At 65.5% G+C, this 57413-nt stretch carries 51 protein-coding genes and 2 pseudogenes (1 of these 53 running past the window's edge); 38 read left to right on the top strand and 15 right to left on the bottom strand.

Features of this window, described 5'->3' with window-relative positions; genetic code table 11:
• Positions 1-883, bottom strand: partial view of an AraC-like ligand-binding domain-containing protein gene (locus tag Q9G87_RS52805; protein ID WP_305924272.1) — the 5' portion only. Its footprint begins 50 nt before the window's first position; the window shows 883 of its 933 coding nt (coding positions 1-883); the start codon lies at positions 881-883; the stop codon falls past the left edge of the window.
• Between the two features lie 306 nt (positions 884-1189).
• Here Q9G87_RS52805 and Q9G87_RS52800 point away from each other — a divergent pair, with 306 nt between their 5' ends.
• Positions 1190-1630, top strand: a complete 441-nt coding sequence (locus tag Q9G87_RS52800) for a hypothetical protein (protein WP_305924271.1) — start codon at positions 1190-1192, stop codon at positions 1628-1630.
• A 115-nt stretch (positions 1631-1745) separates the two neighbouring features.
• Here the strand turns inward: Q9G87_RS52800 and Q9G87_RS52795 are convergent, their stop codons facing one another.
• Positions 1746-4547 (bottom strand): ATP-binding protein, encoded by a 2802-nt coding sequence (locus Q9G87_RS52795; RefSeq protein ID WP_305924270.1) that lies wholly within the window; start codon positions 4545-4547, stop codon positions 1746-1748.
• A gap of 178 nt (positions 4548-4725) precedes the next feature.
• Between Q9G87_RS52795 and Q9G87_RS52790 the strand changes: the two genes are divergently transcribed.
• The 4 genes from Q9G87_RS52790 to Q9G87_RS52775 all read left to right on the top strand — a co-directional run bounded on the left by Q9G87_RS52790 (position 4726) and on the right by Q9G87_RS52775 (position 7535).
• A complete protein-coding gene (locus tag Q9G87_RS52790) occupies positions 4726-5082 on the top strand; it encodes a VOC family protein (protein WP_305924269.1) in 357 nt (118 codons plus the stop codon).
• An 80-nt stretch (positions 5083-5162) separates the two neighbouring features.
• Positions 5163-5774 (top strand): VOC family protein, encoded by a 612-nt coding sequence (locus Q9G87_RS52785; RefSeq protein ID WP_305924268.1) that lies wholly within the window; start codon positions 5163-5165, stop codon positions 5772-5774.
• An 80-nt stretch (positions 5775-5854) separates the two neighbouring features.
• Positions 5855-6307, top strand: coding sequence for an iron chaperone (locus tag Q9G87_RS52780; RefSeq protein WP_305924267.1), 453 nt, complete (start codon positions 5855-5857; stop codon positions 6305-6307).
• 352 nt (positions 6308-6659) lie between these two features.
• Entirely contained in the window at positions 6660-7535 is an 876-nt protein-coding gene (locus Q9G87_RS52775; protein ID WP_305924266.1) for a viperin family antiviral radical SAM protein, read from the top strand.
• On the opposite strand, the gene Q9G87_RS52770 is transcribed toward Q9G87_RS52775, so the two are convergent.
• Together Q9G87_RS52770 and Q9G87_RS52765 are read right to left on the bottom strand one after the other, a co-directional pair.
• Positions 7529-8590: a thiamine-phosphate kinase gene (locus Q9G87_RS52770; protein ID WP_305924265.1), complete on the bottom strand. Its 1062-nt coding sequence runs from the start codon at positions 8588-8590 to the stop codon at positions 7529-7531. The genes Q9G87_RS52775 and Q9G87_RS52770 overlap by 7 nt on opposite strands.
• Positions 8587-9366 (bottom strand): hypothetical protein, encoded by a 780-nt coding sequence (locus tag Q9G87_RS52765; protein ID WP_305924264.1) that lies wholly within the window; start codon positions 9364-9366, stop codon positions 8587-8589. The genes Q9G87_RS52770 and Q9G87_RS52765 overlap by 4 nt, the downstream gene beginning before the upstream one ends.
• A 166-nt stretch (positions 9367-9532) precedes the next feature.
• Between Q9G87_RS52765 and Q9G87_RS52760 the strand changes: the two genes are divergently transcribed.
• Positions 9533-10396 carry a carbohydrate kinase family protein gene (locus tag Q9G87_RS52760; RefSeq protein WP_305924263.1) on the top strand — a complete coding sequence of 288 codons (864 nt, stop codon included), beginning with the start codon at positions 9533-9535 and terminating at the stop codon, positions 10394-10396.
• A gap of 170 nt (positions 10397-10566) precedes the next feature.
• On the opposite strand, the gene Q9G87_RS52755 is transcribed toward Q9G87_RS52760, so the two are convergent.
• Positions 10567-11025: a MarR family winged helix-turn-helix transcriptional regulator gene (locus tag Q9G87_RS52755; protein WP_138720978.1), complete on the bottom strand. Its 459-nt coding sequence runs from the start codon at positions 11023-11025 to the stop codon at positions 10567-10569.
• Between the two features lie 63 nt (positions 11026-11088).
• Between Q9G87_RS52755 and Q9G87_RS52750 the strand changes: the two genes are divergently transcribed.
• Together Q9G87_RS52750 and Q9G87_RS52745 are read left to right on the top strand one after the other, a co-directional pair.
• A complete protein-coding gene (locus Q9G87_RS52750) occupies positions 11089-11457 on the top strand; it encodes a VOC family protein (RefSeq protein WP_153262873.1) in 369 nt (122 codons plus the stop codon).
• 239 nt (positions 11458-11696) lie between these two features.
• Positions 11697-11876: pseudogene (locus Q9G87_RS52745) on the top strand (ISL3 family transposase); the annotation flags it as partial.
• Positions 11877-12299: 423 nt separating this feature from the next.
• On the opposite strand, the gene Q9G87_RS52740 reads toward Q9G87_RS52745, so the two are convergent.
• Positions 12300-16019, bottom strand: coding sequence for an nSTAND1 domain-containing NTPase (locus tag Q9G87_RS52740; protein ID WP_305924262.1), 3720 nt, complete (start codon positions 16017-16019; stop codon positions 12300-12302).
• Positions 16020-16400: 381 nt separating this feature from the next.
• Here Q9G87_RS52740 and Q9G87_RS52735 point away from each other — a divergent pair, with 381 nt between their 5' ends.
• Both Q9G87_RS52735 and Q9G87_RS52730 read left to right on the top strand, forming a co-directional pair.
• A complete protein-coding gene (locus Q9G87_RS52735; RefSeq protein WP_305924261.1) occupies positions 16401-17816 on the top strand; it encodes an FG-GAP repeat domain-containing protein in 1416 nt (471 codons plus the stop codon).
• A 541-nt stretch (positions 17817-18357) separates the two neighbouring features.
• Positions 18358-19392: an FG-GAP repeat domain-containing protein gene (locus Q9G87_RS52730; RefSeq protein WP_305924260.1), complete on the top strand. Its 1035-nt coding sequence runs from the start codon at positions 18358-18360 to the stop codon at positions 19390-19392.
• A 108-nt stretch (positions 19393-19500) separates the two neighbouring features.
• Here Q9G87_RS52730 and Q9G87_RS52725 read toward each other — a convergent pair.
• A pseudogene (locus Q9G87_RS52725) lies at positions 19501-19682 on the bottom strand (transposase family protein); the annotation flags it as partial.
• A 131-nt stretch (positions 19683-19813) separates the two neighbouring features.
• Here Q9G87_RS52725 and Q9G87_RS52720 point away from each other — a divergent pair.
• On the top strand, positions 19814-20197 hold the full coding sequence (locus tag Q9G87_RS52720; protein ID WP_305924259.1) for a PfkB family carbohydrate kinase: 384 nt from the start codon (positions 19814-19816) through the stop codon (positions 20195-20197).
• Positions 20198-20485: 288 nt separating this feature from the next.
• Here Q9G87_RS52720 and Q9G87_RS52715 read toward each other — a convergent pair whose 3' ends face one another.
• Positions 20486-20758 (bottom strand): type II toxin-antitoxin system RelE family toxin, encoded by a 273-nt coding sequence (locus Q9G87_RS52715; protein WP_305924258.1) that lies wholly within the window; start codon positions 20756-20758, stop codon positions 20486-20488.
• Complete coding sequence (locus Q9G87_RS52710; protein ID WP_305924257.1) at positions 20755-21042, bottom strand: type II toxin-antitoxin system Phd/YefM family antitoxin; 288 nt, start codon at positions 21040-21042, stop codon at positions 20755-20757. Before Q9G87_RS52710 ends, Q9G87_RS52715 begins: the two co-directional genes overlap by 4 nt.
• A gap of 351 nt (positions 21043-21393) precedes the next feature.
• Here Q9G87_RS52710 and Q9G87_RS52705 point away from each other — a divergent pair, with 351 nt between their 5' ends.
• From Q9G87_RS52705 to Q9G87_RS52675, 7 genes are all read left to right on the top strand, one after another.
• Positions 21394-21888: a MarR family winged helix-turn-helix transcriptional regulator gene (locus tag Q9G87_RS52705; RefSeq protein ID WP_305924256.1), complete on the top strand. Its 495-nt coding sequence runs from the start codon at positions 21394-21396 to the stop codon at positions 21886-21888.
• Positions 21889-22019: 131 nt separating this feature from the next.
• Entirely contained in the window at positions 22020-22646 is a 627-nt protein-coding gene (locus Q9G87_RS52700) for a DsbA family protein (protein ID WP_305924255.1), read from the top strand.
• A 34-nt stretch (positions 22647-22680) separates the two neighbouring features.
• Positions 22681-23487: an MBL fold metallo-hydrolase gene (locus tag Q9G87_RS52695; RefSeq protein ID WP_305924254.1), complete on the top strand. Its 807-nt coding sequence runs from the start codon at positions 22681-22683 to the stop codon at positions 23485-23487.
• A gap of 6 nt (positions 23488-23493) precedes the next feature.
• Positions 23494-23907: a nuclear transport factor 2 family protein gene (locus tag Q9G87_RS52690; protein ID WP_305924253.1), complete on the top strand. Its 414-nt coding sequence runs from the start codon at positions 23494-23496 to the stop codon at positions 23905-23907.
• Positions 23908-24073: 166 nt separating this feature from the next.
• The gene (locus Q9G87_RS52685; RefSeq protein ID WP_305924252.1) at positions 24074-24301 is read left to right on the top strand and encodes a hypothetical protein; all 228 of its coding nucleotides are present in this window, start codon (positions 24074-24076) and stop codon (positions 24299-24301) included.
• 203 nt (positions 24302-24504) lie between these two features.
• Positions 24505-25695 carry a hypothetical protein gene (locus tag Q9G87_RS52680; RefSeq protein WP_305924251.1) on the top strand — a complete coding sequence of 397 codons (1191 nt, stop codon included), beginning with the start codon at positions 24505-24507 and terminating at the stop codon, positions 25693-25695.
• A 3-nt stretch (positions 25696-25698) separates the two neighbouring features.
• Entirely contained in the window at positions 25699-25953 is a 255-nt protein-coding gene (locus Q9G87_RS52675) for a hypothetical protein (RefSeq protein WP_305924250.1), read from the top strand.
• Positions 25954-26087: 134 nt separating this feature from the next.
• Here Q9G87_RS52675 and Q9G87_RS52670 read toward each other — a convergent pair whose 3' ends face one another.
• Both Q9G87_RS52670 and Q9G87_RS52665 read right to left on the bottom strand, forming a co-directional pair.
• Positions 26088-26381 (bottom strand): hypothetical protein, encoded by a 294-nt coding sequence (locus tag Q9G87_RS52670; RefSeq protein WP_305924249.1) that lies wholly within the window; start codon positions 26379-26381, stop codon positions 26088-26090.
• A complete protein-coding gene (locus tag Q9G87_RS52665) occupies positions 26378-26596 on the bottom strand; it encodes a hypothetical protein (RefSeq protein ID WP_305924248.1) in 219 nt (72 codons plus the stop codon). Before Q9G87_RS52665 ends, Q9G87_RS52670 begins: the two co-directional genes overlap by 4 nt.
• 130 nt (positions 26597-26726) lie before the next feature.
• Here Q9G87_RS52665 and Q9G87_RS52660 point away from each other — a divergent pair, with 130 nt between their 5' ends.
• Together Q9G87_RS52660 and Q9G87_RS52655 are read left to right on the top strand one after the other, a co-directional pair.
• Complete coding sequence (locus Q9G87_RS52660; protein ID WP_305924313.1) at positions 26727-26975, top strand: GntR family transcriptional regulator; 249 nt, start codon at positions 26727-26729, stop codon at positions 26973-26975.
• A 268-nt stretch (positions 26976-27243) separates the two neighbouring features.
• Complete coding sequence (locus Q9G87_RS52655) at positions 27244-28623, top strand: hypothetical protein (RefSeq protein ID WP_305924247.1); 1380 nt, start codon at positions 27244-27246, stop codon at positions 28621-28623.
• A gap of 189 nt (positions 28624-28812) precedes the next feature.
• On the opposite strand, the gene Q9G87_RS52650 is transcribed toward Q9G87_RS52655, so the two are convergent.
• The 3 genes from Q9G87_RS52650 to Q9G87_RS52640 are packed head-to-tail and all read right to left on the bottom strand — an operon-like array spanning position 28813 to position 30316.
• Positions 28813-29004, bottom strand: coding sequence for a hypothetical protein (locus Q9G87_RS52650; RefSeq protein ID WP_305924246.1), 192 nt, complete (start codon positions 29002-29004; stop codon positions 28813-28815).
• A gap of 12 nt (positions 29005-29016) precedes the next feature.
• On the bottom strand, positions 29017-29721 hold the full coding sequence (locus tag Q9G87_RS52645; RefSeq protein WP_305924315.1) for a restriction endonuclease subunit S domain-containing protein: 705 nt from the start codon (positions 29719-29721) through the stop codon (positions 29017-29019).
• Positions 29612-30316, bottom strand: a complete 705-nt coding sequence (locus tag Q9G87_RS52640; RefSeq protein WP_305924245.1) for an HsdM family class I SAM-dependent methyltransferase — start codon at positions 30314-30316, stop codon at positions 29612-29614. Before Q9G87_RS52640 ends, Q9G87_RS52645 begins: the two co-directional genes overlap by 110 nt.
• A gap of 62 nt (positions 30317-30378) precedes the next feature.
• Here Q9G87_RS52640 and Q9G87_RS52635 point away from each other — a divergent pair, with 62 nt between their 5' ends.
• The 18 genes from Q9G87_RS52635 to Q9G87_RS52550 are packed head-to-tail and all read left to right on the top strand — an operon-like array spanning position 30379 to position 54066.
• Positions 30379-31659 (top strand): N-6 DNA methylase, encoded by a 1281-nt coding sequence (locus Q9G87_RS52635; protein ID WP_305924244.1) that lies wholly within the window; start codon positions 30379-30381, stop codon positions 31657-31659.
• The gene (locus tag Q9G87_RS52630) at positions 31650-32999 is read left to right on the top strand and encodes a restriction endonuclease subunit S (RefSeq protein ID WP_305924243.1); all 1350 of its coding nucleotides are present in this window, start codon (positions 31650-31652) and stop codon (positions 32997-32999) included. Before Q9G87_RS52635 ends, Q9G87_RS52630 begins: the two co-directional genes overlap by 10 nt.
• A gap of 47 nt (positions 33000-33046) precedes the next feature.
• The gene (locus tag Q9G87_RS52625) at positions 33047-33553 is read left to right on the top strand and encodes a hypothetical protein (protein WP_305924242.1); all 507 of its coding nucleotides are present in this window, start codon (positions 33047-33049) and stop codon (positions 33551-33553) included.
• Complete coding sequence (locus Q9G87_RS52620) at positions 33550-33927, top strand: hypothetical protein (protein ID WP_305924241.1); 378 nt, start codon at positions 33550-33552, stop codon at positions 33925-33927. The genes Q9G87_RS52625 and Q9G87_RS52620 overlap by 4 nt, the downstream gene beginning before the upstream one ends.
• An 11-nt stretch (positions 33928-33938) precedes the next feature.
• Complete coding sequence (locus Q9G87_RS52615) at positions 33939-35933, top strand: HsdM family class I SAM-dependent methyltransferase (RefSeq protein WP_305924240.1); 1995 nt, start codon at positions 33939-33941, stop codon at positions 35931-35933.
• A gap of 35 nt (positions 35934-35968) precedes the next feature.
• Positions 35969-37402 (top strand): restriction endonuclease subunit S, encoded by a 1434-nt coding sequence (locus Q9G87_RS52610; protein WP_305924239.1) that lies wholly within the window; start codon positions 35969-35971, stop codon positions 37400-37402.
• Positions 37399-37857, top strand: a complete 459-nt coding sequence (locus Q9G87_RS52605) for a hypothetical protein (RefSeq protein WP_305924238.1) — start codon at positions 37399-37401, stop codon at positions 37855-37857. The genes Q9G87_RS52610 and Q9G87_RS52605 overlap by 4 nt, the downstream gene beginning before the upstream one ends.
• The gene (locus Q9G87_RS52600; RefSeq protein WP_305924237.1) at positions 37854-38990 is read left to right on the top strand and encodes a serine/threonine-protein kinase; all 1137 of its coding nucleotides are present in this window, start codon (positions 37854-37856) and stop codon (positions 38988-38990) included. The genes Q9G87_RS52605 and Q9G87_RS52600 overlap by 4 nt, the downstream gene beginning before the upstream one ends.
• Positions 38987-40213, top strand: coding sequence for a hypothetical protein (locus tag Q9G87_RS52595; protein WP_305924236.1), 1227 nt, complete (start codon positions 38987-38989; stop codon positions 40211-40213). Before Q9G87_RS52600 ends, Q9G87_RS52595 begins: the two co-directional genes overlap by 4 nt.
• A complete protein-coding gene (locus Q9G87_RS52590; RefSeq protein ID WP_305924235.1) occupies positions 40210-42477 on the top strand; it encodes an EVE domain-containing protein in 2268 nt (755 codons plus the stop codon). The genes Q9G87_RS52595 and Q9G87_RS52590 overlap by 4 nt, the downstream gene beginning before the upstream one ends.
• An 8-nt stretch (positions 42478-42485) precedes the next feature.
• Positions 42486-43649 carry a hypothetical protein gene (locus tag Q9G87_RS52585; RefSeq protein ID WP_305924234.1) on the top strand — a complete coding sequence of 388 codons (1164 nt, stop codon included), beginning with the start codon at positions 42486-42488 and terminating at the stop codon, positions 43647-43649.
• Complete coding sequence (locus Q9G87_RS52580) at positions 43646-47725, top strand: hypothetical protein (RefSeq protein ID WP_305924233.1); 4080 nt, start codon at positions 43646-43648, stop codon at positions 47723-47725. The genes Q9G87_RS52585 and Q9G87_RS52580 overlap by 4 nt, the downstream gene beginning before the upstream one ends.
• Positions 47722-48630 (top strand): hypothetical protein, encoded by a 909-nt coding sequence (locus tag Q9G87_RS52575; RefSeq protein WP_305924232.1) that lies wholly within the window; start codon positions 47722-47724, stop codon positions 48628-48630. The genes Q9G87_RS52580 and Q9G87_RS52575 overlap by 4 nt, the downstream gene beginning before the upstream one ends.
• Positions 48627-49766 (top strand): hypothetical protein, encoded by a 1140-nt coding sequence (locus Q9G87_RS52570; RefSeq protein ID WP_305924231.1) that lies wholly within the window; start codon positions 48627-48629, stop codon positions 49764-49766. Before Q9G87_RS52575 ends, Q9G87_RS52570 begins: the two co-directional genes overlap by 4 nt.
• 2 nt (positions 49767-49768) lie before the next feature.
• Complete coding sequence (locus Q9G87_RS52565) at positions 49769-51463, top strand: ATP-binding protein (protein ID WP_305924230.1); 1695 nt, start codon at positions 49769-49771, stop codon at positions 51461-51463.
• Positions 51460-52071 carry a hypothetical protein gene (locus Q9G87_RS52560; RefSeq protein WP_305924229.1) on the top strand — a complete coding sequence of 204 codons (612 nt, stop codon included), beginning with the start codon at positions 51460-51462 and terminating at the stop codon, positions 52069-52071. The genes Q9G87_RS52565 and Q9G87_RS52560 overlap by 4 nt, the downstream gene beginning before the upstream one ends.
• A gap of 2 nt (positions 52072-52073) precedes the next feature.
• Complete coding sequence (locus Q9G87_RS52555; protein WP_305924228.1) at positions 52074-53654, top strand: serine/threonine-protein kinase; 1581 nt, start codon at positions 52074-52076, stop codon at positions 53652-53654.
• On the top strand, positions 53551-54066 hold the full coding sequence (locus Q9G87_RS52550; protein WP_305924227.1) for a DUF6119 family protein: 516 nt from the start codon (positions 53551-53553) through the stop codon (positions 54064-54066). Before Q9G87_RS52555 ends, Q9G87_RS52550 begins: the two co-directional genes overlap by 104 nt.
• A gap of 295 nt (positions 54067-54361) precedes the next feature.
• On the opposite strand, the gene Q9G87_RS52545 is transcribed toward Q9G87_RS52550, so the two are convergent.
• On the bottom strand, positions 54362-57241 hold the full coding sequence (locus Q9G87_RS52545) for a CHAT domain-containing protein (RefSeq protein WP_305924226.1): 2880 nt from the start codon (positions 57239-57241) through the stop codon (positions 54362-54364).
• Positions 57242-57413 lie beyond the last annotated feature (172 nt).

Below are 57413 nucleotides of genomic sequence, written 5' to 3'. Positions count from 1 at the left end.
CCCGTTTGAACACCTTGCTGAAGTGGGTCGCGTCCACGAAGCCCCAACTCCGTCCTATCGCTGCGATTGTCCGCAGTCGGCCGTTCGGGCCGGCCAACTCTCGCCTGCATTCGGCCAAGCGGCGTGTACGGATCCAGTCTCCGAGGCTGATGCCCGACCGGGACAGCACAGCGTAGAGATGACGCACGGAGATGCCGTGTGCAGCGGCGATCCGTGCCGCCGACAGATCGGGATCAGCCAGGTGCGCCCGGACGTAATGAGTGATCCGCAGGCTGAGTGTCGCCTCCAACGGTGCTCTGGCCAGGCTGGAGTTACCGCGCTGGGACGCCAAGACGGCACGGAGGAGTTCGATGCTGGGTTCCACGACGGCGTCGGCGTGCACGCCCTGGTGCATTTCGTCGCTGACGGCCAGTTGGGAGAAGTATGTGAAGGCGAGGCGCGCCATGGGGTTGTCGGATCCCAGGGAGACCGCGGTGATGTCTCGTAGCAACCGCTCGGGAAGCGCGAGTGCCGCGCGAGGGAAACGGAAGAAGTGGTTGTCGACTCCCTCGTCGAAGAGAAGTGTGTAGGGGGCGATCGATTCGTAGACGGCGAAGTCTCCCGGCCTCAACAGGCACTGGCGACCGTTCTGCACCACCAGGCTGGTGCCCGTCATCTGAAGACCGAGGAAGACGACCGGCTCCTTGTCCTCCCGGGCCAGCCGCTCCGTCCGACGGAGAGTGGCCGCGGTCGCCCGCGCCGAACAGATCCTGAGGGGCCCTACGGCGCCAAGCCCCATGCGAACGGAGATGTCCTCAGCCGGAGGACGGTGATCGATGTCGACCGCCACCATGGATTCCCACACCGCGTGCCGGAGCACTTCCTCCCGGTCCTGCGGCAGCATGAACGCGGTGTCCAGGACCAGACTCATGAGGCAGACCTTCTTCTGCCTCGGTCATAAAGCCGGCCTGACGATACCTTGGCCGGTTCTCCCACAAGCCACCCCTCGACACGGACGGTTCCCGACATCAGTTTGTCAGGATTTTCTCTCGCTGCGCTACGGCTTCGACGGGCACACGCAGGGCCCTCGCCTGATGCGGAGTCAACTTGTGGCGGTGCACTACTGACAAATTTCCCTGCATGAATGACAAAGTCCGAAGCCCGCGATGACCCTACGGTCTATGGGCGAGGCCAGAGGAAGAGGAGTCACATGTTCCGCACTACCGGCGTGTTGGCCGCCGCAGCGCTTGTCGCGTCGATCGTCATCACCCCGTCGTCCGCGTCCGCAGCAAGCGATTGGAAGTGCTACGGCACCCAGGTCAAGCGCTGCGCCACCGTCGTGTGGGACCGGACCGCCGGCACCTTCCGAGCGCAGGCGAAAATCACCGACGTCGCCGGTGGCGGCAGCTTCCAGGTCAAGGTCACCGACGTGAAGCTTCTGCGCACCAAGGAGAGTGACTATGTGACGGTGCGCTCCGCGAAGGATTACGACGGCTGGCATGACACCGAGGACTTCGCCGCCACCGCCACCATCGACCCGTGCTTTCCAGGGCAGAGTTTCACCGTGGTGGCGACGTTCAGTTGGAAGGGTGCGTCCTCCGGCGAGAAGACCTGGCGTCCCAACTGGGCGATAGGCAATGTCTGCGACTGACCCGCCGAACGCGTCCGTCCCACACTGACCGGTGCGGGGCGGACGTGTTTCCCTCGGCGGCGAACTCCGGCGGCAGCTGCGCCGCGAGACGATCGCGCAGCCGACGGCTCTGAGGTTATCGTGGGTGTCGAGACAGGGCCATCGGGACGAAGCCGAGTTCGGCCAGTGCGGCCGCGCCGCGGACGGCATGGTCGCCACCGGCGAGCACCAGCGTCCGCGCCGACTGATAGCGACAGCCGGCGGCGTCAAACGAAGATACCGTGGCGAGCAACCGCTCCTGGTCATTGTCGAGCAGCGCTTGCGCCCGCTCCACAAGCGCACCGGCGACCGGGTTACCGGCCACGACGGACCGAGCCTCGGCCAGACGGTCGCCGGCATCGGAGCCCCTGGCCAGCACGGCGGCCTCGGCGCGCAGCGCCACATACCAGTGAAGCCAGATCCAGGTGACCCATTGCCACACCTCGCCAGGCTCAGGCGCCATCCGCTCCAGCGCCTCCGATGCCTGCCCACGGTGGAGCAGAAGCATCCCGTCGAAGACCGCCCCGTAGCCGTACGTATTCCCCGGTGAGGAGTCGAGCTGACCCAGCACCGCGCTCCATTCGCGCCGGGCATCCTGCTCGTCGCGCAGACCGTGGATCGTCGCCACTGCGGCCGCCGGCGGACCGAGGATGGACCTAGCGGGGCTCCCGGCCCGCTGCCACGCATCGAGGAACCGAACACTGCCGGTGAGCACCTCGTCGACGTTGCCCGCCAACGTGTCGGCCACAAGGAGCCAGCCCGTGGCTCGATGGCCGACCTCCGCCAGCAACGGATGATCCGCGAGCTGCCGCGCCCACCGGCGCGCACCCGGCAGGTCCCCCACGCCGAGGCTGGCCTCGGTGGCCTCACCAAGCGCCTCGATCAGCTCGTGGGTACCCGCCGGTGTATCCGGCGTGGAGGAGAGCAGCGTGACCCGGCGCCGGGCCGTGGCGGCGACGGCGAACGTGTCACCGGCCCAGCTCTGGGCGCCGGCGAGCGTATCGAGCGCGGCGGACTCGGCGAGCGGGTCACCCGTACGGTGAGCGAGCTCGACCGCTCGTTCGGCGCGCGCGACCGTCACCGGGACCGCGTCGTCGTCTCGGCCCTGTGCGGCACCGAACGCGTCGGTGAGCGCCCGCCCGGCCTCGGCCAGCGCCACGGCCGCCTGCGCGGCCGGGTCGTCCCCGGCCAGTTCCCGCGCCTGGGTGATGAGCGCGATCGCCTCTTCCGGCGGCAGCTTCCGTACGAACTTGCCGGAGAACCGGTAGGCGTTGCTGGCGGCGGTCGCCAGGTCACGGGCGGCGCCGGCGGTGTCGCCTGACCGGCGGGCGGCGTCCGCGGCCGCGCGGTGGAGGCGGTCCATGTCATCGCCACGCATCCGGCAGCCGGCCACGGCTGCGGCCTGCCGGAGCATCGACGCGGAGGCGGCGGGGTCGTCGGCAAGCGCGGCGGCCTGCTCATAGCGCCCCTGAGACTCGCCGATCAGGCGACGGGTGAAGGTCAGCTCCGCCAGGCACCGGGCGAGACGGTACGCGTCCGTGCGCTGTTCCGGCTGGTCGGCCGCCCACGCCAGGGCGGCGCGCAGGTCGTCCGCCACCGCGTCGAACCGGGCCCGCCAGTCCGCCCGCGCCACCGCCAGCTCGGCGGCCCTGGCCAAGCACCAGCGAACGTGGCGGGATCGAGTGTCGACCAGCTCACCAGCCTCGGACAGCCGCTCCATCCCGTACTGACGGATGGTCTCCAACGCCCGATACCTGGTCCCGCTCGGGGACGCCGTCACCACCAGCAGGCTCTGTTCGGCCAGCCGGGCCAGGCCGTCGGCGACCAGGCCTTCCTCGTCCCCTGCCACCTCCGCCGCCGCGGCAGCGGTGAACGACGCCACGAACACCGACACCCGGCGCAGCAGCGCCCGGTCGGCCGGCTCCAGCAAAGCATGGCTCCAGTCCAGCGCCCCCCGTACCGAACGGTGCCGCTCATCGGCACGGGATCCGCCGGTGAGCATCCGCAGTGGGTGGGACAGGGCGGCGGTGATGCCGTCCAGCCCGAGCGTGGGATACCGGGCGGCGGCCAGCTCGATCGCCAGCGCCATCCCATCCAGCCGCGCACAGATCGAGGCGATCTGGTCGCGCAGGGGAGGATCCATCGGCCGGCCGACCGCCGCCGCCCGATCCATGAACAACGCGACCGCGTCCGACTGCCCATCGACGGCCAGCGACAGCGGCGGGACCGGATACACCCGTTCGAACGGCACCATCAGCCGTGCCCGGCTGGTCGCCAGCACGGTCACTCGAGGGCACGTCCCCAGCACCCGCTCGAGAAACAGCGCCACCCCGTCCACCACTTGCTCGCAGTTGTCCAGCACCAGCAGCGCATGACGGTCGGCCAGCGCGGCGACCACGGACTCGGTCATCTCGCGGCCAGGCTGCTCACCGAGGCCGAGCGCCCCGGCGACCGCGGTCGCGATCATGCCCGGATCGGTGACCGGGACCAGGTCGACGAACCACACCCCGTCGGAGTAGTCGCCTGCCGCATCCGCGGCCACCGCCAACGCGAGCCGGGTCTTGCCCACTCCGCCGGGACCGATCGCGGTCACCTGGCGCTGCGCCTTGATCATCTCGATCAGCTCGGCCCGCTCGCTCACCCGCCCGATGAACGAGGTCAGCGGGGCCGGCAGAACCGGTGCCGGTCGAGACGGGCCGGGGCCGACGGGCTCGGGCGCACGCTGGGCGAGCGCCCGCCGATCCGGCAGCTCCAGCTTGCGCAGCAGCGAGGAGACGTGACTCTCCACGGTACGCACCGAGATGAACAGCCGCGCCGCGATCTCAGCGTTGCTGAGATGGGCCCCGACCAGTTCCAGTACCTCGGCTTCCCGAGGCGAGATCTCCACTGCTGCCAACACTGTCCCAGTTTGCCGCATTTCCTCCGCACCGCCATCCGCAGTCGCCACCGTGCGCGATCCGTGTCATCGATCCGTGGTCGTTCCGTGGTCACCACGGATGTGGGTCGGTGGGTCCGGAAGCAAAGCTGTGAGTACGCAGACAGCGGGTCGATGAGGCCCACGACCGACAGGAGTGACCGTGACCGGCTCGTCCACCCAGGGAATCAAGACCGTGCTGCACCCCGTGTCCGACCTGGAGAAGGCCAAGGCGGTGTACGCGGCCCTGCTCGGTGTCGCGCCGCAGACCGACTCGCCCTACTACGTGGGCTTCGAGGCCGAGGGCCAGCACATCGGCCTGGTGCCGGGCGGTGGACCGCAGGGCATGACCTCGCCGGTGGCCTACTGGCACGTACTGGACATCGAGGCGAAGCTGGCCGAGCTGACCGCCGCGGGGGCCATCGTGAAGGAGGCCGCGCACGAGGTCGGCGGCGGCCGTCTGGTGGCCACCGTCACCGACCCCGACGGCAACGTCCTCGGGCTGATCCAGGACCGGTAAGTACCGGCCTCCCCTGCCATATCCACCGCACAGCGGCCGTTCGACAAGACGACAAACCCCCTTCACTCAAAGGACCTGCCATGACCTCCTTCGAATCCATCACCCTGGAAGTTCCCGACCCCACGGCCGCGGACGCCTTCTACAAGGCCTTCGGCCTTGAGGGCTTCGTGAACGTACGCGCCTCGGATGCGCCGACGACCGGCTTCCGCGGGTTCGCCCTGTCACTCGTGGTGTCCCAGCCGGGCAACGTCGACGCCTTCATCGCCGCCGCCCTCGACGCCGGCGCCACGACGCTCAAGCCGGCCACGAAGAGCTTCTGGGGCTACGGCGGCGTCGTACGCGCCCCGGACGGGACGATCTGCAAGATCGCGACCTCGAAGAAGAAGGACACCGGCCCTGCCGCCCTGCACCTCGACCAGGTCGCGCTCCTGCTGGGAGTGGAGGACGTCAAGGCGAGCAAGCGCTTCTACGCCGACCGCGGCCTGGCCGTGGGGAAGAGCTTCGGCGGCAAGTACGTCGAGTTCGACACCCCGTCGTCGGCCGTCACGCTGGCGCTCTACCCGCGCCGCGCCCTCGCCAAGGACACCGGCGTCTCCGAGGAGGGCACCGGCTCGCACCGGATCGCGTTCGGCGGCGACGCCGGACCCTTCACCGACCCGGACGGGTTCGTCTGGGAGACCGCATCCGTCTGAGACCCCGCGGCGGGGTGATCTCGACCGAGCCGTCCCTTCTCAAGATTCCGAAAGTCAAGATCCTCCAGGAGGAAATCGCCATGAGCAGCACCGAAAGCAGCACGTACGAGGGTTTCACGGCCGAGGAGCGGGCCGCGATGAAGGACCACGCCCAAGACCAGAAGAAGGCAGCGCGCCGTGCCTCACGTGCGGACAAGGCGGCGCAGGACCTGCAGGACGTCCTCGCGAAGATCGCCGAGATGCAGGAATCGGACCGGATCATGGCCGAGCGCGTCCATGCCGTCATCACCGCCAGCGCCCCGGTCCTCGCACCGAAGCTCTGGTACGGGATGCCCGCCTACGCGCTGGACGGCAAGCTCGTCTGCCACTTCCAGCCCTCGACGAAGTTCAAGACACGCTACGCGACGCTCGGGTTCAGCGACCAGGCGAACCTGGACGACGGCGCGATGTGGGCTGCCGGTTTCGCCTTGACCGAGGTGACGGCCGAGGTGGAGGCACGGATCGGCGCGCTGGTGAAGCAGGCAGTGAGCTGAGGCGCACCCAGCGGGCTCGGTCTTACACCATGAGAACCCTTCGGTCCTGCGGGCCGGGCCCGCCGTCCAAAGCCGACGCAGCAGGCGGTATGCGCTGCGAACAGCAAGAAAGCGCCGGAAGCGCGTGCGGCCATTGCTCAAATACTTACCCGCTACTCATCAAGAGCGCCACGCTCTGACGTAACGCGACGAAGCGGAAAACGATGACCGCAGACGTCGGCGCCACATCAGCGCAGTGTCTCACGTGGCGGATCAGGATTAGTTGAGGATCTTTTCTTGTGCCTTCCTCGGCCGAATGCTAGAAGTGAAGCAGCACCACCGACACATCCCCTTCTGGTCGGATGGAATCCTCATGGCAATGTTGAGTGACATGGGTGTGCCCATCGAGACGGTGAATTTCCATTTGTGGCAGCCATGCAACATGAGATGCCGGTTCTGTTTCGCCACTTTTCGCGATGTCCGTAATTCCGTCCTTCCAGAAGGGCACCTGCCCGAGCAGGACGCAAGGCGGGTCGTCGCCCTGCTCGCGGAAGCCGGTTTCACTAAGATCACATTCGCGGGAGGGGAACCGCTTCTTTGCCCCTGGATCGCGGATCTGATCCGGCTCGCCAAGAGCTGCGGCCTGACGACGGCTCTCGTGACCAATGGGAGTCTGCTGAGCACGCAGAAGCTCGAGGACCTCGGAGGCGCTCTGGACTGGGCGACGATCAGCGTCGACAGTGTGAGCGCAATGACCTTGAACACGATCGGCCGGGTCACCGCAGGGACTCCGGCCGATGAGTGCCACTACCTCAGTCTGTGCCACCGCATAAAAGAAGCCGGCGTCCATTTGAAGATCAACACGGTGGTCACCGCCGCCAACCGTTTCGAAGATTTGACGAGCTTCATCATCGCCGCCCGTCCAGAACGCTGGAAGATCCTCCAGGCCCTGCCGGTTTCGGGGCAGAACTCAGGAAAAGTGGAGTCACTGCTCATCACTCCCGAGCAGTTCGAGCAATTTGTTAGACGAAGCGTCCGCGTCGAAACGCACGGGATCACAGTCGTCCCGGAGGACAACCATGCGATGAGGGGCAGCTACGCGATGCTCGATCCAGCGGGACGGTTTTTCGACGCGGTCGGGCACGGCTATACGTACAGCAAGAGCGTTCTACAGGTCGGCGTCGCCCGCGCGATAGCGCAGGTCAGGATCGATCGTGCGAAGTTCTTGGCGCGAGGAGGGCTTTACTGAAGGAAATTTCCGGTCTCGATGGTGGTCATGAAGTCCGTCGCATCCTCGATCCTGCTCTTGAAGTGTTCGTTCACGACCCCGCTGACAGTGAACCTGGCTCCGTCCTCGGTACGCGCGACGACGCCGCTGCCGGACGTGACCTCGCCGACGTGAAACAGCGGGAACGAGGTGTCGCCCAGTTTGCGTAGCTCGTCTGCACGCTCTGGTGAGACGCAATAGAGGATGTTCCAGTCTCCGCCGCCGAAGATGAGCTGAGTCAGCGGTACGCTGGTCTTGCGAGCACACTCCAAGGCGAACGGGTGATAGGGAATCGCATCGAGATTCAGGCTCACCTGTACGCCTGCGGACGAAAAGGTCTGGAGCACATCCAGGATCCCGTCGCTCGCGTCCATGCCGCAGCGAGCGGCCTTGAGAGCATTCACTTCCGTGGCTACCCGCCACTGGGCCCGGGGGGAAGAGGGATACCGGATGTAGTCCTCCACCGGCCGATCGCGCTGGTCCTGTGGCACTCTCTTGAGCATGAAGTAAGCGCCCGCGAAGCCGCCGATCAACCCTGCGCAGAATATTTGGTCGCCGGGCATCGCGGTGTTCCGGGGGAGGAAGCCGTCCTTCGCCACGATGCCTATCGCGGTGCCCACCACATGCGCGTCCTTGGCCTCCTTGGTGTCGCCGCCGGCATAGACCACACCATTCGCGCGGCACTCGTTGGCGGCGCCGAAGATGATTTCCTGCACGTTGCGCGCGTTCTCGGTGCCGGGCACCATCACTGCCATCATGAAGGCAATCGGCTGACCGCCGGACGCGAGTATGTCGCTGCAGTTCGCGGTGACCGCCATCTGTCCCCACGTGCGATGGTCACACCAACCTTCTTTGAGAGCGACAGGATGCGAGGCTCTGTCAATCTTCTGGATGAGGTTGAACGGGGCGTTCGTCAACTCGATGACCGATGCGTCATGTCCGAAGCCACCGACCAACAGCGGATCACTATAGAGACGGGGAAGCAGGTCGGCCAGGAAGCCTTTCTCGCCCAGCGATGTCATGTCGTCCGTGGTCATGACTCAGTGCCCTCCGCTTGTTTCTCGGCTTCGATGGCGGCCTCGCCGCGGTCTTTCAGACGGGTCAGCTCATCGTCGTCTATCTGATACCTCGAATGCAGCTCTACCGAGACTGCCGCAAGCCCTTCCCTGGCATCGCCGTCGAGCCTCTCGAAGAGGCAGATGCAGTGGGCCACGTTCAACCCGTACCGGCGCAGCAACTTCACGCAGCGAGCCAGGAACGACGCCTCCATGCAAAGATCGTCCACCAGGATCGCGGTTGACCCCGGAGAGAAGGTGCCCTCGATGGGATAGCCGAATCGCGGCGCCCGGCCGGTCCTGATCATCAGGAAGTTCATCCCCAGATGCTGCGCCGCGGTCGAGCCCACCAGGAGATTGCCTTCACGTGGGGACACGAGCAATGCTCCGCGAATCGCCTGAGGTCCCAGCACCTGCCGCACGAAATCGGCCAGTGCCACCCCCAGAGTCTCCCGCTTGCGCGGGTCGCATGCTGCGCTGTGCATGTCTAAATACACGCAGATCTGCAACTTGTCGATGTAGCCGACGCCCTTTTTCTCCGATTCGATGAATATGTGGTCCGCGGCTATGGCGCGCACCGGATCGGATGTGACTTCCCCGCTGAGGATCTTGTCCGCTTCGGCCGGATCCAGCCTATGTCCTGGAGGCCCACCCTTTTGTGAATGCTTTTGTAGTCGATACTGAGAGACGTTGACCACCAAGGTCAATACGGCCACCAGGGCAGCTATCACCCCTACGAGAAATACCGCTGTCTCCATGGCTGTCTCGAGCTTTCCTTCAAGGGCCCCCGCTCAGATTAGCCGACTATGCCATAGCATGCCCTAAACTTGCTGATATGTATGCCCGCAATCATCCTTATGGCTTGCCCGAAACAATCTGTCTGATAGGCTGGGTTTGCGCTTCAGGCCGATGAAATGAGGCTCCGTGGTTGACCTTTTGATCGTAGGCCATGTCGGCACCAATGACGAAACCTCTCCTCACGGCAGAAAACTGAGTCCGGGTGGCGCCGGCTACGGAAGCGCCCGCGGTGCCACGCTCCTTGCCCCTGAGCAGGTCGGACTCGTCTCAGCGCTCGGTCTCGACTATGACCTGGAGCCGTTGCGGAAGCTGGGAATCGACACTCGTGGCGTTGCGCTCCTGAATGGGCCTTCTGCGCGATTCCGGATCATTCAGTATGCCGATGGACGCAGATCAGTTGATGCAGATCTGGGAGTTGCGTCGCAGGTCACTCTTTCCAGCTTTCCCATGGAATACCAGAATGCCAGACATGCTCACATATGTACGGCACCTCCGAGCCAGCAGCTTCAATGGCTGGAGTTCCTAAGAGGGCTCCCGGGCCGGCGCACCATATCGGTAGACGCATTCGAGCTTTATGCCAAGCTCGACCCAGAGAGATCTCGGGCCGTGATCGCCGAAAGCGACCTGGCATTCATGAACGATGAGGAACGTCAGATCCTCTTCGGCGCAGGCCCTCTTCCCGACGTTCCGATCATCGTCAAGCATGGGCCCCGGGGAGCCTCGTACGTTGAGGACGGCCAGGTTTGTCCTGTTGCCACATGCCGGGTGACCGCGGTCGACACTACTCACGCCGGTGAGATCCTGGCCGGGGTGTTCCTGGCGCTGCGTCTGGCTGCGGTAGACGCTGTTACGGCTCTCCAACATGCAGTGCGTGCGGCCACGGCCAAGGTGACACAGTTCGGTGTCGACGGCGATCGACTCCTGGAGAGCCTTGCCCAGATCAGAGCAGAGGTCAGGGCCGAAGCGTTCTCATGTAGTAAGACCGAGTAGCTGAAGGCCGCCGGGGTCTGTGTTCCTGTGGCCGCGGATCAGCGCGGCGATCTGGGCGTGGGTGATCCGTCCCGGTGACAGGCGGGCCACGGTGTAGATCGTGACGATGGTGGCCTTGTGGTCGGCTGCACTCCTATCCGAGCGCGACGAGACGTGCGCCGGGGAACGAGCTATGCACCGTCGTTGCCATCGCGCAGAGAATGGATCATGCTCCGCAGGATCCGGAACGCGTCTGACTGCTCGGTCTCGGTCATGCCGGCCAGCATTCTGACCTCGACGGACCGGACCGCTACGGTCGCCTTCTCGAGGCTCCGTCGGCCGCGAGGCGTGAGCCGTGTGGGAAGAACCTTCCCGACGGGTGCCTCCGCAGGCCTGGTCACGTAGCCGTCTCGTTCCAGGGCCTGGAGCAGCACGTTCATCGTCTGCCGGGTCACGAACGCGCCCCGCGCGAGCTCGGAGTTCGACAAGCCCGGTCGTTGAGCCAGCAGCTCGAGGCAGGAGTAGTGCGTCACGCTCATCCCGAGCGGCCGCAGCACCTCCTCCATAGCTGCACGGAGGGCGCTCGACGCCTCTTTCAGCAGGTAGCCCAGTGACGTCTCCAGGTCGACGCCGACACCGTTTTGACTCATGTCAGCATTCTGACATAGATTGGCCCATGTCAGAAAACTGACACGGAGAGAAGGAGCATCATCATGCCCGCCACCGGCCCCGACTTCATCTCGCTCCAAGCGCGCGACCTCGACGCTTCGCAGGCGTTCTACGAGCAGTACCTCGGCCTCGTCCGCTCGCAGACCGGACCTCCGCACGCCGTCGTCTTCGAGACGAAGCCGATCGCGTTCGCACTCCGCGACATCGTTCCCGGCACCGATCTCGCATCCGCTGCTCAGCCCGGCATCGGTGCCGCGATCTGGCTCCACGCCACAGACGTCCAAGCCATTCACGATGCTCTGGTCGCCGACGGTCACACCATCGTCTCCGCACCGATCGACGGCCCCTTCGGTCGGACATTCACCTTCGCCGACCCCGACGGCTACCAGATCACTCTCCACGATCGCGCCTGACAGGCCAAACGCCACCGGAGGATCACCGGCCCCCAAAGACCGAGGTTGCGCCCGAGGCTCGAGAATCCAGGCGACGTTTGTTCACCCAGGGTGATCACTTTTCCGGCTCTTCACACTTGGGGCGGACGGAGTGTGACGTCGAGGCCGGGCGGTCATGGTTCGGTGCCTCGAGGGCCGGATAGAGGTCGAGGTCTCCCAAGGATAGAGGTTCCTACGCCGCCCATCCGGAAGACCTCGACGTGCCCGACGCGACCGTCGGCGCGGGCTTCGCCTGCGCTGATCTGACCGCCTTCTGCCGACTCGACGAACTCGGACTCGAGGTCACCGGCCAACGACTCGACCCCGACCGTGCCGTCCTCGCCTGCCGTGTCGTTGGACCTGACCAGTGGTGCCGGCGCTGCGGGTCGTTTTCCCGCCCAGCACGGGCGGGCCAGGTGAGCCGCGTGTGGAGCTCCTTGTCCAGGATCCTGATGCCGCCTGGTTCGACGCTGAACCTGGCGCTGAGCCGGACAGCATGTTGGACAGGCTGGAGTCCACGTCCACCGTCACGGTCGCGGCGCCGTTGTCGTCGGCGACGGCGAGCTGGGCCCCTTGCGCGGTCCACCAGGGGAATGCCCCTCCAGGAGGCGGCGGAACAAGAGACGGTCGAGGCGGGAAGATCGCCGATGGTCACCGGCGCCACCGGGAAACGCACGGCCGCCCCGGCGGTGTTTCGCCGCGCACGCCCGGCTCCCGCCCGGATCGGCCATCGTTGTCCTTGACCTGGGGGTAACCCCCGGGAACCCCGCCAGGGCTCAGGGGCTCCGCCCCCGAGACCCCGCTCCGGGGCGCGGCCTTGAGGTTCAGTGACACAGGGGCTGGTTCGGCCAGGACGGGACGTGTCTTCGCCATTCTTCGTCGGTGAGGTCGGCTTTGGTCGCGGTGCAGACGTATGCCGCGGCGTGCTCCACATTTGTGGTCCAGCGCAGGACGTTACCCGTCACACCGCCGGTCAGCAGTCCGCCCGGGACGTAGGCCACGCCAGCCAGGCCGGTGCTCGCGGTGAAGGTCACTGTGGCTGAGCGGCTTCGGATGTCCCACAGGTGGACTGTCTTGTCCAGGCCCGTACTGGCCAGTTCGTGTCCGTCTGGACTGAAGGCCACTTTGAGGACCTCGGCGGTGTGTCCGGTCAGGACGGCGATTTGCGTGCGGCTCTTGACGTCCCAGAGGCGGACGGTCTTGTCATCGCCGACGCTTGCGAGCGTCGCACCGTCCGGGCTGAACGCGACGTCGCGCACCACACTGGCGTGGCCGGTCAGCGGCTCGCCGAGCGGGCTTCGGGTCGCCACGTCCCACAGCCGCACGGTCGTGTCGTGGGCGGCGGTGGCGAGGATACGCCCGTCGGGGCTGAATGCGACACCGGTGACCGAGTTGGTGTGGCCGGCCAGTGGGGTACCGACCTGTTTGCGTGCCGCCGCGTCCCACAGCCGGACGGTGCTGTCCATGCCGGCGGTGGCGATCAGGGCTCCGTCGGGGCTGATCGCGACTCCACGGACCCAGCCGGTGTGACCGGTGAGCGGAGCACCGAGCTGCTTGCGGCTCGCTGTGTCCCACAGGCGAAGCGTTCCATCCCAGCTACCGGTCACCAGGAGCTTGCCTCGCGGGCCGAATGCCATCGCGCGGACCTCGGCGGTATGCCCGGTGAGCGGAGCGCCGAGCGGCTGGTTGTCTGAGACCCCCCACAGGCGCACAGTCCGGTCGTCGGAGGCGGTGCCCACGACGCCGCCGGGGCTGAACGCAACGGCGTAGACCGCGTCGGTGTGCCCGGGCAGAAGGGTTGTCCGCAGCCGCCAGATCAGTATGGAGCCGTCGGAGTCGCCGCCGCCGAGCGCCGAACCGTCGGGGCTGAAGGAGATGTTGAACACACTGCTCGTCGAGCCGGTGAGCGGGGTACCGAGCGGCCGCCGGGTGGCTACATCCCACAATCGGACTGTCTTGTCCCAGCCGCTGCTGGCGAGGGTCCGGCCGTCCGGGCTGAATGCCACGCCGTAGGTGACGTTGGTGTGCCCGCTCAACGGGTCGCCTACCGGTGCCCTGGTCGCGACGTCCCACAGCCGCACCGACTTGTCGCCGCTGGTCGACGCCAGGAGCCGTCCGTCCGGGCTGAATGCCACGCCGTAGGTGACGCTGGTGTGCCCGGTCAGGGGGCGGCCGATCGGTCTCCGGGTGGCGAGGTCCCACAGCCGCACCGTCTTGTCGTTGCCGCAGCTGGCGACCATAGAGCCGTCGGGGCTGATCGCGACCGCTGTGATCGGACCTTCGTGCCCGGTCAGCGGCTTGCCCACGGCGAGTCGGGTCGCGGCGTTCCAGACCCGCAGCGTGCCGTCGGCGCTGCCGCTCACCACCAGGCGCCCGTCCGGGCTGAACGCGACACCGGTGACGACTCCTGTGTGACCGGTGAGCGGCTTGCCGACCCCTCGGCGTCCAGTGACGTCCCACAACCGCAGCGTCTGATCGGTGGAAGCGGTCACGAGCATCGACCCGTCCGGGCTGAACGCCGCGCCGTTCACCATGTCGGTGTGGCCGGTGAGCGGCGGGCCCAGCGGCTCGTGGGTCGCGGCGTCCCACATCCGGACGGTGCCCTTGTCCGCTGCGGTGGCCATGACCTGGCCGTCCGGGCTGAACGCCACATCGCGAACCTCGCCGCTGTGGCCGGGAATCCTGGTGGGCAGCGCCACCGCTTGGGTGCTGATCAGGCTGTTGCGGGTGGCCGGGAGGTCCGGTGCGATCCGCCACGAGGCCAGGCTGAGCTGGGCCGCACGCAGCGGATCGACCTCGCGCAGCGCCGTCGCCTCGGCGACGAGCTGGCGCGCGACCGCCCCCCGGTGCGCCTCGCGGGCGTCGTTGCGCTGAATCACGGTGATCACCGTCGCGGCGGCCAGCAGCGCCACCACCACCGCGGTGACGACCCGGATCCGCAAGGCTCGCCGCTTGCGCGCCCGGATCTGCTTGTCCCGCAACCGGATCGCCTCGTCAAGAAACTCCCGTTCGTCGGCGTTGAGCGCCGCGGCGTGGTCCGGCAGATCAGCCCACGCCGTCACCTGATCGAGCTGAGCGGCACGGTAGAGCAGGTCGGGATCGCGGTCTGCGGACTGCCAGACCTGTGTCGCGTCGGTGAGCCGGCGGTGCAGCACCAGCCCGTCGCGGTCGTCGGTGAGCCAGCGCCGCAGGCGCGGCCAGGCGCGAATGAGCGCCTCATGCGCGACCTCCACACTCTCCTCGCCGATCACCACCAGCCGGGCCGTCGCCAGCCGGTTCAGCACCCCGGCCACGATCGCCTGATCCGCAACCGTGGCCAGCTCGGCGTGCGCGGCCCGCCGCCGAGTGTCCTCGGTGCCATCGCCAAGAGCCGTCAACCGCAGGAACACCCGACGAGCCGCGTCTCTCTCCTCGTCGTCGAAGTCGGCGTAGGTACGCTCGGCGGTCTGTGCCAGTGCCCCGTGCGCACCACCGGAAGCGTGGTATCCGGTTTGCGTCAGCATGTTGCCGCGCCGGCGGCGCCACGTTTCGAGCAGGGCGTGGGACAGCAGCGGAAGACCACCGGGCTCGCTGGCGATGTCGGCCAGCAGCGTCGCGATGAGGTCCCGCTCGACGGTCAGCCCGGCGCGCAGCGCGGGCTGCGTGATGGCCGACCGGAGCTCGTCTTTGGTCATCGGCCCGACGAGCACTTGGGCGCCCTGACCAAGCACTTCTGCCAGGCCGGGATGCGTCGCGCAGTGGCCGTAGAAGTCGGCGCGGATCCCCAGCACAACGGTGGCCACCCGCTCCGCGCCGAGCGCTGCGTCTAGAAGTTCGTCGATGAACCCCGCCCGCTCGGCGGGGTCGGGGCACAAGGTGAACAACTCCTCGAACTGGTCGACCACCAGCAGGACACGCTTGTCGCCGCTGGGATCGGCGAGCCGAAGCGTTCGATCGAGCCAGCCGGGTTCGCCGCAGTCGGGTTCGCGCCCGCCCCAACCGGCCACGGCGTAGGCCAGCTCCTGCATCGGCGACCGGGTCGGGGTCAGGAGAATCCACGACCACTCGTGCCCGGAGAACGCCGGGTGCGACCGTGAAGCCGGCAGGAGCCCGGCGCGGATCAGCGAAGACTTCCCGCTGCCGGACGCGCCGAACACCGCAACGACGGGCGTCCCGGTGACCCGATGCACCACGTGCTCGACGAGCCGCTCCCGGCCGAAGTAGCGGTCCACGTCCTCCGGCCCATACGCGGCGAGCCCGAGATAGGGCGCGGCGAAGTCGCCCCCGACGCTGCTGCCCGCGAGTTCGGCCTCGGCTTCGCGCCAGCGTTTCTCCCACACCGCACGGTCACCACCGCACGCGGCGACATAGGCCAGCGTGACCGCCAGGCTCGGCAGGCGCTCACCGCCTGCGGCCTCGGCCAGAGCCGTCACCGAGTAGTGAGCGGCCTTGGCCATCGTCCGGTAACTGGGCCGCCCGGCAGAGTCGCGCAAACCGCGGAGTTCGTGCGCGAGTCGCTGCACCGGTCCAGCGGTCGGGTCCAGAGCCCGCTCAGGCCTGCCCATCTCCGCCCTGCCTCGCTGAGTTGTTTGTTCAGTGCTCGACCTGGGGTTGAACAAGTCGGGGCAAACCTAACATGCGGTAGACCACTGACACAGGCGCAGGAAGGCAGCACGTGAACCAACGAAGAGCAGGGCGACGGTGAGCCGCAGCGGTGCCATTCACACGCCTGAGGTCGAGCGCAACAGTCGCGTCGGGGTCTTATAGCCGGCCGGGTTCCAATGACAGCGAAGGACGCTGAGATGAGCAGATCGGTAAGGCCTGAAAGCAGCGCGGGGGACGGCATGGCCGATGAGATCGCCAGCCTCTCAAAGCGTGATCATGCAGTTCGACCCGGAAGAAGACGGGAGATGGGCAATCACATCGCGAGACGCATCAATGCGTGCATGGCCGCACTCGCGATCGTCGCATCAGGTTTCCTCATCGCGCTGACACCTGCGACACCGGCCGCCGCGGGCGGCTGCGTCATCCCTGATCCGTTCTGCAACGTCTACAACAACGCGTCGGGCTATGTCACCGTGGTCGACGACTGGTGCAGCAGCACCGACGATCCGATTCGGGGGGACACCTGGCCGGAAGGGTGCAGTGGGAAGCCGACCAGCGTCGCTCCTGGAGGCGTCGGAAAGGACAAGGACGGATTTCTCGCTCGCGCCGGCTGCATCACGTCCGGCTACAAGATGAGCGGGATCTTCTACACGGACGTCACCCCTTTCAGTTACGACTACACCTACAACAACGGCTGGTGGCATCGGTTCCATGACGACGAGTACATTATCGTGGAGTCGATCACCTGCCCCCGCCAGATCCCGCCGCCCGTGTCCGACCCGCTGACGGCCCCGCAGAACCTCCGGGTCTACGACAAGACCTCAAACACGATCACCCTGGCCTGGGACGTCCAAGGGGGAACCTACTACCGTGTCTACCGCGGCGGCACCGAGGTCGGCGTGACGCAGGGCGCGCTCTACCGGGACGCATCGCTCGCCTCGTCCACGACGTACAGCTACACGGTGAAAGCCTGCCGGTGGGGCGAGACCTGCCTGGCGTCGTACCTCGCGGCCACCACCAACGCCGGCAGTGGCTCCGGATCGTCGCCGCAGAACGGCCAGGCCGACATGATCGGCCTGTACAACGACAACACCCTCCACTGGTACCCCGGCAAGGGCGACAGCACCTTCTGGTCCGCACGCGACCTCGGCACCGCCAACTTCAAGCTGATGGACTTCCAAGACATCAACTCCGATGGCAAAGCCGACATGATCGCCATCTACAACGACAACACCCTCCACTGGTACCCCGGGAAAGGCGACAGCACCTTCTGGTCCGCACGCGACCTCGGCACCGCCAACTTCAAGCTCATGTCCTTCAAGGACATCAACAGCGACGGCAAGGCCGACATGATCGGCCTGTACAACGACAACACCCTCCACTGGTACCCCGGCAAGGGCGACGGCACGTTCTCGTCCGCACGCGACCTCGGCACCGCCAACTTCAAGCTCATGGACTTCCAAGACATCAACTCCGATGGCAAAGCCGACATGATCGCCATCTACAACGACAACACCCTCCACTGGTACCCCGGCAAGGGCGACGGCACCTTCTGGTCCGCACGCGACCTCGGCACCGCCAACTTCAAGCTCATGGACTTCCAAGACATCAACAGCGACGGCAAGGCCGACATGATCGGCCTGTACAACGACGACACGCTCCATTGGTACCCCGGCAAGGGCGATGGGACGTTCTGGTCGGCCAGGTACATGGACATCGCACACTTCAAGCTGATGACCTTCGCAAACATCGGCTGACCAAATGGCATTTCGCAGGGCGTCCTTCTCGCGAGAAGACGCCCTGCGGCGTTGATGAGCCGCGCTGGGACCACCGTGGGTCCCGACCAGTCCATCGAAGTCGGCTTGACCTGGTGTTTCACCTGCTTGCACGGCTGTAGGACCGCACACCGGGGTGAACGCGAGGCTGACGACGGATAGCCAGCGCACCAATGATCAGACCGTTCCAGCGAGATGGCGTGAGTCTGACCAGCGCACACGCCAGCTCCAATTCCTGCAATTATTCAGAAAGATCAACAGATGAAGGGGCATGAATTCGTAGCATGCCGGATCAAGTCGTTCGGGAGGAAATTACGTGAAAAGAAGATTAGTGGCTCGCGCTCTTGTGATTACGCTCGGGATATCGGGGCTTGTGGCGGTGAGTTCGCCGGCGCACGCGGGAGCGTGTACTTGGATAGAAGACGCGCTTATCGGGTGTGGTGTCCTCATCAATCGGACGAACAGGACGTTCGAGTTCCGGTGGAAGGACTCCGACAGCAGTTCCACGTGGAATACCGGTTACGTGTCGCCAGGCCAGACCGTCGGGGGCTACGACAACGACCGAAGGGACATCGACCAGTTCGGTGTTCCGTGGCCGTGCACGGTCAAATTCACGACGACTGGGCGGGACGACATCCCCGGCAACGATCGCTACCTGTACAGCGGTACCAGGACGAACAGCGATCCGTTACATCCCATGTGGATCGACTTCGCGTCGAACCAGGGCGTCTATCTAAACGAGGTCACCTGCCTGGATGTGGACGGACCGAACCCGCCCCAACCTCCGGTGCCCGCCCCGCCGCCTCCTCCAGTGACTCCCTCGCCAAGGAACCAGGCGGATCTGAACGGCGACGGCAAGTCCGACCTACTGGCGATCTATGACTCGGACAACGGCCTGTATTGGTACCCAGGCAAAGGAGACGGCACCTTCTGGTCAGCCAGGTACTGGTCCCAGGCGGGCTTCAAACTCATGGCCAAGGGCGATCTTAATGGCGACGGCAAGTCCGACCTGGTCGCGATCTACGAAGGCAGTAACGGCCTCTACTGGTACCCAGGCAAGGGCGATGGCACATTCTGGTCTGCTCGCTATATCGACCAAGCCGGATTCCGGCACATGGAACTCGCCGATGTCAACCGCGACGGCAAACTCGACATGGTCGCGATCTACGAAGGCAGTAACGGCCTCTACTGGTACCCAGGCAAGGGCGATGGCACATTCTGGTCTGCTCGCTATATCGACCAAGCCGGATTCAAGAACATGGCAGTCGGAGACCTGAACGGCGACGGCGCGCCCGACCTGCTAGCCGTATATGACGGTAGCCACGGCCTTCACTGGTACCCCGGAAAGGGCGATGGCACATACTGGTCCGCCCGCTATCTCAGCCAAGCCGGATTCCGGCACATGGAACTCGCCGACCTCAACGGGGACGGCAAACGAGACATCCTCGCCGTCTATGACGGCAGCAACGACCTGTACTGGTACCCCGGCAAGGGCGACGGCACCTTCTGGGCGGGCCGTTACATAGACAAGGCCGGCTTCAAGCTCATGGCCTTGTGACCCACATCCCAGCGGCTGGTTCTCGCTCAGTGAGAGCCAGCCGCCCCACTCGGCGACAGGAGGAACCGTCTTCGGCAACGTGGTGCGCACACTGAACCGATTTCATCCTCACGCGACCTGGGTGACGCGGTGGTTTTGAAGGACGGCGATGGCCTTGCACAGGTGGCCGGCCTTGGAAGGACAGCAGCGTAGCTTGGGAGGATCTTCCAGCTCTTCAACTGGGCGTTCGCACGTTCTCCGGGCCCGCGACGTTTTGCGTGTGAGCGGTTGGCCTGTTTCTGGGACTCGGGCATATGCACGGCACCTCCGAGCCAGCAGCTTCAATGGCTGGAGTTCCTAAGAGGGCTCCCGGGCCAGCCGCACCATATCGGTAGACGCATTCGAGCTTTATGCCAAGCTCGACCCTGAGAGATCTCGGGCCGTGGCCGCCGAAAGCGACCTGGCATTCATGAACGATGAGGAACGTCAGATCCTCTTCGGCGCAGGCCCTCTTCCCGACGTTCCGATCGTCGTCAAGCATGGGCCCCGGGGAGCGTCGTACGTTGAGGATGGCCAGGCTTGTCCTGTTGCCACATGCCGGGTGACCGCGGTCGACACTACTCACGCCGGTGAGATCCTGGCCGGGGTGTTTCTGGCGCTACGTCTGGCTGCGGTAGACGCCGTCACGGCTCTCCAATATGCAGTGTGTGCGGCCACGGCCAAGGTGACACAGTTCGGTGTCGACGGCGATCGGCTCCTGGAGAGTCTTGCCCAGATCAGAGCAGAGGTCAGGGCCGAAGCGTTCTCATGTAGTAAGACCGAGTAGCTGAAGGCCGCCGGGGTCTGTGTTCCAGTGGCCGCGGATCAGCGCGGCGATCTGGGCGTGGGTGATCCGTCCGGGTGAGAGGCTGGCCACGGTGTAGATCGTGACGATGGCGGTGTAGCCGGTCTTGTGGTCGATGTGGCGGCGTTTGATCTGGATCGCCCGGGCGGCATGGAGGCCCTTGCCAGCAGCGCTCCGGATTAAAGCGTTCGCCGAAGGCCCCGATGCCTTCGCAGACTTCTACGTCCGCGTCCTCGGCTCACTCTCGCCGACGACCGCTCTTCCCGCTCGTTACGGGCGGTAGGCGTCTCGACGGTGTTTGATCGTTTGAATCGTGACAGTGCGCTTATCCTCGTCGATGCGGTAGACGACGCGATAAGTCCCGCGCCGGGCGACATGTAGTCCTTCGTACGGCTCTTGCAGGGGCTTGCCGACGCGCCACGGCTCACGCGCGATCGCGCCGCTGATCAACTCCCAGGCCGCGGCCGCCACAGTCTCGGGCAAGCCCGAGGTGAGCGCGCGCCGAGCGGGCGGGGCTAGGAGGATCGTGTAGCGGTCACTCACGCGCTCGCCTTACCAAGGCGCGCCGCCATGATGGCGGCCATCTCCTCCTCTGTGGTCACGTCGCCGCTCTCCTCGGCAGCGGCGGCCTCGACCAAGTCGGCGCGTGTCTCCGGGTCGGCGAGGATCTCCAGGGTCTCCTGCAGGGACTCCCACTCGGCCATGGAAACAATGACGGCGTGGGGCCGCCCGTTGCGGGTGAGAGTGAAGTGATCGTGCTCCCGGGCAGCCCGATCGGCCAGCTCGGTCAGCCGGTCCTTCGCTTCACTGATAGGAATGAGCTCCATACGACAATGGTATCTCGCTAGCTTGAATATCGGCCATAGATCCGGCTACTCGTCCATTTCAAGGCGAGCGGGAGCCACGAGGCGCTGGAACTCGCTGAGCTCGAAGACGCCGAAGGAACCGGACAGAAAGATCAAGTGACCTTCGTGAGCCGAGGGCTTGCGCCTGCGGCCCCGGCCGGGCGATGCGATCGAAGTGGCGCCCCCGGGGTGGCGGCGAAGCCCCGCCAGTCCGTAAGTCATGCAACCGCGACATGCCGCAGCCGGTTCACTGTTACGAGACGCTTCCATCCTTCGGGTCGACATGATCGATGAAGCGTATTTCTCGTACGAAGCAGAAGGGGTGGCGGTGCGGTGGATGCCGAGGCGGAGATCTCGACGGCGAAGGAGGCGGCGGACGACGAGCTGATTCTGGCTTTCGGACGGCTGCAGGGGGCGGCCAACCGGCTGGAGTACATCCTGGGGCGGGCGATCGAGGAGGAGTTCGGGATCAGCCATCTGATGTTCGAGGTGCTGCTGATCCTCGGCCGGGCCGGTGCGCCGGGACTGTCGATGCGAGCCCTCGGACAGGAACAAGTGCTCACCACGGGAGGTGCGACGCGGCTCGTGGACCGGATGGAGGCGGCCGGCCTGGTGGAGCGGGCCGACGATCCCCATGACCGGCGAGGGCGGCTGGTGCGGCTCACGCGGCGAGGAGAGGAGGTGGCGGTGCGGGTCGCGCGGGTACACGTGGAGAACATCAAGCGGTACTTCCTGGAGCCGCTTCCCCCCGCCCATCGCGAGCGCTTCGCCGAGGATCTGCGGATCCTCAGCCATACGGCGCGAGACATGCTGCCACGGATGCGCTGAATCCGGCGCGATGTCCTTCTGTGTGACACAAGTCACGTAAGCTCGCCGAAATACCTGACGAGTCAGATACTGTTTCCTCAGATAGTTCGCCCGCGCAGCGCGGGCACCGCAAGGACAATCAGAGGTTCCCCATGAAGCTCGTCTACGTCTTCGACGCGTACTGTGGCTGGTCGCACGGGTTCTCCCGCACGCTGCGGGAGGTCGCCGCCAAGCATCCGGACCTGCCGGTGGAGGTCCTCTCCGGTGGCCTGTTCACCGGCGCCCGCCGGGTACCGATCCGGGAGTTCGGCTACGTGAAGGGCGCCAACGCCAAGATCAACGAGCTGACCGGCGCGGAGTTCGGCGAGGGGTATGAGCGGCTGATCGCCGACGGCTCCTTCGTGATGGACTCCGAGGCCGCTGCCCGCGGCATGGCCGCCCTGCGCCAGAACGCCCCCGAGCGCGCGGCGGAATTGGCCGTGGCCCTCCAGCACGCCTTCTATGTCGATGGGCAGAGCCTGTCCGAGCCGGCGACCTACCGGCAGGTCGCCGAGGAGGCCCGGCTCGATGCCGGCGCCGTCATCGCCGCCTTCCGCTCCCCGGCGGCGCAGGCTGCCGCCGAGGCCGACTTCCACCGCACGGCCGAGCTCGGCGTCGACGCATTCCCTACCCTGCTGGCCGTCGACGGCGACCGCGCCGTCGTCCTGGCGAGCGGACACGCCACTACCGACGAGGTGGACCGGCGTCTGTCCGCCCTGGACACCCGCGACGCATCCTGACCCTCCCTCTCCCCCACCCTTAAAGAAGGACTCCATGAGCACGCTCGAATTCAAGATCTTCGACCTGGACTTCCCCGTCGGCAGCAAGAACAAGACGGCCACCCTGGTCATCGGCGAGAACGAGGCCCTGCTCGTCGACGCCGGCTTCACCCGGGCCGACGGCCACCGGCTGGCCGCCGAAATCCTGGACTCCGGCAAGCAGCTCACCACCGTCTTCATCAGCCACGGCGACCCGGATTTCTACTTCGGCGCCGAAGTCATCGCGGACGCCTTCCCCGGCGCCGAGTTCATCGCCACCGAGCACGTCATCGAACACATCCAGCACTCGTACGAAGGCAAGCTGAAGGCCTGGGCGGCCGCCGGCGCGAACCTGCCCACCCGGCTGGTCGGCCTCACCCCGCTGACCGGCGACATCACCTTCGAAGGCCACCGATTCGAGCTCAAGGGCGGCGTCGCCGAACTGCCGGACCGCCACTACTTGTGGCAGGCCGAGCACCGCGCCATCCTCGGCGGCGTGCTGCTCTTCGCCGGGGAGCACGTATGGGTCGCCGACACCCCGAAGGCCGAGCAGCGTGCCGCCTGGATCGCCCTGCTGGACGACATGGCCGCGCTCGAGCCACAGCTCGTCGTGCCCGGACACCGACTGCCCACGGCCCCCGCCGACGCCAGTGCCATCGCCGGCACGCGCGAGTACCTGGTCGCCTTCGAGGAGGAGCTGGCCAAGGCCGCGAACGGCGCCGCGCTGACCGAGGCGCTGGTGGCCCGCCACCCCGCCCACGGCATGCTGATCGCGGCGCAGATCGGCGCCAAGGTCGCCACGGGCGAGATGACCTGGGGCTGAGGCGACATGACGGAGCACACCACCGGCCTCGCCGCCCCCGCTGACGTGGTACGCCGCCAGTATCTGGCCTCCGCGGCCGGTGACCTCGAGGCCCTGCGTGCCACTCTCGCCCCGGACGTGGAGTGGACGGAGATGGCCGGCTTCCCCCTCGCAGGCACCTATCGCACGCCGGAGGGTGTGACCTCGAACGTGATGGAGAAGCTCGCCACCGAGTGGTCCGATTGGATCGCCCACGACGACACCTACGTCGTCGACGGCGAAGACGTCGTCGTCCTCGCCCGCTACACGGCCACCAACAAGGCCACCGGCAAGCCACTCGACGTCCGCGTGGCCCACCACTTCACGGTGCGCGGCCGGCTGATCGTACGCTTCGAGCAGTTCGTCGACACCGCCAAGGTCCGCGACGCCATGCACCCCTGACGAAGCGGGTCAGCGCTCTGATCCGCCGACCTTCGTAGCGAGGGTGGCCAAGGAACGAGACCGAGTTTGCGAACCGGCTTGTCGCCCCCTCCGGGATGCCTCTGGAATGGCGCTTGCATCACGTTCAGCACGAGCGGAGCGTCCGAGAAGCCAGGGAGCAGGTCCCATGACGCGAGAGCAGATCGCGCAGGCGCTGCGGCGGGCGGAGGAACTGGCCGCCCAGGCGAGGGCCGGCCTGGACCGGTCGGTGGGGCTGATGGGCCAGCGCATCTGGACAGGCCCGGCAGCCGACCGTTTCGGCAGCGAGCTGGCGGCACAGAGACAAGCCTTGATCAGTGCGTGTACGTCGGCGGTCGACGACCTGCGCACCTTGCTCGCCCGCACCCCGGAGTAGCCCCGGTGGACATCGACGGCATGGTGCCCGACGGCGTGAGGGCGCTGGAGGACGAACTCCGCAGAGCCAACTCCACGCTGGAGTCCGCCGGGAACGAGCTCTGGAGCCTGCTGCGTCACGCCGGCCTGGCCACTACGCATGCCGACACGATACGGAGAATCGCCGGCTGGGCCGAGCAGCAGATCCCAGACATCCACCGGCGCGTGGTGCTGCTGGAACGCCTGGTGGCGCATGACCCGGCCGTACAGGCGGGCCAGCCGGTGTTCGTCAATTCGGAGCTGTTCGCCCCCGGCAAACCGCTCCCCACGGTCGGCGGCTTCTGGGACCGCCTCGCCCAACAGGCGCAGGCCCTTTTCGACCTGGACCAGAACTCTGGCAACCCCGCGGCCGAGGTGGCCAAGGGCGCCTTCGAGGGCACGGCCGGGCTCGCGGGGATGCTGTGGGAGTTCTCCGAGGTACGCAAAACCTTTGACCCGGATGGCTGGGCGCGACAGGTCGAGGACAGCGCGCACGGCCTGATCTACGGGATCCAGCACCCGACCGAGCTCCTCAAGGCCATCACGGACTGGGACACCTGGACCACCAACCCCGAGCGTGCCTTCGGCCGCCTCACCCCAGACCTCTTGATGGCGGCTGCAACGGCGGGCGGGAGTGGCGCGGCTTCTGGGGCGAGCAGAGCCGCGAGCGCCGTCGACAAGATCGCCGACCTGATCAAGGTGGCCAAGGCAAAGGCCGGGCCACAAGTCGGTCCCGCGCAGATCAAACCGGACGGTACGTGGGAGTGGAAGGGGTTCAGCCTTGACCCGGAGGCCAATGTCACGGCAGACCGAGCGTTGGCCCGGGCGAAGGATGCCGAGCCGGAGATATCGTCGGGCGTTCAGTCGGCGGCGCGACAGATTCACGCGGACATGGAAGGCTTCCCGGAACACGTCCTCAAGGGCCCGGACCGCTACAAGGAAAAGCTGGCCAAGCTGATGAGGGACTTCCCGGACCGCACCCCCGAGGAACTCATCCGTACGGGTATGCACGACGGGATCCGCTACACGTTCACCTTCAGTGAAGATCGCTACGCCAAGGGTGTCGCGGACGCCAAGAAGGCGTTGGAGCAGCAAGGATTTGAGCTGATCGTACAGAAGCCGTCGTGGAGCGACGCGTCGAAGTACAAGGGCGTCAACACGCGGTGGCGCGGGCCTGATGGGCAGTTGTTCGAGGTGCAGATGCATACGCCGTCGAGCCTGTGGGCCAAGGAGGTCACCCACGAGATATACGAGTACAAGGAGAACTTGCCTCCTCAGGACAAGGCGCGCTTGGAAAAGTACGAGGCACAGATCTTCGAGGCCGTGCCGGAGCCGCCAGGAGTCCGCGATATCCCGTACGTGAACAAGGAGGACTGACCCGTGGAAGAGCAGGTCACGTACTATGGGTTGCTGCTTTCGGGCGATACCCGCGAGAAGCCCGGCGGGTTGGCGAGGCGGCGCATCCTCCCGGATGGAGGGATCGTGGAGGAGACCTTCCAACGGGACCTGCAATGGCATGACAGCAGCGTCATCGGAGACTGGCGCCGCGGTGAGTCCAGCGTCGAGTTGGTCGAGCTCAGTGAGGCCGAGGCGGAGCGGATGATGACCCGGTTCCGGGAAAAGTTCGGCGCGTAGAGCAGGGCTCACGCAAGGACCGGATGCAGCGCTCCTGCCAACATGCCGACGCTCCCACGCCCGCGGAGTAACGTCCATGCCGCGGTTGGCGGACGGCGAACGAGCGTGGAAATCCGTGCCCGCCCGTACCTGTCTCATTCCGCCTGGCCTGTGACGATCTGCAGCCACAGATCCCGAGCAGCGCTGGCTGACATCCAGGCGCTCTCGACGATGGCCGCGGAGTTCTCGTCTGAGATGCGTCGGACAAACCACAGGCCGGCCGCCGTACAGAGCTCGAACATCGGATACGTGCAGGCGCACGTGTGCTCGCGGATCCGCAGCCGCTCGGCGCGGGGCAAACTCGGCGCCCACGTCACCCGCACGGGCTGTGCATGAGCGGGCGCCACGTGCAGGCTGTGATAGTCGAAGTGCGAAGGCGGACAGCTCACGACCTCACCACCATCCGACCTTGGTCCATGAGCAGCGACACGAAGGTGTCGACGTCCTCTGCGCTCACCGTCTGACGCAGCCCCTTGTCGATGTCGGCGTCCCGGAGGCGGACACCACGTCGGGTCCCATAGAACACACCTGCGTCGCTGCGGAAGAGCGACCAGGCAGGGAACGCCGCGCGAAGCACGTCGAGGTCATATCCAGGTATTGCCATGTCCCGAGCGTACGAGCAATAACGAGCGCCTGTCTACCCCTATCGACCCCACGGGGCGTCTAGAGACTCCAATAGATCCCTAGAGGCGAATGAAGACCTATGATGGCCCCTTTCTACTCTTAGAGATGTGATGGAGTTCGAGCCCGACCGGCCCCGCTGGCAACAGATCGCCGACGTCCTTCGCATGCGCATCACAGCCGGCGAGTACCCGCCCAAGTACTTGGTGTCGGAGGTCCGTCTCGTCCAAGAGTTCGGCGTAGCCCGCGACACCATCCGCAAGGCAGTCCGCCAGCTTCGCGAAGAAGGCCTGATCTACACCGTGCCCAACCTCGGCAGCTTCGTCAGCCCGCCTGGCGAGGTCCGCCCCACTGAGAGCTGAACGGACATCCCCGTTCGTCCGGCGAAGTCACAGCGCAGCGAATGATCAGAAAGCCAAAATCTCTACGTCAGTTCAAGGGCAGCCCGCTTGCGGCGGCCTGCCGCAGCGTCGGGCGGTCGCTAGGCCGCGCTGCGTCTCTTCGGCCGGTCGCGACCAGCGCCGCCACGCTCTACAACGCTTTGGACGGTCGCAGACATCGCACCGGAGAGAGGCATACCCCTTAGGTTTAGGTAGTGCACAACGTTGAACCCCATGGCCATAATGCACTGTGGGGAGCTACGACCTGGACGATCTCAGGGTTAGCCCGCAGATTATCGCAACCGCTGTTCCTGGGGAGAGCAGCGGTCTTCTGTTCTGGGTGCGCTTCACCTTCTGCCTGCGCTTCTCGATTCCTCCACTCGTCTTCGTACCCGCTCCAGAGCCGCGCATTTGGATCATTCCGATAGCCGTGCTGATCGGTTGCATAGCGTGGTGGCTGGTTGACGGTCGGGAGTTGTTGCAGCGTCGCGCCGAGGCGGTGGGAAAGAGAGGAAACGTACCGAAAGGAATCTCCAAGGCTTCCAACACATGGGAGGAAATCCATGCTGGCGATGTGCGCGCAGGCGATTGGGTCTGCACTAAGCGGGAGTACGACCAGCATTTGAAGGCTGCTGACGAACTGAACACTCCGCAAGTTGAAGAATATGAACTGCGATGGCAGGGCGAGGCAACGGCAACATATAATTCACCGCGGCTTGCGGGGGAAGTGGGGGACGCCTCCAAGCTACATCTTCGCAAAGTGTCTGTCGCCCAAAATCTTGAGCACTCCCCTATTTCAGTCGAGAGTCTATTTCGGCCCGTTTTTATAGCACTCCCACCCGACGAGAGACAGGCGGTGACGCTTTGGCTATGGGGCAAAGGGGCGCAGCGCCTATATGTCGGAGACTCTCTGTGCCGTCAGCCGCGTACACTAGCCACGCCCGCAAACAGTTGGGCCGCTGACACAATAGTGGCTCTGATGGAGCGTGTTTCGGAATCATCGTGGCGACTTGAAGCTGCACTGGTACATGAACTCGCGTCTAGTGGCCATAGCGCGGGCGCAATACGTCATGCCTTGAGATCTTGCCTGGCGAGCGATCTCATTCATCGTGATGACGTAGAGGGTCGTTCACTTCTGGAGTCCCTACCCAAATTGGGTTCTCTCCTGCCAGAGAACTTGAAACCCATCCCAATGCGACGACTAAAGCGTACGCCGCTTGGTTCGGCATGGATTAGAGCGAGAGAAGTGAAAAAACACCAATCAGGAGGTATCTACGTGGAAACGCAGAACGTATTCAATATCCATGACTCAACTATCCAGCAATCGGTTATCGGATCGGGCAACGTTTATAATTACGAGCCCAGCAAGGATCTCCGCGACTTAGCGCGAAAAGTAAGTAGCTACCTCGATGAACATAGGAGGAAATTCCCTGAGACTGGCAGCGAAGAAGCCGTTGCCGCAGCCCTAGATATTCTGCAGCACGCGGTTAACGAGCCCGATCTTCCGGAGTCGAAAGTAAAGGGAGCGTTCCGCGTTCTCGCGCGCTACGCGGAGGGGATATTCGTTGGAGTTCTCGGCAATGGCCTATTCAAGGAGATAGAAAAAGTTATAGGAGCGATTTCTTCGTAGCGCTGTCCAATTGTGGGGGTTCCGGCCTACATCTGCCTTATGGAGCGGGAGCCGCTTGAGGCAGTTCTCGATCCTTCACGTACGTGCTTCGGGGACTGCATGCAAAGGCTCCGCGCCGCTCCTGGTGCTCAGGCCTGGCGGCGCTGCGCTCCGGGTCGGCCACCGGACACCTGCCTGGGGATCGGTTATCTACGGCGTGAGGCCCGCCACCAGCGCTCCGGGTTCCGACAGCTTCGGCGAGCAGGGCAGAAGTCGCTCGAGGTGCGCGAGCAGCACCGCGACAGCGCATCGACGCTCCTGGCCGTCGCAGCGTATGTCCCTGCCGCCGTTGACCTGGACGGCGAACGTAAGGGGCTTGCGGGTGTCGCTGATCAGTGCCATGTGGTGTTGAGATCAGAGAAGTCTTCCTGCGGCAAGCTCCCCAAGCCCTCGGCGGATCAGTGCCTCTGCCTCGGCAGAAGTACGGTTGACAGCCTTCTCCAAGAGCACGAGATTGCCGAACGCCTCCCCAAGCCGCCGCTGTTCGTCGACTGGCAACCGCGGGATCTCGATGCGCCGAATGTCTGAGCGAGAGGTTCCCGTCTGACCACGTGATGGAGCCGAGGCTCCGAAGACCCGAAGGAAGCCTGCAAGACAGGTTGGGTCTATCCGATCGCCGTCGACTCGGAAGGCGTATAGGCCCTGCCCTAGTACGACCTCACCATTTTCGATCACACGCACTACCAGGGCACGTCCTCCGGACGGAACTACGACATCGCCGGCCTGAAGGACCACCATCTCCGCGATTGGCCTGGTGCGGCTGCTTGGTTCATCGCCTTCGATGACATCCCTCAGGGTAAGTACGGGTAGTTTGCCCGGCTGGAGTTCGATCTTGGGCGCTTGGAGGATGGTGATGGCGCCTGCACGTACCTGTTCGGCGATGGTGGTCTTGGGGAGATTCAGCTGCGCCGTGCGCATTTGCCGGAGATTGCGCACGGTCTGCTGGAGTTTACTGACCGAATCGGTCACTTCGTCGGGGAGGATCGAGAAGCTCACGTCCGCGCTGGATCGAAGAGCACCAGTTCGGCGGGCGGGCGTCAGATCGACCTCGTCGTCCAAGAGGTCGATTGACAGGGACCGCGCCTTCGAGCTCCATATCAGACGACGCCGTGAACGTCCGCCAGCGTTCCAGTACGGCATCGCGAAGTTGCACCTCCGGCATATCGGACAAATCGAGCATCAGCACGTGCCTAGGAATTGGGTCTCCGGGTGATGGTCGGCGTAGGACCCACAAGTGGGGGGAAGCCAGCGCTCCGGGAGCAATGCCCGCCGGCAATGAGACAACCGCACGCAAGGTCCCCGTCCGTAGAAGTTGGGCCCGGATCCGGCGCCCGGAACGGCGGTCGGCGGCAGCTGGCGGCATGACGACGGCCATGTGCCGCCCGGGCTTGAGGTGGTAGAGACCGTGTTGAACCCAAGGAAGTTCGGGTTCGCCACGGGACGGAAGGCCGTAGAGCCAACGGATATCCGACGCAAGGTCCTCGTAACCCCAGTTGCGTTCCCCGAAGGGCGGCACGCAGGTGACTGCGTCAGCTTGGAGGGAACCGAAGGCATCCTCGCGGACAGCATCTCCAGCCCGGACAGCACCGCGGTACAGGCGGGGCCGCCTCTGGAGCCATTGGGAACGTGAGCGCGTGATAACTCTTGACGGCACTTCCCATCCTGACTACTCTTCGAGTCTTAATGGGCGCGTGAGCGCGTGACGGAGAGATGGTCGTGGACGCGAACACCTACCTCAGCAGCCTCGGGATCGACGTCACCGACGCCGCGCAGCCGGTCATCGGACGGCTGGCGCTCGCTGGGGAGTTCGTGCTCGGCGGCGAGCGCGGTGTGCTGCTTCGCCCTAAGCGCGGTGATGTGTCCGACCGCTACCTCGAGCTCCTCGCGGGCGAGGGCTACGCATTCGTGATCGTCGACGGCGGCAGCTATCCGTCGTTCTACGCTCGCGAGCAGGAGGGGCTCGTCCCCGTGCGGGCACTGCCCGTCGCCGACCGCAGCCACTTCCCGTCGGCAGGAGTCCTCGGCGCCTGGGGGCAGTTGATTCGCGCGGCCGCCCATCACGGTGATGCGGCGAAGCTGGGCGTCGCGCAGATGGTCGCTCGCCTGGATGGCGATGAGGTGTTCGGACCGGACCTCGTCCGCCCCACGGGCGGCGTGCCCGTCTCGCGTCTCGGTGGTGACGAGTCGGTCGCAGTCGAACCGCTCCGCACGGCGGCTGCGCTCCTGGCCGGCTTTCGACTCCGCCCGAACGCGCCCGATGAGTTGGTCCGTCTCGTCGTCGCGCTGTCCTCACTGCTTCCCGACAAGGGCCAGTTCTCCGGGCTGACCGAGAGCGTGGCGCCCTTGGTGCGCGCACATCAGCTCGGCGCTCGTCGTCTCCTGGTCTCGGGCGGAGCGGGGGCGGAGATCGCCGCGCTCCTCGGCGCGGAGGGCACGATCTTTCTTCCGGCCGAGCTTCGCCTACTCGAGCCACTGCTGGAGCGCCTGCTTCCGAGCGTCGAGCGCGTGTTCGCTGACTTCCTGCAGTCGAACCTTGACGGGTCCTACGACGGCGTGATCGTCGTTCCGCCGTTCGGCCTCCAGCTGAGCGGAGCCCAGCTGGGCCGGTTCGAGCTGTCGAAGCGCGGGGGCAAGGCGCGCAGCCGGGTGCCTGCAGAGCTGCTGTTCATCGAGCACGCGCTTGCGGCGATGGCCCATGGCGCTCTCCTCGTTACCGTCTTGCCCGAAGGCCTGCTCTCGAGCGCCGGGCAGGCGGACTTCCGCGAGTGGCTGCTCGAACACGCACGTCTGCTGGCGGTCGTCAGCCTGCCTGCCGGAACCTGCTTCCGCGGCACGGGGGTGAAGTGCTCCGTCGTGATGCTCCGCAAGCCAGCGCCGGCCGACGACTACCCGATCCTCATGGTCGACGTGGAGGCGCACGACCTCTGCGGCGACATCGGCGCGGCGCGGTCGAAGCTCGACGACTTCCTCGAACGGGAGGAGGCCGCATGCGCGTAGCCACGCTCTCCCGCGCCGACCTCGGCAAGCGGCACGTTCGCCTCGACCCGGCCTTCTACCTCGGGCGCGAGTTGGTGCGGTCGACGATGAGCTCGGAGGGCAGTCGACACGTTAGCCTCGAGGATATCGTCGAGTCCATCCACGACGGGGCTCGCCTGCCTTCGGCTGCATCGGGGATCCCGATGCTCCGCTTGAACAACGTGCGGCCCTGCGAGCTGGACTTGAGCGGCATGGCCCACGTCGACGGCACCGCCGCCAAGTGGATCAATGTCCAGGAGAACGACGTCCTGTTCACGCGGGCAGCCCGGCCGTTTCGTGCGGCCGCGGTCCAATCGGGGATGCCTGCAGAGCTCGCCGTGTCGTCGGAGCTAACCATCATCCGGCCCCGACCGGCGGTCTTGCCCGAGTACCTGGCCGCCGTGTTCTGCACGCCCACGCTGAACCGGATCCTGCGTGACCTCGCGTACCGCGGTGACTCGTCGGCGCTGCCGCGCCTTCGCCTCTCGGACATCGCGCGCCTCCCGATCCCGCTGCCCCCGCGCAGCCTGCAGGAGTCGCTCGGGCTGCAGTACCAGCAGGCCGTCGACCTGACCGCGAGCGCCCGCGCCGAGTTCAACGCAGTGGTGACGGCAATCCACACCGAGATTGACCACCGCGTCTCCGGGGTCAAACCCCCCAGCAGCACCATCGAGGTTCTCCGATCGCAGCTGGCAGACCGGTGGGACGTCCCGTTCAACCGCGGGCGCGTGTTCCGCCATTCTTCGGCAGCATCGTCGGCCATGCGGTCGTTGCTCCAACTTGCGAAGCCCGCCGGCACGAGCCTTCGTGGCCTCGCCGATGACGAGGAGGTCTTCGCCGTTCAGGCCGACGACGTGAACGAGTGCACCTTCCTCGTCGAGGGCGGCGAGGTTCGGCACCTGTCCGACCTGTCCTCTCGCATGCGGCAGCGGCTCGAGGTGGGCGATGTCCTGCTGTGCACGACGGGCTCGGGCGACCAAGTCGCTTACCTCGACGAGGAGCTCGGACGCGAGGAGCGGCCGCTCCTCGGGAGCGCCACCTTCACCGCCCTCCGCTTCCAAGAGACGCCCCGCGTCTTCGCCGTCGCGCTCGCCCATCCCCTCGTTCGCACGCAGCTCCGGCTGCTCTCGTCCGGGTCCGTGCAACGCTTCGTCAACAAGCGCGACCTCGACGAGTTGCGCGTCCCAGTGCTGGGTCAAGTCTGGCGAGAGGACTTCGAGACCCGGCTCACCCGAGCGATGCAGCGTCGCCGCGAGGCGTTGCTGGCGCGGACCGCACTCATCGAAGCTGCCGACGGCTACCTCCGGGAGGCGATGTCGTGAACGCCGTGGCGACCACCTTGAGCTCTCCCGGGGGCTGGAGTTGCCCTGTGCGGCGTGATGTGCTCACGCGGGCACTCGGGTCGGCGCCCCGCTTTGCCGTCGTGCCGGGGGGCAACATGTCGTCACTCGATCGGGTCGTACCGCAAGCCACGCAACTGCCCCTGCTGAACCGCATGGTCGGAGTGGTCGTGCTCGGCGAAGACGACCCGACGTGGCTCCAGCACAAGATCGGATTCAAGAACCTCCGCCATGTCCACTACTACCTCGAGGCCGCGCGCTGGGCGCGGCTGATCGAGGAGGATGCGATCCGCCCGACCAGCCTCGGGCGCCGCTACGTCAGCTCTCGCTTCGAGCCTCACGTGATCCTCGAGGGGGTTCGCGGGCGCGCGCTCGTCGAGGAGGTCATGCGCGTGACTGGCGGCGACGTGCCGACCCCGAACGTCGTCGCGAGCGTCCTGCGGCGTTGGAGCTTCCGCTACAGCCAGGGCACGGTCACTTCGCGGGACGAGGCGACCGACGCCCAGCTGCGCCTCCCGCTCAAGGAGGAAGCATGACCGGCCCAATCACCTCGAAGATCCGCGACTTACTGATCGGCCGCGGTCCCGCGACGCCCGAGCGCGTTGCGGAGGCCGTCCCCGAGCTCACGGAGGTGGGAGGTGCCGAGCGGGCCCTCTTGCTGATGCGACTCGACCCGACGCTCGAGCGGACAGGTAACGAGATGTGGGCGGCGCGGGGAACGGCGATCACCGACGACAGCCGCGTACGAAAGGCCGTCGAGAAGTTCTTTGACGGCCGTCCCGGTGCTCCGCTGGCAAGCGCGGTGCGGGCCGTAGCGAACGAGACCAGCTTGCCAGAGCACAGGGTGCGCGAGCTTCTCACCGAGCAGTTCGTCGTGGCAAACACCAACATTCTCAACCGGCGACGGTAGCGAGAGGACCCATGGTCAAGAAGAAGAACACCACAGACGCGCTCCGCGATGGCGCGCGGGAGAAGCTCTTGCAGCTCGGCTACCAGCAGATCAAGGACGACTTCGCGCTCTTCGATCCGCTCGGCGACGGATCCATGTCGGCGACCGCCGAGCTCGCCGCGCTCGATGAGGACGAGCCCGTCATCCTCTTCGCCAGCGGCGAGCCCAGCGATGCCTCGCGGCCTGCCGTGCAGGACGACGCGAAGTTCAAGGCCGGCCTCGGCATCGCCACCGGTAAGCCGTTTCGCTTCGTCTGGGTGTGGGACGGCGAGAACGACTTCATCTTCGACGTCGAGAAGGACGCGCAGGTCTCGGCGCTGCCGGCCCGGGACGAGTGGAAGGCCGTCGCCCGGCCGATCTCCGATACCCGCACCCGGCTCGTGCAGGAGGTCTCGGCCGAGTACCACCGTGGCGACTTCCGGGCGATCCAGCGCAAGTTCGATCAGTTGCACGAGGCCATCTACTCGCGCGGCGGCGTCAAGCCCACCAATGCCGCCATCGACGAGCTCGGCAAGCTGCTCTTCCTCAAGGTCCACCTCGAGAAGGCGCCCGGCTACGTGCTCTCGAGCGGCGCCGCGAAGGGCAAGCGATTCGCCGACGTCTACTCGGCCGACCACGTGCGGGAGCACAAGAAGGAAGCGGTCATCCAGCTCAAGGACGCCTTCCGCGAGATCAACAACCTCCCGCAGTACAAGGCGACCGACATCACTGGCGAGGTGCACACGATCTTCTCGTACGACGAGCCGCTGCGTCTCGAGAACCCGGAGGTCCTCGCCCTCGCCATCGAGGCCCTCGAGCTCCGCGATCGTGAAGGCAATCCCATCCGGCTCTCTGTGCCCGACCGCGAGCTCCTAGGCAACGGCGAGAAGGCCCGCGAGATGCGGGCGCACCTCATCCACGAGGACCTGCTCGGCTGGGCCTTCGACGTGTTCCTTCGCGGCAAGTACGCAAGCGACGAAGGGCTCGCGACCTACCTGACGCCTAGCCAGGTCGTGGAGTGTATGGCCCGCATGGTCTTCCACGACATCCCCGACGCGGACCTCTGGGCCCGACGGGGCGACGACGGGCAACGCGAGCGCTGGAACCCCCAAACCGATGAGGAAGCCGCGCTCCCCGCCTTCCTCGTCGGCGACATCTGTTGCGGTACTGGGCGCTTCCCCATCGGCGCGCTGCGCGAGGTGAAGCGGCGCGTGCTCGACGACCGCCACGTCGGCCACTCCGACGACGACAAGCTGCGCTGGCTCTCGCAGATGAAGCGGCACAGCTTCTTCGGCGCCGACCAGGCCGCGGGATCGATCCAGAAGGCTCGCATCAACATGCTGCTGTACGGCGAGGACCACAGCCAACTGCTGAAGGTCGACGACTCGCTGGTCGACCCGCATCTCGATCGGCTCATCGGGAAGTTTGACGTCATCTTGACCAACCCGCCGTTCGGCTCCGGCAAGTACGACGATCCCCGCGGGCTGGCGCGCATGCGCGACGAGGAGCGTGGCCTCGAGCTCGGCTGGTCGTGGACTCCCGGGAACCGGGCGAAGCGGAAGGAGCTCGCCAAGGCCGACCCGGCCTCGCTGTTCATCGACCGCAACCTGCAGCTCCTGAAGCCCGGCGGGCGGCTCCTGATCGTCGTGCCCGACGGCATCCTCTGCAATTCGGGGGACGCCTACATCCGCGAGTACTTCATGGGGACGAAGGACGAGGAGACGGGTGAGTTTCTCGGCGGAAAGGCGATCGTGCGCGCCGTCGTGAGCCTGCCCACCGAGACCTTCTCCATCGCTGGCACGGGCGCCAAAACCAGTTTCCTTTACCTGCAGAAGAAGCGGCATCCGGCCGAGAAGCAGGGGGCGGTCTTTATGGCCGTGGCCGAGCACGTCGGGTACCTGAAGAAGGGCAAGACCGAGGTCCCGGACCCCCTCGGCAACGACCTGGTCACCATCGCGAGCCTCTTCTCGGACGGGGTTCCACGTTGACGGTCACACAGAGCACAAGCCCATCCTGTGTCTGGGTGAGCCCCAGCGACATCAGCGGGCGCCTCGATGCTTCCTATTTTCATCACGGGTACCTGTCGCTCGACTCCTCCCTCGCCCACTTTCCGAAGCGGGACGTCGTGCCGCTTGACCGATGTCTCGTAAACCCGCGGCGAGTCCTTTACCAGAAGACCATGAGCTTCGCGGCCGACGACGCGCCCGAGGGCGGGGTGCCATTCATCTCTGGGGTGGACCTCGACGGCTCGACGATGACCGTCAATTGGTCATCTGTTCGATACGTCGAGCGATGGATGCTGGACCGCTACCCAAAGGGCAGGCTCACCGACGGGAGCCTCCTCATCAAGGTGAAGGGGCCGAACCAGCACACGGCCTTCGTGAGCAAGGCCGACCAGACCGCGCTCGTCAGCGGAACGGTCTTCTTCTCGCAGGTACGTGGCTGCAATCCGTTCTACCTCGCAGGGTACTTGTCGAGTCGGCACGGCACTGCATGGCGAAGCCGTCTGCGGACCAACACGACGGTCGAGTTCATCGGGAACGAGGAGCTTCGTGCAGTGCCGGTCTTGCTCCCCGACCGTCGCATCCAGGACTACATCGGCGCGAAGGTCGAGCTCGCGGAGCGCTGTCGAGCAGTTGCCGAAGATCACTGGCAGAAGGCCGTCGGGTTGTTTCAGAGCCTGTTCGCCTGGTCGGCGCCGCCGCAGTTCTCCCTGACCTCGGTCTCGGCCGTTGCAGAGCTCTCGGGACGCCTGGATCCCAAGTACTACCGCCGAGAGTACCTCGACGCAGTTCGCGAGATCATCGCGTGTGAGCATGGCTGGGAGCCCATCGGCGACCTCGTCGCAGAGGTCAGCAATGGGATCGAGTATCGGCAGTTCTGTTCTGATGGAGTCCCCTATCTGACGGTGGCCAACGTTGGGGACGGCGACCTCGATACAGACGGTGCCCCTCGGATTCCGGTGGACGCGCCCATCTCTGACCGCGGTCGGATTGTTGAAAGCGATGTCTTGGTGGTCAGGACGGGGTCCATCGGCCAGGCCGCAGTCGTTCAACGTGATGCGGCCAACGCGATCATCAGCTCGCACTTCATTCGGCTCCGGTTGCACAAGGGCGATCTGGGGCAAGGCGCGTGGCTGGCATTCTTCCTCAATACCGAGCTGGGGAAGGCTCTTCAGTTTCGAATCGCCTATGGCGCGGTTCAGCCTCAGATCGGACAAGACGAGCTACTCCGACTGCCTGTGCCGCGGCTCAAGGCGGAGGTTCGTCGGGCGCTCGTTCGCGGGTTCCTCTCGCGGAGCGCGCTGAGGGCCCACGCTCGCCGACTCGTCAACGAGGCCAAGGCCGACGTCGAAGCGCTGATCGAGGGTACCCTCGACGTGCAGGCGATCCTCGCCGGAACGCTCAAGCCACCGACCGCGGACGACATCCCGGAGCTGGCGGAGGACGACGTATGAAGGTCCTCGGCATCGCTCCCAGCTCGACCGACTTCAAGTGGGCGCTCCTGGATGGCACCCGGGTCCTACCCCGTATTCTGCCGCTTCCGTCTACGTCACAGAAGCTGCCCGCCGACGCATGCGAGGGGCACGCGCTGCTGAGCCTTCGGCGGCTGCTCTCGACCTTCCTGGCCGAGCAGGGAGTTGAGCGCATCTGCGTCCTGCAGGCCGGCTCCTCGCAGTTCCGAGGGCCGTCGGCCTCGCGCGTCAAGGCGGAGGGGATCGTCCAGCTGGTGGGCGCTGAACTCGAGTTGGCCGTCGACCTTGTTGCGCCGCAATCTCTCCGCGCACAGGAGAAGCGATTTGCCTCCATCGCGTCTGCTTCTCCCGAGGACGTGTTGAACGGCGGCGCGGACTTCAAGCCGAAGACCTGGCGAGAAGCGGTGCTCGTCGCGTGGTGGGGGCTCGACGAATGAGCACGACTCTTCAGGACGTCCAGCAGCTCATCGCTGCGACCGGGAAGTACAGGCTCGAGGCGGAGAACACCGAGGGCGCGAACGCGTACGCCTTCCGTGCGCATCACGTACCCCTCGACCTGCCGGTGTTCCTGAAGGTCCTCTACCCCGATCCGAGCGGCGACCTCTTCGCGGAGCCGCGCCTGCTCGTGGAGGCGACTAGGACAGAGGGCAACGGAAGCAACCTCGTGCGCGTCCACGACGCGCAGCGCCTCGGCGACGACTTCGTCCTCGTTGCCATGGAGTATGTCGACGGCGGCAGCATCCTCTCGCGGCTGAGCGGCGGGCCGCTCCCGATGATGGAGGCCGTCTGCGCGGCGATCGGCATACTCCACGGGCTCGCGCAGCTTCACCAGGCGCTCCTCGTTCATCGGGACATCAAGCCGGCGAACGTGCTGATCTCGCAGCGACACGGGCGCATCTGGCCGAAGATCACCGACTTCGGCTCGGTCGCGAGACTCGCTCATGCGAGTGCGAGTGTGACCGCCTCGCGCCACAGCGCGCTCTACGTGCCGGCCGAGGGATGGGCGACGCCGAGCCGCTACGACGTGCGTTCGGACCTCTACCAGGTGGGTCTGGCGCTCTTCGAGATGGTGCACGGCGCTCTGCCGTACAACGACGACGCCTACCTGGACCGCGAGGCGAGGAAGGAGCTTCGCGACCTGGCAAAGGCGTCGGGCGGCGGTGTCGACGATTTCGACAGGCAGAAGGTGGTCGACCGTGCGCTGGCCCGGGCCGCGTCCGGAAAGGGCGTGATCTCCTTCGGGCGGATGCAGCCGTACGTGCCCAAGAGCCTGGCACGCATCGTCAACAAGGCGGTCTCGCCGGACCCCGCCGTCCGCTACCAGACGCTCTCCGAGATGATCGGCGATCTCGAGGCGCTCCGGCTACCCGACTGGAGGCTGGCTCCATGCGGTGAGCAGTACGCCGCCAACGGATGGTCGGGCTGGGACTGGAGCATCGGGAAGGATCCGAAGAAGCCGGAGCAGTGGATCGTCCTGCGCTCTCGTAAGGCGGCGACGAACTTCCGCCGGTGGGCCGCGGCTGAGAGCGCGCGAGCGGCCTGTGGACTCGTCATGGAGGCTACGGCATGAGCCTCCCTGCCCACCCGGGCGACGCGGTCGCGCTCTTCGAGCATCTTGCCCAGTGGGGCGAGGTGTCGGCCTACGAGGCCGCGGACCTCGGCGCTGGGCCGTGGGTCTCGGTGTTCGAGAACGCAGGCACCCTCGAGGCCGTCCACGACGAGCACGGTCGTCCGGTGGCCTGGCACCTGACGCCACCCTTCGTGCACCTCCTCGAGTGCGACGCGCAACAGGTCGGGCGTCGTCTGTGCTTCGCGGTCCCCGAGTACCGCGCCTACCTGCTCAGCATCCTCGTCGAGGGGCTGGTCGATGCCGGCCGCGCGGGCATGACCGTGGAGCTCGAGGAGTGGACGAAAGGCGACCTCGCGCCGCTGCTGGCCGAGCTCAACGCCTTCCTCGCACCTCTGGAGGGCGGCAAGCGCCTAGTCGATCTCGCGCCCACGGAGCTCGAGGCCCGCTTGGCCGACCTTCCCGAGCGTTCGCGGCCGTTCGCCGGCTGGGACAGCTACGCACTCGGACACTCTGCGCGTCCGAAGGGACTCTTCGAGTTCGCGCTGCGGCGCTTCGGACCTGCCTGCGTGGCGCTGCCCGTCGCCGTCGAGACCGCTGCGGTGCTGCGTCCGCTGCCGCTCAATCGAGAGGACGGCTCCGGTCTTGGCAGCGCCTCTGTGCCCCGGCCGTGGAACACGCAGCGCTTCGGCGTGCTGAGCGGCGCCTCGATCGTCGATGCCCGTGGCCAGCGCATGTTCGACGAGGACGCGCCGCTCAACGAAGTGCTCCTCGAACATCTCCGTGATGCCATGGTGGAGCACCCGTTCTACGCCGCGGTGATCCACCTGGGCATCTGCGCCTGGCGCTCGCCAGCGTCGACGATGCCCACCGTGGAGCTCTACGTGCCCGCGTCTGGCGGCCTGCACGACGTCTCGGTGCTCGTGGGCTCCCGCGGGGTCGGCCGCGTGGCCGAGCTGCTCGGCGACCTCGTTCGCGCGCAGGGCTACGCACCCTTCGGCCTCGTCGACGGCCGAGTCTCCGACGAGCTCATGGGCAACCTGCTCCGGAACCTCCTCGAGCTTCGAATCCTGCGCCACCAGGACGAGCTCCTGGTGCTCGACGACGACTACCAGTCGTCACTGATGGCGGCCCGCCTGCGCACCGTGTTCCGGCCCGGCAAGGAGCTGCAGAAGCGCATGGTCGAGGAGCTCGTGCCGCGGGCGTCGGAGGGAGGTGCCGCATGAGGCCTCGCAAGGTCGACCTGGCATTCGACTGGATGCGCAGCCAGCCGCGGCGGGCCTTCCACTACCGGGACGAGGTGTGGGCGGCGCTGGCGGAGGTCCATTCGGACGAGTTCGCCGTGAGCGACGATCGCAAGACGCCGTGGTTTTCGCTGCATCGAGACATGACGCAGGACGCCCGTTTCCTTCGAGGTGACAAGGGGATGTTCGAGCTCGTCGAAGGCGCCATCGCTGAGGTCACCTCGGCCGAGGTCGCTGCCGTGCCCGACGTGAAGGAACCAAGGGTCTGGATCTTCCAGGCCAATCCCAAGTTCTACCGGATCCTCGAGGCGCTCCAGCACCTCGACCGGATGCAGTTCCTGACCAACCGATACAAGGACCGCATCCACGTCGGCGACGTCGTCCTGCTCTGGATGTCGGGCAACCACGCGGGCATCTACGCCCAGGCTCGTGTCGTGGAGGGCGTCGCGGATCGGAAGTCCGATGGCGACGATGCGGCATTCTGGGCGGATCCGAGCAGCGGAGCCACGACCAAGCCTCGCGTCGTGCTCGCGATAGAGAAGCGGTTCCTCGGCAACCCGCTCCTCAAGACCACCATCGCGGCCACGGAGGGGCTGGCCAACCTGATGATCCTCCGGCAGCCGAACGGCACCAACTTCCCCGTCGACGCTGACGCGTGGGAGCTGTTGCGACCGCTCCTGCCTACCGAGGAGACCCGCGAGCCGGCGCGTGAGGTCCTCACGTGGGCGATGAAGCGGGCCAGGGCCGGCAAGATCTACGACGAGAGCTGCAACGAGCTGCTCGAGCGCTTCGTCGCCGAGACGTTCGCCGATGGAGAGGAGCACTCCCGGGACGAGATCACGAGCTGGTTCGCAGCGAACTACCCGCTCTTCAAACCGATCACCGTTCAGTGCCACATCGAGAAGTACACGACTAACTTCCGCAGTCGCGTCCACTACAACGCGACGCCAGAGCACGACCTCCTCTTCCGCGTCGACGACGACTGGGCGCGCCTTCGCCTCTACCGACCGGGCGACGATCCCGCGCCGATCCACGACAAGCCTGACGCGCCGAAGCGCTCGAAGGCCAAGACGCCGACGAAGGCGAAGCAGGTCTCACCCCTCGACCGCAATCGCCGGCTGCTCGCGCATCTCGCCACCCTCGGCGAGCTCACGCCGGGTGATCTCGAAGACCTCAGGCTGGATGAGGCGCACCTGAGCGACTGGCTCGACTCGCTGCTGGCGCGTCGTCCCGAGGCACACGTGGTCACCCCGCTCTTCTTTCACCTCATCGACGGAGACGCGGGCCCGTCCGCGTTCACCACCCGGCTCGCGGCGCGCTTCATGGGCGAGCACCTCCGGCGACACGCCCCGGAGCCGATTCCGGAGCTCGAGGAACACGTCTGGGCACGGTTCGGACGTTGGCACCTGACGCAGGCCCACGGCGGCGATCAGAAGACGCACGCCTACCTGAGCGTGCCCATCCGCGAGCCGCGCGACGTGGCGGCCTCGGAGCGACTCGACCTGTTCGCTCAGCTTCCGCCGAAGGTGATCGGGGACCTGATTCGAGAGCCCGAGTTCCTCTCGGAGCAGCAGTCCTGGAGCGCCGACGCGGCGTCGAAGTCGTCGGAGGGGCCGCTCAGCACGCAGCTCCGTCGAAGCTGGAAGCGCCCGTTGCTCCTCAGCACCGTGGAGCTGCTCGTGGCCGACGACGGCCAGGTGCTGATCGGCGAGATGGAGCGCACCGACGTGATGGCGCGGAGCTACGTCGTCGCCGGCCTACCGCTCTGTCGCCGCGGCGAGTGGGAGCCTGCCGCCACGCTCGGTCGCGAGGCCGCCGCAGAGCGACTCTTCCAACACCCCGTCGCGGCGGCGCTCCTTCAGTTCGAGGTTCACCGCCTGTTCGCCGGCCTGGCGGGCGATGTGGCGGCGCCGATCCACATCGGTGGGGGTGTGGCGCATCTCGAGCTCGACGGCGCCGGGCGGGGCCCTCTGTGGCGCCACGTCCGCTCGATGCTCAAGCAGGTCGGCTACTGGCCGGTGGGGGCCAGCACCCAGGATTCGCTCTGGGCGAGCGCCGTCCACGTGATGCTGAAGAACCTCGAGCTGCTCGATGTGTTCGAGCGCGACGGCGACGTGCTGCGTCTGACCGACGACTACCAATCCAAGATCAAGGCTCATCCGGGACACCTGCAGAACCGGGGCGAAAAGCCCTACCGCGTTCGCCTGTCGCAGTTCCTGGCGGCTCTCCACGGAGGACAGGCATGAACACGCCGTTGGTGCGCATCGCGCTCCCCAAGCTGTTTCTATGGAGCGAGGCGGCTCGCATCCAGGAGTACCCGGAGGCGGCGGCCCGTGCCGAGCCAGGCCGCGTCTATTCGCGGGCCGATCTCGAGCGCGTGGTCTTCGACATCGCTCCCACGATGGAGTTCAAGGGCGGGGCGCCGCGCGGCAAGGGGACCGACGGCGTCATCAACACGTACGGGATGGAGCGCAGCGGCGCCCGCTACCGCATCAACGGGATCAGCCTCTTCGAGCGGGTCGACAAGGGCCTCCAGGTCACCGCGGAAGGCGTCGCGCTGGGGAAGGCGTTTCGCGAGGCGGACGCTGACGTCGACTGGGCTCGCGCCCTCGCGAAGCAGCTGCTTCGACGCGACCCTCGCACGCGCTTGGTGATCGGGCTTTGCCTTGCGGGCTGGCAGCTGGGAGTCGAGGCGCCGGGCGGTATCCCCACGGGCGCGTTGTCGCTCACGTCGCCCGAGGGCGATGTCCTCGAGATCGCACAGCGCAACTGCGACGGCTTCAACACGCTGCTGCGCGACAACGCCGAGCTCGCCCTCGGGCCGCGTTGGCGCGCTGACCTTTCGGCTCTGGGCGAAACCGCGGCGGTCGTGTGGGAGGGCGTCCAGGGTGGAACACCCTCGACGAACGACCTCCCGACCGCGCTCAAGAAGGCCCTGGCCGTGTTCTTCCACATCCGAGCCTTCGATGGTGGTCCCTCGATCTGGGGCCTGGACGCCGGTGGACTCGCTGGTGCGCTGGCGGTTGAGGACCTCGTCGAGCTCGGATTCGAGGGAGCTGCGCCTGTGCGGCTCACCGATGACGAGGCGTTCGCGCGGGCGCTTGGCGATTGCTCGGACGCCGAGGGCTTTCTCATAGTGAGTCAGCTCGGCGAGCGCTTCGGCGAGCTCCTTCAGGTGCCGGACGAGGATCGAGCCGCCATCCTCGACAGCTACATCCGGACAGCGATGTACCACGACCAGCTGCGGGTGCTCGACCGCCACCCAGGACAGCCCCGCATGGGACGAGGGCTGTTCGGCGAGTCCGGTGCACGTCGCGTCCGGATCGAGTTCACGCCCATCCAGAAGACCACGAACGTCGAGACCGAGGAGCAAACCCCCGCGGGTTCATCCAGCGAGATGCAGGGAGCAGACCGATGACCATTACCAAGCCGTGGGCCGCCAAGGGGGTGGCGCTCTATCCGCCTTCCTTCTCCATGGTGGGCCAGAACCAGGTGTTCAACGCACTCCACCAGTTCCGCCGGTCCTTCTGGGACGGTGCCGCGAACGACATCGCCGGCTTCTTCATCGCGTTCGGCGACTGGGGTCTGGGCAAGACGCGGCTTGGCTACGAGCTCATCGCGGAAGCGACGAGCCGCGTCGACCGTTGGCTGCTCAACAAGAACGAGTACGTCATCCCGCCCTTCCATCAGCCAGACAATAAGCCGCGTGTGCTCGAGCCGGCGCTGCAGGATGGGGTCCTGCCGCTCTACATCCGCTACAGCACCGTGTGCGACGACGCGCTTGACGCTGCGACGTGGGTGGCTCGCCTGGCGGTCGAAGCCCTGCGGCACACGTTGCACGCCGACCCCGCGGCTGGCGGGCCGCGGGACCTCTACGAGGACCTCAAGGCGGCGATGCAGGCCAAGGGCGTGAACCTGAAGGCGCTCTCGCTCGTCGACGACGACACCCGAGAGTTCGAGGACCGGCTCCGCGATGCGAAGAAGGTCTTGCGTGATGCTGGCCTGAACCACCTCTGGATCATCGTCGACGAGGTCGAGACGCCCGGTGACCTGAAGCGGGGCCTGCGTGAGGATACGCAGACCAAGGTCGACGACGAGTACCTCCTGATGGTCTCGGAGGTCATCAAGCACGAGAACTGGCGAAACCAGCATCCGGACGTGAACTTCCTGCTGCTGTGCAGCGTGGGCATGCGCGACCAGATCCACATCGGTCCGAACCTGCGCCGAGCGAGCTCGGTCACGATCGAGCCGAACCAACTGACCGACGTGCAGAGCTACGTCGACCACATCAAGGGCAGCCTGGTCGACCCCCACGTCGTCGAGTACCCGATGGGTACGCTCGAGGGCGCGTTCCTTTCGGCCAACCGGAACTTCGGCTGGCTGAACGTGATCATGGCGTCCATCCACGAGACGCACGCCCGGCACATGGAGCGCGGCGACGGCTCGAGTGCGTGGGAGCTCCTGAAGGACTTCGCCAAGACCGATGCCCGGGCCAAGCACATATTCAACGACGACGCCGTCCTGCCCCTGCTCGGCAAGGTGAACGGGGTACCCAAGCAGGAGGTGGAGCGGCTCGTGTACGGCCAGTTGCCGGCTCCGGTCGGCGGAGCGGCGAAGGCGGCGTTGACCGAGGAGATGGCCGATGCGCTGCTCGCCCACGAGGTCGCCGGCCGGGGGCACGCCTTCGCGGAGCTCTTCCAGGTTCACATCGACGAGCGCGCGCTCGCGAACGAGCTGACCCGCCCCGAGTTCGGCTTCAAAGCGAAGGAAGGGAAGACCGACACGTACTTCACCCCCAACTGCGAGGTGTCCGTCGTCGGACTGCTCGAGGCCTTGCGCGCCTTCTCCGTTGCGGTCGGGGGAGCCCCGGGCGCGGCTGGTGACTTCGTCGTCTACACCGACCTTCAGCAGTGGGGCGAGCAGCTCGCGGCGCTCTACCCGCGCGAGGGCATCGAGTTCGCGGCCGAGTCGCTCCACCGCATCTTCTCGAAGCCGGAGTACCGGGTCGACGGGACCCGGTTCATCGGGATGTCGTTCCGGCTCTGGCGCGAGTTCAACCAGCTCCTGGTCTCGGCGGCTGAGAGCGTTCGCTTCTTCAGGGACGGCAAGTACGAGGCTTCGCTCGACGAGTACGTCCGCGGCGTCAGCCAGACGAAGGCGAAGCGCGGGACGGCGATCTGCCTTGGCCTCGCCAAGCTCCTCGACGACCACCTCAAGGATGAGAATACCAAGCAGATCTCGGGGCTCAAGGACGTTCCGCACAAGGCGATCATCTCCGCGTTCGGCTCGCCGTCGCTCGACGGGCTTCGGGTCACGCCGGATGGTCGGTGCACGGTCGTGTACTGCCTGGACGCGCAGGAGACCCTCGACAAGCTACGCGCCTACATCGGCCTCGAGCGGGTCCACCCGATCCTCGTCCTGTTCCCGGCAGGCGCGGACGTGGCCTCGTTCGAGCAGCAGCTCGATGCGTCGCCGGCCCTTCGCCGCTGCGTACTGACGCGGCGCCTCGTGTCGCAGGAGGAGGAGTTCCTTCTCAAGTACTCGGGCCGGGGCTCCGCCTACAACGCCCACGAGGCACGCCTGAGCAAAGTCGCGAAAGGGCTCGAGGGTTCCTACCGCGACGAGTGGCAAGCGAAGAGCCGGGAGTGGGCGAACGGCCTCCGCAAGACCGGCTACCTCCTCGCGCCCATCTGGAGCCGCAAGACCGGCAACAACACGGCCGATTTCGCGAAGGGCTACCGCTACATGTTGGCGAACGACTGCTCGCTCGATGCAGCTGTCGACACGGTCGGCGGACCCCTGAACAACGTGGAGTTTGAAAACTGCCGGCAGGCGGCGAAGAAGAACATCGTTGCACCTGCCGCGTGGAAGTACGGCGACCTCCTCGGCGTGCTGACGACCGACGGCAGCCTGCTTCCGAAGGTGCCCCGGTGCTTCTTCGCACTCCTCCAAGAGCTCAAGACGCAGTCGGCGGTGAGCAAGCTCGCCAACAGCTTCTTTTTCGCGGTGCCCGACAGCGAGATGAAGGCACCGCAGCAGCTCGAGCAGATCCTCGAGGTGCTCATCGGCATCGGGCTCGTCCGCAAGAAGAACGACCTCTACAAGGCCGTCGACCGGACAATGCTCGAGAGCCGCCGCCAGTCGGCGTCGACTTGGCTCGAGGGGGAGTGCAAGGACTCGGTCAAGACGCTCACCGACCTGTTCCCCACGCAGGCCAGCATTCTGCTGAGCAACAAGTACCCCACGGCCAAGCAGCAGCTGGTGACGGCGGAAAAGCAGATCCAGCAGGTGAGCTCGGACCACCTGATCGCCGACATCGACAGCCTGACCGAGGGATCGCTCAAGACGGTCGTCGCTCAGGTCCTCGACATCGAGGAGCGCATCCTCGGTGTGTGCCCGCTTGAGATAGGCGAGACGGCACTCCACTTCGACTGCTCGCCGGCGCGAATCCTGTCCTACGAGACCCGGTATTCGACGCTCTCGCTGTGGGAGCGCGTCGCCTTCCTGGCGTGGCTGAAGAAGACGTTCCTGGAGACTCGGGACGAGATGATCGAGGAGATCGACCATCTGCTAGGCGAGGCGGCCACGCTCGATGAGGCCGAGGGCCACCCGTTCCCCGTCGCCCCGGTCACGCTGCCGCTCAAGGCCATCAAGTCCGAGCTCGAGAACGCGGTGAAAGGACCCGCCGCGGCAGGCACGCAGACGCGGATGGCGACGATCCCGGTCGCGTCGTACACACTGATGATCGACCAGTACCTGGTCAACTCGCAGTACGAACACGCGTGGAAGCGCATGGACGCGCTGAAGGACCTGATCAGCAAGGAGCGGCCCGGTAGCTTCTTCGCGCGGTTCAAGAAGCTCCATGAGCAGTGGGTGAAGGCGGTCAAGGACTACAAGGCCGCCGCCTCCGCATGGCAGTCGCTGGGCGACTTCACGGCCGACGCTCCGCAGCCGGTGCAGGCCTCGCTCAACCCGCTCAAGCTCGAGGTCCAGAAGTTCCGCGGCCTCGTGGAGGGAGGCCTGAAGCAGCAGGTGCAATCGCTGATCGACCAAGTGGCAGAGACCGAGCTCTTGAAGAGCCTGGAGACCGAGGTCGTCGCGACCGCACAAGCGGTCCAGGGGCTCCCGCAGCAGGTCACAGAGAAGCTCGACGAGCTCAAGACGGGACTCCGGCAGGTGATCCGGCAGAAGGAACTGCGCGCGCTCAACCGGGTCCTGAAGTCGAACGGGAAGCCGGCCAAGGCGGAGCCGACGCCGGCTGCGACCTTCGGGACCACGAAGGCGCGCTACGAGGCGTTCAACAGCCAGGTCTTCCAGGAGGGCGCAGGCTTCTTCGAGGGCGCTGGCAAGGACGTCCACTTCGGTCTGTGGGTCGACATCTCCGGCGACCTGGAGGCCGACTCCTACGACGAAGACCAGCACCCGGACCACGCCGACGCGATTCGCGAGCTCAAGGAGATGAAGCTCATCCGCTCGAAGCTGGAGCTCCGATGAAAGCGCGCATCGTCGAAGCACAGGCTGACCTGTTCGAGGTCGGCGTCCTCTCGCAGACGGCAGAGGTCGAGAGCGTTCCCATGGATCGGCTCCTGGCTGATCCGTCGGGGCCTCCGCTCGTCGTCGTCGGTGGGCTGCTGGGTGCCGAGCGCCTCGTCGACATGCGCAAGCTGTTGTCCGCGCTCGCGCGGTCGCGGGTCGCCGTCATCGTCGTGCCGCCGTTCACGGATCTGGACCTCGGCCGCTACTTCGAGACGCCGGTCCAGCTGGGGGTCCGACGCCGCACCGCGGATTCGGCTGCTCGCATCACCGACGGTGCGATCGAGGAGGTCCTCGGCGGAGAGGTGAAGGTCCGGTCGGACCACTTCTTCGACACGGCGCTCGGCGCAGGCGTGCTCGCCGTGGATGCCCAGAACAAGCCCGTGCTCCTCCGGTACCAGGCGACCAACACCGCGGGTCCGGTGTTCTTCTCCGCGCTCCAGCTGCTTACCTACACGGCGCTGACCAACGAGGCGCATCGCCAGAGCCTGCTTGGGCACCTCTTGTCGTGGACTCCGCCGGTCACGGCGGAGTCCAGAGAGATCGCACGGCAGCCATCGAGCCCGCCGAAGGCCGAGGCAGTCGGCGAAGGGGTGCTCGTCCCCGTTGCACTGCTCCTTGCGGCCAGCGGCCCACAGACAGCGGAGCTCCTGCGATCTCGAGCCGGGGCGCTCCTTGGCGTGGACCTGAGCGCCAACGACGTCGGTCGAGCCCTCGAGGAGCTCACGCGTCAAGGGCTCGCGGCCTCCGACGCGTCGGCACCGAGCGATCGCGGGGCTCTCGTCCGGTTTCTCGAGCAGCGCGGGATGCACCCGTACCTGCGTGAGCTTGGGGCCCTGCTCGCCTCAGAGGAGACGACGACATGAAGAGCATCGAGCTGGCTCGCGCACTCGCCGCGGCAATGAGCCTGCGGCTTCCCGGCACCGTCGGAAAGATCGCCAACAAGATGCGGTACATCGACTCGAAGGCCCCGCTCTTCGTGCGTGGCGGCATCATCCGCAGCGTCGAGTCGCGCCGGTTCGATCGCGTCTACGCCGTGGGACTTTCCTCCAAGAGCCGGAGCATGCCCGCCCTGGGCGGCGTTCTCTATGGAGCCGCGGCGCTCCGCCACGACATCGTCGTGTCTGGCAACCAGGTGACGGAGGGCTTCCAGGACAGCCGCGTCGACATCAACGACATGAACTTCCTGGACGCGTCCGAGCGACTTGCATGGAAGGAGTACATCCTCGTCTACCAGCTCCTGACGGACCTCCTGGATTCGGACACTAAACCGGATGTCATCTTTGTCGACATCCCGCTCCTTGTCCCACGCGCCGAGCAGAGTCTCAGCCTCGCCGAGCCCGACGTCGAGGAGGAGTGGCGCGAGCTGATCGAGGTGATGGAGGCGTTCTGGCAGCGGTTCCTTCCGTCCATCTACCCGAATGATTCGAACGGTCCGTTCCTCGTCTCGCTTCAGTCGCGCCGCGACCTCAACGCCGCCGTCTTGAACGCGCTCCGTAAGAAGGGACCGGCGGGTTCCCCCGAGGCGATCAGCAGCGAAGCGCTGGACCTCGTGCAAGGCGAGTGGGTGCAGCTTCGGCGGGTCGGTGTTCTCCGCTTCCTCCGTGGTGCCCTGCGTGCAGGGCATCGGACGGCCGCCTACTACTACGAAGCGCTGGGGCGCCAGATGAAGCGCTTCGAGCCTCGGACGGTCGCGAACCACGGGCTCATCGGCTTCCACATCCAGGTCGGCCTCCGAACGCCGATCTGGAAGATCGAGACCGTCGGTGCTCCGGGGCAGTGGGACTCCGAGGCCCTCGACAGGCTGGCCGGCATCACCGCCTTCCTGACGCTGAACGACAACCCGCGGATGAAGCCGCTGCCGCTCTGGTACGCCGAGCAGCTCGTGATGATGCCGCGCGAGATCCTTTCCAGCTACCTTCGTTCGACCCTGGGCATGCTCAAGGACCGTGCCGTTGATCGAGCCTGGCTCGAGGGCGTCGACACCATGGATGAGGAGTGAGCATGTTCCGAGGCGACGACAACTACATTGGCAAGCTGGTCGGCAACACCGGTGAGCCCAACAAGCTGACGATCGCGCTGCGTACGAGCTTCTCGGCGCGGCGTGGGGAGTTCGTGCGGGTCGCGCACCAGGAGCGCGAGTCGGAATCGCAGCTCGACGTGCTGGGCCGCATCGTGGGGCTCTCGCGGTCGAACATCCTGTTCAGCCCAACGCTCGGCGAAGGGATCAGTGAAGTCGAGCTGCTGCCGCAGTCGCGGCTCTCGGGCGAGACCGTGTACGCGACGCTCGAGCTGGTCGGCTACAAGGATCCGTTCACCGGCGAGATCCGGATACCCCGACGTCCCCTGACGCCGGGGACGAAGGTCTACGGAGTCGACTACGCGTTCCTCACGAGCTTCTACGAGTTCTCCGAGGACACCAGCATCCATCTCGGCAACCTCGTCGGCTACGAGAAGGGCGAGAACATCGTCCCGGTCTTCCTCGACGCGAACACCTTGGTGACCGAGCACCTCGCCGTGCTTGCGATGACCGGCTCGGGGAAGAGCTACACCGTCGGGCGCGTCATCGAGCGGCTGGTCTCGCAGCTCAACGCGTCGGTCGTGGTCTTCGACCCGCACGGCGAGTACGGCAAGGCCTTCCGAGCTGGCAAGCTCAATTTCAACGACCGGCTCGACAAGGTCGAGGATCCTCGGGACCGGCAGAAGCTCGCGGAAATCCAAGATGCCCTCCAGCAGCTGCAGGACCGCGGGGGCGGCATCAAGGTCTACACGCCGCAGCTGCGGAGCTTCGACGAGAAGTACGCGGGGAAGAACATGCGCCTCGCACTTCAGCTCGACCACTTCGACGTGGACGAGTTCTCCGGTGTGCTCCCTGGACTGACGGAGCCGCAGCAGCGCGTGCTCGACGTCGCGCTCCGCTACTGGAAGGAGAACATCGACGAGCCTCGCGACATCCAGGAGCTCTTCGCGGTCCTCGATGATCTCGACCGCCTGAAGGAGTGGGTGGCGGAGTCCGGCAGCCAGGGCGAGGCCAACGCGCTCCGCGGAGGGAGCGCCAACATCGCCGCCATCCGCCTTCGGCGCATGATCAACGAGGCTCAGAGCTTCTACTCGCGCGCGGCCGGTGAGCCGTTCGATGTCTACGAGATGGTCGGCGACGACAATGCCGAGGCCGGACGGCTCTGCATCATCGACCTCCAAGGGCTCTCGAATACGGCGCGGCAGGTCATCGTCGCGCTCATCTCGAACGAGCTGATGAAGGCGGCGGCCGACAAACAGCGCCCGACCCGACCGGTGTTCATTGTCTACGAGGAGGGGCACAACTTTGCGCCCGCCGGCGAGGCTGCGATCTCGAAGAACATCATCAAGCGCATCGCGGCCGAGGGCCGGAAGTTCGGCGTGGGCTTCGCCATCGTCAGCCAGCGCCCGAGCAAGCTCGACTCCGACGTGACGAGTCAGTGCAACACTATCGTCGCGATGCGCATCAAGAACCCGGACGACCAGCGGTTTATCCAGAAGACCTCCGACTACTTCTCTGCAGCGGACCTGGCGGAGCTTCCGACGCTGTCGACCGGTGAGGCGCTGATCTGCGGACGGGCGATCATCGCGCCGCTCGTCGTGAAGGTCGGCACCAAGGCGCTCATCCACGGCGGTGAGTCACCGCGCGTGTGCGAGCGCTGGGGGAGGTCGGGAGAATGATGGGTGACCACTCGCGATCACTGCCGGACCTGGTGTTTGACGGGCTCACCAACCGCGAACTGATGGTCGAGCACTTCCCGATGCTGCTGTCGGGGATCCCGGACATCGGGCTCACGGTGCACTCGCACTTCCTCACGGTCCTGGCCACCGCGGGGCAGTCGCGGGGCTACTCCGCCGTGGCGGAGTGCCCGATCTGGTGGGCTCGCGACAACGGCCTCGGGGACGTGCGCGCGGACTCCGTGTGGTTCGAGAAGCACTCGGGCGAAGCCTCGCTCGCGTTCGAATTCGAGAGGTTCGAGCGCGGTGACGAGGGGAAGCTGCGGGGCAAGGTCGAGAACCTCGCGATCGCGTCAACTGCGACCCCGAGCTTAAAGCTGTGTGTCCTGATCTACTGGGTGCGCAGCGGCTCGGCTCCACGCAGTATGGACGCCATCATCGCAACTTACCGCGAAGGGTTTAGGCGTCGTGGCAGTGACGTGGCCCCGGCACGGACACCGTTGATGATCATTAAGTGCGTGATGCGCCCAGCTCCCGACTCCGAACGTCTCGTGTTCGGTGAGTTCCTGCGCGACGAGCGCAATGAGCGGCTCGCCCTGGGGAGGGCGTAATAATGGCGCTGATCGTGTTCCGCGGCAAACCCGGCGAGGAGCTGGGCGATCGGTTTCGCTTGCAAGCCGAGCTCGGCAAAGGGAGCTTCGGCGAGGTATGGCAGGCGCGGAGACTGAAGGATGGTGCCACGGTCGCGCTCAAGATTCCGAAAGACCAGGAGAAGGGCGAGGAGGTGCTTCGCAAGGAGTCAGACATCGTCAGGAACATCCATCACCCGAACATCGTTCGCGTTCACGGCTTCCACAACATCAGCGAGCTCTTCATAATCGAGCTGGAGTTCGTTGATGGCTACGACCTGGCAAAGGTCCTCGACAGCGTCAGTACGCGGGCGCCGCTCACCTTCGAACAGATACTGGAGTGGACATTGCAGATCCTCGACGGTCTTGCTGCCGTCCACGCCGCGAACATCTCGCACAACGACCTAAAGCCGCAGAACATCCTCGTTGACAAGGCGTCCGGGGCAGCGAAGATCACCGACTTCGGGTCGAGCCGCCGGCTCGAGGATGTGTGGGTCTGGACCAAGCGCCGCGGCACGGAGGCGTACATGGCCCCTGAGGTGGCGCTCGAGGGGAAGCGCGCCCGGGACGTCAGCGACATCTACTCGATCGGCGTTCTCCTCTACGAGATGGCCACGGGACGGTTGCCCTACTCGAGCCCGCATCAGCTGCTGACCGGCGTGCAAATCGCCAAGCCTCGTGAGGTCAACCGCGATGTGCCTGCCGATCTCGAGGACGTGATCCTTCGCGCGATGGCGCGGCGGCCCGAGAACCGTTTTCCGAACTGTGGGTCGATGCGCGCCGCCGTGCAGGCATGCCTTGACCGGTTGCGCGCCGAGGCGGCGACGGCAGCCATGCCGGCTCGCTCGGAGCCCAGCCAGCTCGGCTTCCGGCCGCCCTCGTCGAGTCCCCTCTACTATCTCGAACTGGCCAAGCAGCGGCTCGCCGAGGGCGACGCTCAAGGCGCTCTGGAGGCGGCGGAGGCCGCTGTCGATCGGAGCGACGGCCATCCTCAGTACCTGCGGATGCTCGGTGGCATCTGTATGCGCCTGGGATACCACCGCAAAGCCGCCGAAGCGTACGAGCAGCTGCTCGCCGCCTTCGATCGTGGCTACCCGGTCGAGGGTCATCAGCGACGCGAGGTGCTCGAGCGACTCGGTCAGCTGTACACCAACCTCCAGCGGTACGGCAACGCGGTGGCGATCTACGAGCGCCTCGTGGACGCCGTCGACCGGCCGTACTCGCGGTTCCGGCTCGCCGTCGCAGCGGGACTTGATGGCGATTACGGGCGCGCGATCCAGTTGCTCGAGACCGTTCGAGCGGAGCGGCCAGATGCCGTCGTCGTCTACTCCAAGCTCGGGTGGGCGCATGCCCTCAACGGGAACGATCGCCTCGCCCTCGGCTTCTACAACCAGGCCTTGGCGCTCGACGCCTTCGACCTGTTCAGCCTCTTCGAGCTCGGGAAGTACTACTTCATGGTCGGTGATCGGCGACGCGCCCGGGAGTACTTTGAGCGAGTCATCGACGCGGACAAGCAGGGCTTCTACGGCGACCGCGTCCGCGAGCTCACGAGCCCGACAGCCTGAGCTCCGCCCACAGCGCCCGCTGGTCCCCTCAGAGGAGTACCGAACGGCACTTGCCCTCCTCCTAGTCCGCACCGAGAAGGCGGTCTACGGCCTTACGTACGGCATGGGCCATCTCATGATCGACCCGGTCCGGATCGACCCCGGATTCGGTATCGAGTTCGCCGTTCGCTGCCTGAACGAAGACCGCATCACCAAGATCCGCCGCCAAGTCATGGACGCCCGAGGCCGGACCGCAGCGTCATCGAACGCCGGATCGCCGAACTCCTGGCCCGCGCTCCCAGCGTCACGCTGCCGCCCTGGCCCAAGCGCAAGGACTACGACGAGAGCTGGTACAACGAGCAGAGCGCCAAGCAGCACGGGGTACGTCCTGCTCGACCCCGCACACCATCCCCCTAGACGTGAGCCTGAGTGACGTGGGGCCAGCCTCGACTGGTGCAGGGATATGAAGGGGATGATCTTTGAGAAGGTGCGGGGTGCACGGTACATCGGCCAAGTTCAGAGTATGTGAACGAGCCGTACAGCCCCCACTCTCCTACAGTGTGTGCTCATGGACCTGGCGGGCCTCTTCGGATGCTGCTGGCCTGGGACAAACAGCGCTGTTCCCTGTGCGTCCCTACGGTAATCATGGTTCTACAGTCTGAGGTCTGAGGACTACTAATTCCATCCAACGTGTTAGCTGGAATAGAGGGCGTGGAATATTGGCGCAATTATATAGCTCCGGTAAACTTGAACGCCCCCCAGAACAGTGGATCATTGTCTGCCTGCTGGCTGAGATAGTGGCGCCACTCCGGAAACACGCGGTCGAGCCGTTCCACTGCTGCTTGATCGACATCCATGCGAGGACTAGAACGCCATTGCCCCCAGCGTAAGAAGCGAGTCGCATAGCGGTACGCCTCGTTCGCAGGAACCCCTGCTTCTAGCCACGTATGCAGCAGAGCTGAGAATACAAGGGAATGAATATTGGTTATTTCCCATAAGGTGGATATTACCGCTTTGGCGCCACGGGCTAGAAAGACCGACTCGACCCCGCGAAGGGTCTGCACTATACGGTCGGCGGATTCGTGAGTGCCCGTTCTACAAGCGTTGAGGACCACCAGATCGACTGCAGACAGATCAGCGCCTGCCAAGATCCTGCTTGTGGTGAGCGTCGCTTCGCCCAATGTCTCCCCGTGAAGTATTATGCCGGATGCCCAACGATTCGAATGGGTGTGACCATGGCAGGTAATGTGTACAATACGAGCCGTCGCCATGGCTTCCAATACCGCATCGGGTGTAGCGGCCGTCTCTGAGAGTCGGACGGATCCACGGTAGATATCAGCAACCATCTCGGCTTCGATAAGCGCGCTCTGGCTGGCATCGACTCCTACTATACCGCTACCGGTGTGTGCCACTACGAGTGCAGTATCGGAAGCTGAACATCGACGGGCAGGTTGCGCGATGGCCCTTAGGGTTTGTGCGCTAGGCATGTAGACGATGTCCTCAAAAACGTCACATAGCATTACGGGATCGTCGTCTACTTCAACAGGTATAACATGAAGGGGAAGAAGATCCAAAGGTGGAGTCGGGCTGAGGAATAGGCGGCGAATTCCTGATGCTACCAGTTCATCTGCGATCGGCTGGAGGAGTTTAGATGAGGCAGCCAAAAGTAGGAGCAGGTCGTCATGGCCTCCATTCGGCATTGACGCATGCAGAGATCCTATCCACCTAGATGCCACGGCCGCGACCCACGCGAATGGAATATCGCTGTAGGGCTGCAGTTCGTAGTACGGTGAACCGTTCTGGAGCCACGCGATGACTGATGACATACGATCATTCTTGATGAAGAGATGCGCAAACGCGCTTTTATCATCGCACAATGCAGCAACAACCTCGTCATCCTCATGGTTGCCCCGGCGGCTCCTTCCGTTGGGGGAGTCAGCGCGCGCAATCTCCAGATGACGTTGTCGGTCCTCGATGGCCTGATCAACAGCAGATCGCAGCGATAGATCCGGAAGGCCGTCTAGTACGGCAACGGCGTGGCGAGCCCTGGCATAGGCAAGCCGGCGGGTGGCCAAACCGAATGCTTGCCAAGCAGGAGACGGATGAGGGTCCAGAACGGCAAATTCCTCACGGAGCTCTTCGCCTTTGGCGATTTCGTTGCCGTGAAACGCTGCCTGGGCTGCCCTATCCAATCCATCCATAGTACGGCGCCATAGAATCTGCTGCGTATCGTCTGCAACGAGACGTCGGAGCGCCTGGACTCCGGCCGCTGTGAGCTCGTCGCACACGGCCGGCGGAAGCTGGAGAGTGACAGTTCCATGTATTCTTAGATCTCCGTCGCCACGGAGACTCAGCACCGTGAGACGGACATATCCTACCGCCGCTAGATGTACTAGTTGCCACGCAGAATTGACTGCGTCTAAGGGGTATGAATAGGGAATCTCAATAGGAGGGCCTGTATCCACAGGAGGAAGCGGCAGCACCAGTCGAACCACCGCCATATCGTCACCCACGGTACACCTGATCCCGTACACGCTTTCCGATATTGTCGGCGCATGTATCGCAGCTAAGGTTTCAGGAGTATCTGCGGTGGCCAGCCATATCGGGTGCGGGCCCACATTGGTGCGGAACGAGCGCCCACCACCCGTGATGACCTCGTCGTGAATCCAGCCTGGTACGGACGCATCTCGTCCAGTCAAGAGTCCCGAAGGGAATGAGTCATCTTGTTGTAACCAGTATTCGTAGACCCCCTGGCCTGCTATGAGACATTCCTCTCGGTATAGCTCATCTTGATCAGGCACCATCAGTAGGCCCGCCTCGTGGGTAGTCAGGCCCGCCAGAAGGAGATCGAACCTTTCATCCCAGGCCTCCAGATCGAGGCGGAGTTTGGCTTCGTCTGTAGCAGGAATATCCCGTATCTGGCGAAGAGCGATTTCGAAATCAACACGACGTTGATGCCGTAGCACAATCTCGACAAGCTCTCCCCTATCGGCGAGCGCCGGGCGAGTACGGATGACATCCGCCTCCGTCGCTAACCTGATCCTTCCCAGCCTAACGAGCCCTTGATAAAGCTGCGTTGCAATGCCGCTCTTGGACTCCCATAAAAGGTCCGCCGGCAGATGGACGAAAGGATCAGCGAGATTATCCATAACCGTCGCAATCTGCGCGTCGGGAACTTGCCAGATAGCCCTGAGTTCCGTCCGCACCAGATTTGCATCGTATTTTTCTCGCCGGCGCCCTACCCACAGTTCAACAAGTAGCGCGTGCAGGCCTCCTATGTCCCACCAACGACGCCAAGGCGCACCACGATACCGTAAATTTCTAATAACGGGCAGAACTATGCCATCCAAAACTTCAGGCGGTGAAATGCCTGGCAGGACAAGGCCAGTTCCCTGAAGCCGTTCCACGATCGCCTCAGTCGGTTGTGCCATGACATCTTCGATTGCGATGCTACCTGCCAGTGTCGCAAGCGCCAGCGTATCGCGCGCCACCCAAGAAGGCAGCAGTTGATCTGCGTACAGCCCTACTCGGGGAAGCCAGCTAGTAGAGACCTGCATCGCGACCATGTCGATCCAGCTGTCACGCGCTTCCCGCAAGTCCTCATGCATCCTACCGGGCCCACCTCTCAGCGGTTGCTGCGCATGAACACCATGGCGGTAGGTGTCAAGTCAAGTGCGACAGGGACTCTGCCGAGATGATCGCTAGGCAGCCTCCTGCGCGGGCGTGGATGCGCTGTTCTGGTCTTCTTCGGGCTGGTTGATGTAGGCGACCGTTGGGATC

This window comes from Nonomuraea turcica, from assembly GCF_030718205.1.
Classification (GTDB): Bacteria; Actinomycetota; Actinomycetes; order Streptosporangiales; family Streptosporangiaceae; genus Nonomuraea.
This window is presented reverse-complemented; position numbering and strand designations above follow the sequence as displayed.

Excerpts from the sequence above, each read along its gene's own strand:
- Q9G87_RS52685 (WP_305924252.1), top strand. The coding sequence starts at position 24,074 with ATGACGCGAGAGCAGATCGCGCAGGCGCTGCGGCGGGCGGAGGAACTG.
- Q9G87_RS52560 (WP_305924229.1), top strand. The coding sequence starts at position 51,460 with ATGATGGGTGACCACTCGCGATCACTGCCGGACCTGGTGTTTGACGGG.
- Q9G87_RS52775 (WP_305924266.1), top strand. The coding sequence starts at position 6,660 with ATGGCAATGTTGAGTGACATGGGTGTGCCCATCGAGACGGTGAATTTC.
- Q9G87_RS52750 (WP_153262873.1), top strand. The coding sequence starts at position 11,089 with ATGCCCGCCACCGGCCCCGACTTCATCTCGCTCCAAGCGCGCGACCTC.
- Q9G87_RS52740 (WP_305924262.1), bottom strand. The coding sequence starts at position 16,019 with ATGGGCAGGCCTGAGCGGGCTCTGGACCCGACCGCTGGACCGGTGCAG.
- Q9G87_RS52630 (WP_305924243.1), top strand. The coding sequence starts at position 31,650 with ATGCGCGTAGCCACGCTCTCCCGCGCCGACCTCGGCAAGCGGCACGTT.
- Q9G87_RS52615 (WP_305924240.1), top strand. The coding sequence starts at position 33,939 with ATGGTCAAGAAGAAGAACACCACAGACGCGCTCCGCGATGGCGCGCGG.
- Q9G87_RS52620 (WP_305924241.1), top strand. The coding sequence starts at position 33,550 with ATGACCGGCCCAATCACCTCGAAGATCCGCGACTTACTGATCGGCCGC.
- Q9G87_RS52590 (WP_305924235.1), top strand. The coding sequence starts at position 40,210 with ATGAGGCCTCGCAAGGTCGACCTGGCATTCGACTGGATGCGCAGCCAG.
- Q9G87_RS52600 (WP_305924237.1), top strand. The coding sequence starts at position 37,854 with ATGAGCACGACTCTTCAGGACGTCCAGCAGCTCATCGCTGCGACCGGG.
- Q9G87_RS52780 (WP_305924267.1), top strand. The coding sequence starts at position 5,855 with ATGAGCAGCACCGAAAGCAGCACGTACGAGGGTTTCACGGCCGAGGAG.
- Q9G87_RS52595 (WP_305924236.1), top strand. The coding sequence starts at position 38,987 with ATGAGCCTCCCTGCCCACCCGGGCGACGCGGTCGCGCTCTTCGAGCAT.
- Q9G87_RS52800 (WP_305924271.1), top strand. The coding sequence starts at position 1,190 with ATGTTCCGCACTACCGGCGTGTTGGCCGCCGCAGCGCTTGTCGCGTCG.
- Q9G87_RS52665 (WP_305924248.1), bottom strand. The coding sequence starts at position 26,596 with ATGGCAATACCTGGATATGACCTCGACGTGCTTCGCGCGGCGTTCCCT.
- Q9G87_RS52660 (WP_305924313.1), top strand. The coding sequence starts at position 26,727 with ATGGAGTTCGAGCCCGACCGGCCCCGCTGGCAACAGATCGCCGACGTC.
- Q9G87_RS52770 (WP_305924265.1), bottom strand. The coding sequence starts at position 8,590 with ATGACCACGGACGACATGACATCGCTGGGCGAGAAAGGCTTCCTGGCC.
- Q9G87_RS52565 (WP_305924230.1), top strand. The coding sequence starts at position 49,769 with ATGTTCCGAGGCGACGACAACTACATTGGCAAGCTGGTCGGCAACACC.
- Q9G87_RS52695 (WP_305924254.1), top strand. The coding sequence starts at position 22,681 with ATGAGCACGCTCGAATTCAAGATCTTCGACCTGGACTTCCCCGTCGGC.
- Q9G87_RS52545 (WP_305924226.1), bottom strand. The coding sequence starts at position 57,241 with ATGCATGAGGACTTGCGGGAAGCGCGTGACAGCTGGATCGACATGGTC.
- Q9G87_RS52765 (WP_305924264.1), bottom strand. The coding sequence starts at position 9,366 with ATGGAGACAGCGGTATTTCTCGTAGGGGTGATAGCTGCCCTGGTGGCC.
- Q9G87_RS52575 (WP_305924232.1), top strand. The coding sequence starts at position 47,722 with ATGAAAGCGCGCATCGTCGAAGCACAGGCTGACCTGTTCGAGGTCGGC.
- Q9G87_RS52735 (WP_305924261.1), top strand. The coding sequence starts at position 16,401 with ATGGCCGCACTCGCGATCGTCGCATCAGGTTTCCTCATCGCGCTGACA.
- Q9G87_RS52570 (WP_305924231.1), top strand. The coding sequence starts at position 48,627 with ATGAAGAGCATCGAGCTGGCTCGCGCACTCGCCGCGGCAATGAGCCTG.
- Q9G87_RS52710 (WP_305924257.1), bottom strand. The coding sequence starts at position 21,042 with ATGGAGCTCATTCCTATCAGTGAAGCGAAGGACCGGCTGACCGAGCTG.
- Q9G87_RS52700 (WP_305924255.1), top strand. The coding sequence starts at position 22,020 with ATGAAGCTCGTCTACGTCTTCGACGCGTACTGTGGCTGGTCGCACGGG.
- Q9G87_RS52755 (WP_138720978.1), bottom strand. The coding sequence starts at position 11,025 with ATGAGTCAAAACGGTGTCGGCGTCGACCTGGAGACGTCACTGGGCTAC.
- Q9G87_RS52785 (WP_305924268.1), top strand. The coding sequence starts at position 5,163 with ATGACCTCCTTCGAATCCATCACCCTGGAAGTTCCCGACCCCACGGCC.
- Q9G87_RS52650 (WP_305924246.1), bottom strand. The coding sequence starts at position 29,004 with ATGGCACTGATCAGCGACACCCGCAAGCCCCTTACGTTCGCCGTCCAG.
- Q9G87_RS52555 (WP_305924228.1), top strand. The coding sequence starts at position 52,074 with ATGGCGCTGATCGTGTTCCGCGGCAAACCCGGCGAGGAGCTGGGCGAT.
- Q9G87_RS52580 (WP_305924233.1), top strand. The coding sequence starts at position 43,646 with ATGACCATTACCAAGCCGTGGGCCGCCAAGGGGGTGGCGCTCTATCCG.
- Q9G87_RS52690 (WP_305924253.1), top strand. The coding sequence starts at position 23,494 with ATGACGGAGCACACCACCGGCCTCGCCGCCCCCGCTGACGTGGTACGC.
- Q9G87_RS52605 (WP_305924238.1), top strand. The coding sequence starts at position 37,399 with ATGAAGGTCCTCGGCATCGCTCCCAGCTCGACCGACTTCAAGTGGGCG.